At 72.4% G+C, this 44,723-nt stretch carries 41 protein-coding genes and 1 pseudogene (1 of these 42 running past the window's edge); 22 read left to right on the top strand and 20 right to left on the bottom strand.

Annotated elements, in window-relative coordinates; all coding sequences use genetic code 11:
* From AGRA3207_RS38475 to trxA, 3 genes and pseudogenes are all read right to left on the bottom strand, one after another.
* A protein-coding gene (locus tag AGRA3207_RS38475; protein ID WP_231332286.1) for a methyltransferase domain-containing protein crosses the window boundary here: on the bottom strand, nt 1–158 show its beginning. It extends 511 nt beyond the left edge of the window; only the first 158 of its 669 coding nucleotides appear in the window; it begins with the start codon at nt 156–158; the stop codon falls past the left edge of the window.
* A 42-nt stretch (nt 159–200) separates the two neighbouring features.
* A pseudogene (locus tag AGRA3207_RS40160) lies at nt 201–329 on the bottom strand (putative RNA methyltransferase); the annotation flags it as partial.
* Between the two features lie 172 nt (nt 330–501).
* Complete coding sequence (trxA, locus tag AGRA3207_RS38470) at nt 502–855, bottom strand: thioredoxin (protein ID WP_231332285.1); 354 nt, start codon at nt 853–855, stop codon at nt 502–504.
* Between the two features lie 131 nt (nt 856–986).
* On the opposite strand from trxA, the gene AGRA3207_RS38465 reads away from it, so the two are divergent.
* Both AGRA3207_RS38465 and AGRA3207_RS38460 read left to right on the top strand, forming a co-directional pair.
* Nucleotides 987–2,000: a sigma-70 family RNA polymerase sigma factor gene (locus AGRA3207_RS38465; RefSeq protein ID WP_231332284.1), complete on the top strand. Its 1,014-nt coding sequence runs from the start codon at nt 987–989 to the stop codon at nt 1,998–2,000.
* Nucleotides 2,001–2,112: 112 nt separating this feature from the next.
* On the top strand, nt 2,113–3,456 hold the full coding sequence (locus AGRA3207_RS38460) for a class II 3-deoxy-7-phosphoheptulonate synthase (RefSeq protein WP_420830930.1): 1,344 nt from the start codon (nt 2,113–2,115) through the stop codon (nt 3,454–3,456).
* Between the two features lie 130 nt (nt 3,457–3,586).
* Here the strand turns inward: AGRA3207_RS38460 and AGRA3207_RS38455 are convergent, their stop codons facing one another.
* The 3 genes from AGRA3207_RS38455 to AGRA3207_RS38445 form a co-directional block, all read right to left on the bottom strand.
* Nucleotides 3,587–3,955, bottom strand: a complete 369-nt coding sequence (locus AGRA3207_RS38455) for an ATP-binding protein (protein WP_156222913.1) — start codon at nt 3,953–3,955, stop codon at nt 3,587–3,589.
* 77 nt (nt 3,956–4,032) lie between these two features.
* Nucleotides 4,033–4,371 (bottom strand): STAS domain-containing protein, encoded by a 339-nt coding sequence (locus tag AGRA3207_RS38450; RefSeq protein WP_231332282.1) that lies wholly within the window; start codon nt 4,369–4,371, stop codon nt 4,033–4,035.
* 31 nt (nt 4,372–4,402) lie between these two features.
* Nucleotides 4,403–6,631: a SpoIIE family protein phosphatase gene (locus AGRA3207_RS38445; RefSeq protein WP_231332281.1), complete on the bottom strand. Its 2,229-nt coding sequence runs from the start codon at nt 6,629–6,631 to the stop codon at nt 4,403–4,405.
* Nucleotides 6,632–6,967: 336 nt separating this feature from the next.
* On the opposite strand from AGRA3207_RS38445, the gene AGRA3207_RS38440 reads away from it, so the two are divergent.
* The 3 genes from AGRA3207_RS38440 to AGRA3207_RS38430 all read left to right on the top strand — a co-directional run bounded on the left by AGRA3207_RS38440 (nt 6,968) and on the right by AGRA3207_RS38430 (nt 13,105).
* On the top strand, nt 6,968–11,212 hold the full coding sequence (locus tag AGRA3207_RS38440; protein WP_231332280.1) for a hybrid sensor histidine kinase/response regulator: 4,245 nt from the start codon (nt 6,968–6,970) through the stop codon (nt 11,210–11,212).
* 78 nt (nt 11,213–11,290) lie between these two features.
* Nucleotides 11,291–11,947 (top strand): response regulator, encoded by a 657-nt coding sequence (locus tag AGRA3207_RS38435; protein ID WP_231332279.1) that lies wholly within the window; start codon nt 11,291–11,293, stop codon nt 11,945–11,947.
* Between the two features lie 78 nt (nt 11,948–12,025).
* Nucleotides 12,026–13,105 carry an urease accessory protein UreH domain-containing protein gene (locus tag AGRA3207_RS38430; RefSeq protein WP_231332278.1) on the top strand — a complete coding sequence of 360 codons (1,080 nt, stop codon included), beginning with the start codon at nt 12,026–12,028 and terminating at the stop codon, nt 13,103–13,105.
* 142 nt (nt 13,106–13,247) lie between these two features.
* Here the strand turns inward: AGRA3207_RS38430 and gltX are convergent, their stop codons facing one another.
* Both gltX and AGRA3207_RS38420 read right to left on the bottom strand, forming a co-directional pair.
* Nucleotides 13,248–14,639, bottom strand: a complete 1,392-nt coding sequence (gene gltX, locus AGRA3207_RS38425; protein ID WP_273699977.1) for a glutamate--tRNA ligase — start codon at nt 14,637–14,639, stop codon at nt 13,248–13,250.
* Nucleotides 14,640–14,725: 86 nt separating this feature from the next.
* A complete protein-coding gene (locus AGRA3207_RS38420; protein WP_231332277.1) occupies nt 14,726–15,334 on the bottom strand; it encodes a TIGR03086 family metal-binding protein in 609 nt (202 codons plus the stop codon).
* Between the two features lie 73 nt (nt 15,335–15,407).
* Between AGRA3207_RS38420 and AGRA3207_RS38415 the strand changes: the two genes are divergently transcribed.
* Both AGRA3207_RS38415 and AGRA3207_RS38410 read left to right on the top strand, forming a co-directional pair.
* Complete coding sequence (locus AGRA3207_RS38415; RefSeq protein ID WP_231332276.1) at nt 15,408–16,247, top strand: helix-turn-helix domain-containing protein; 840 nt, start codon at nt 15,408–15,410, stop codon at nt 16,245–16,247.
* Nucleotides 16,244–16,891, top strand: coding sequence for an NUDIX hydrolase (locus AGRA3207_RS38410; RefSeq protein ID WP_273699976.1), 648 nt, complete (start codon nt 16,244–16,246; stop codon nt 16,889–16,891). Before AGRA3207_RS38415 ends, AGRA3207_RS38410 begins: the two co-directional genes overlap by 4 nt.
* Before the next feature lie 39 nt (nt 16,892–16,930).
* Here the strand turns inward: AGRA3207_RS38410 and AGRA3207_RS38405 are convergent, their stop codons facing one another.
* Nucleotides 16,931–17,938 carry a methyltransferase gene (locus tag AGRA3207_RS38405; RefSeq protein ID WP_231332275.1) on the bottom strand — a complete coding sequence of 336 codons (1,008 nt, stop codon included), beginning with the start codon at nt 17,936–17,938 and terminating at the stop codon, nt 16,931–16,933.
* 184 nt (nt 17,939–18,122) lie between these two features.
* On the opposite strand from AGRA3207_RS38405, the gene AGRA3207_RS38400 reads away from it, so the two are divergent.
* Nucleotides 18,123–18,758, top strand: coding sequence for an HNH endonuclease family protein (locus AGRA3207_RS38400; protein ID WP_231332274.1), 636 nt, complete (start codon nt 18,123–18,125; stop codon nt 18,756–18,758).
* A gap of 22 nt (nt 18,759–18,780) precedes the next feature.
* On the opposite strand, the gene AGRA3207_RS38395 is transcribed toward AGRA3207_RS38400, so the two are convergent.
* Nucleotides 18,781–19,281, bottom strand: coding sequence for an HAD domain-containing protein (locus tag AGRA3207_RS38395; protein WP_231332273.1), 501 nt, complete (start codon nt 19,279–19,281; stop codon nt 18,781–18,783).
* An 87-nt stretch (nt 19,282–19,368) separates the two neighbouring features.
* On the opposite strand from AGRA3207_RS38395, the gene AGRA3207_RS38390 reads away from it, so the two are divergent.
* Nucleotides 19,369–20,223, top strand: a complete 855-nt coding sequence (locus AGRA3207_RS38390; RefSeq protein WP_231332272.1) for a class II glutamine amidotransferase — start codon at nt 19,369–19,371, stop codon at nt 20,221–20,223.
* 75 nt (nt 20,224–20,298) lie between these two features.
* Nucleotides 20,299–21,111, top strand: a complete 813-nt coding sequence (locus AGRA3207_RS38385; RefSeq protein WP_231332271.1) for a PIG-L family deacetylase — start codon at nt 20,299–20,301, stop codon at nt 21,109–21,111.
* Here AGRA3207_RS38385 and AGRA3207_RS38380 read toward each other — a convergent pair.
* The 3 genes from AGRA3207_RS38380 to AGRA3207_RS38370 form a co-directional block, all read right to left on the bottom strand.
* Nucleotides 21,104–22,255: an ARPP-2 domain-containing protein gene (locus AGRA3207_RS38380; RefSeq protein ID WP_231332270.1), complete on the bottom strand. Its 1,152-nt coding sequence runs from the start codon at nt 22,253–22,255 to the stop codon at nt 21,104–21,106. The two genes, AGRA3207_RS38385 and AGRA3207_RS38380, sit on opposite strands and share 8 nt — an antisense overlap.
* A complete protein-coding gene (locus AGRA3207_RS38375) occupies nt 22,255–23,679 on the bottom strand; it encodes a hypothetical protein (RefSeq protein ID WP_231332269.1) in 1,425 nt (474 codons plus the stop codon). Before AGRA3207_RS38375 ends, AGRA3207_RS38380 begins: the two co-directional genes overlap by 1 nt.
* Nucleotides 23,680–23,847: 168 nt before the next feature.
* Nucleotides 23,848–24,210 carry a VOC family protein gene (locus AGRA3207_RS38370; protein WP_231332268.1) on the bottom strand — a complete coding sequence of 121 codons (363 nt, stop codon included), beginning with the start codon at nt 24,208–24,210 and terminating at the stop codon, nt 23,848–23,850.
* Nucleotides 24,211–24,378: 168 nt separating this feature from the next.
* On the opposite strand from AGRA3207_RS38370, the gene AGRA3207_RS38365 reads away from it, so the two are divergent.
* Nucleotides 24,379–25,443: a phosphotransferase family protein gene (locus tag AGRA3207_RS38365; protein WP_338028246.1), complete on the top strand. Its 1,065-nt coding sequence runs from the start codon at nt 24,379–24,381 to the stop codon at nt 25,441–25,443.
* A 67-nt stretch (nt 25,444–25,510) separates the two neighbouring features.
* Entirely contained in the window at nt 25,511–26,020 is a 510-nt protein-coding gene (locus tag AGRA3207_RS38360) for a GNAT family N-acetyltransferase (protein WP_231332267.1), read from the top strand.
* A gap of 166 nt (nt 26,021–26,186) precedes the next feature.
* Here the strand turns inward: AGRA3207_RS38360 and mctP are convergent, their stop codons facing one another.
* Complete coding sequence (gene mctP, locus AGRA3207_RS38355) at nt 26,187–27,821, bottom strand: monocarboxylate uptake permease MctP (RefSeq protein ID WP_231332266.1); 1,635 nt, start codon at nt 27,819–27,821, stop codon at nt 26,187–26,189.
* Entirely contained in the window at nt 27,818–28,048 is a 231-nt protein-coding gene (locus AGRA3207_RS38350) for a DUF3311 domain-containing protein (protein WP_231332265.1), read from the bottom strand. The genes mctP and AGRA3207_RS38350 overlap by 4 nt, the downstream gene beginning before the upstream one ends.
* A 170-nt stretch (nt 28,049–28,218) precedes the next feature.
* On the opposite strand from AGRA3207_RS38350, the gene AGRA3207_RS38345 reads away from it, so the two are divergent.
* From AGRA3207_RS38345 to AGRA3207_RS38330, 4 genes are all read left to right on the top strand, one after another.
* Nucleotides 28,219–29,169 carry a TIGR03621 family F420-dependent LLM class oxidoreductase gene (locus tag AGRA3207_RS38345; protein WP_231332264.1) on the top strand — a complete coding sequence of 317 codons (951 nt, stop codon included), beginning with the start codon at nt 28,219–28,221 and terminating at the stop codon, nt 29,167–29,169.
* A 315-nt stretch (nt 29,170–29,484) separates the two neighbouring features.
* Nucleotides 29,485–30,240, top strand: coding sequence for an SDR family NAD(P)-dependent oxidoreductase (locus AGRA3207_RS38340; RefSeq protein ID WP_231332263.1), 756 nt, complete (start codon nt 29,485–29,487; stop codon nt 30,238–30,240).
* 19 nt (nt 30,241–30,259) lie between these two features.
* On the top strand, nt 30,260–31,903 hold the full coding sequence (locus AGRA3207_RS38335; RefSeq protein WP_231332262.1) for a thiamine pyrophosphate-binding protein: 1,644 nt from the start codon (nt 30,260–30,262) through the stop codon (nt 31,901–31,903).
* 62 nt (nt 31,904–31,965) lie between these two features.
* Nucleotides 31,966–32,763, top strand: coding sequence for an IclR family transcriptional regulator (locus AGRA3207_RS38330; RefSeq protein WP_231332261.1), 798 nt, complete (start codon nt 31,966–31,968; stop codon nt 32,761–32,763).
* A 191-nt stretch (nt 32,764–32,954) separates the two neighbouring features.
* On the opposite strand, the gene AGRA3207_RS38325 is transcribed toward AGRA3207_RS38330, so the two are convergent.
* Entirely contained in the window at nt 32,955–33,584 is a 630-nt protein-coding gene (locus AGRA3207_RS38325) for an RlpA-like double-psi beta-barrel domain-containing protein (protein ID WP_231332260.1), read from the bottom strand.
* 549 nt (nt 33,585–34,133) lie between these two features.
* On the opposite strand from AGRA3207_RS38325, the gene AGRA3207_RS38320 reads away from it, so the two are divergent.
* On the top strand, nt 34,134–35,162 hold the full coding sequence (locus tag AGRA3207_RS38320) for a permease (RefSeq protein WP_420830847.1): 1,029 nt from the start codon (nt 34,134–34,136) through the stop codon (nt 35,160–35,162).
* The gene (locus AGRA3207_RS38315; protein ID WP_231332258.1) at nt 35,159–35,911 is read left to right on the top strand and encodes a TIGR03943 family putative permease subunit; all 753 of its coding nucleotides are present in this window, start codon (nt 35,159–35,161) and stop codon (nt 35,909–35,911) included. The genes AGRA3207_RS38320 and AGRA3207_RS38315 overlap by 4 nt, the downstream gene beginning before the upstream one ends.
* A gap of 16 nt (nt 35,912–35,927) precedes the next feature.
* Here the strand turns inward: AGRA3207_RS38315 and AGRA3207_RS38310 are convergent, their stop codons facing one another.
* Together AGRA3207_RS38310 and AGRA3207_RS38305 are read right to left on the bottom strand one after the other, a co-directional pair.
* Nucleotides 35,928–36,410, bottom strand: coding sequence for a hypothetical protein (locus tag AGRA3207_RS38310; RefSeq protein ID WP_231332257.1), 483 nt, complete (start codon nt 36,408–36,410; stop codon nt 35,928–35,930).
* A gap of 135 nt (nt 36,411–36,545) precedes the next feature.
* Nucleotides 36,546–37,310: a siderophore-interacting protein gene (locus AGRA3207_RS38305; RefSeq protein ID WP_231332256.1), complete on the bottom strand. Its 765-nt coding sequence runs from the start codon at nt 37,308–37,310 to the stop codon at nt 36,546–36,548.
* A gap of 228 nt (nt 37,311–37,538) precedes the next feature.
* On the opposite strand from AGRA3207_RS38305, the gene AGRA3207_RS38300 reads away from it, so the two are divergent.
* The 3 genes from AGRA3207_RS38300 to AGRA3207_RS38290 all read left to right on the top strand — a co-directional run bounded on the left by AGRA3207_RS38300 (nt 37,539) and on the right by AGRA3207_RS38290 (nt 40,802).
* On the top strand, nt 37,539–38,636 hold the full coding sequence (locus AGRA3207_RS38300) for a winged helix DNA-binding domain-containing protein (protein WP_231332255.1): 1,098 nt from the start codon (nt 37,539–37,541) through the stop codon (nt 38,634–38,636).
* Nucleotides 38,637–38,930: 294 nt separating this feature from the next.
* The gene (locus tag AGRA3207_RS38295) at nt 38,931–39,203 is read left to right on the top strand and encodes a hypothetical protein (RefSeq protein ID WP_231332254.1); all 273 of its coding nucleotides are present in this window, start codon (nt 38,931–38,933) and stop codon (nt 39,201–39,203) included.
* Nucleotides 39,204–39,488: 285 nt separating this feature from the next.
* The gene (locus AGRA3207_RS38290; protein ID WP_231332253.1) at nt 39,489–40,802 is read left to right on the top strand and encodes a DUF2786 domain-containing protein; all 1,314 of its coding nucleotides are present in this window, start codon (nt 39,489–39,491) and stop codon (nt 40,800–40,802) included.
* 72 nt (nt 40,803–40,874) lie between these two features.
* Here the strand turns inward: AGRA3207_RS38290 and AGRA3207_RS38285 are convergent, their stop codons facing one another.
* Both AGRA3207_RS38285 and aac(6') read right to left on the bottom strand, forming a co-directional pair.
* Complete coding sequence (locus AGRA3207_RS38285) at nt 40,875–41,087, bottom strand: helix-turn-helix domain-containing protein (RefSeq protein ID WP_067469735.1); 213 nt, start codon at nt 41,085–41,087, stop codon at nt 40,875–40,877.
* Nucleotides 41,088–41,332: 245 nt separating this feature from the next.
* Nucleotides 41,333–41,809: an aminoglycoside 6'-N-acetyltransferase gene (gene aac(6'), locus AGRA3207_RS38280; protein WP_231332252.1), complete on the bottom strand. Its 477-nt coding sequence runs from the start codon at nt 41,807–41,809 to the stop codon at nt 41,333–41,335.
* A 533-nt stretch (nt 41,810–42,342) separates the two neighbouring features.
* Between aac(6') and AGRA3207_RS38275 the strand changes: the two genes are divergently transcribed.
* Complete coding sequence (locus tag AGRA3207_RS38275) at nt 42,343–43,296, top strand: hypothetical protein (RefSeq protein WP_231332251.1); 954 nt, start codon at nt 42,343–42,345, stop codon at nt 43,294–43,296.
* Nucleotides 43,297–44,723: the final 1,427 nt, after the last annotated feature.

Raw genomic sequence — 44,723 nt, 5'->3', positions numbered from 1 at the left:
GACGTGTCCAGCACACGGCTCAGGTAGTGCCCGGTACCGGCACCGGCGTCCAGGACGAGGGACGTGCCGTCCAAGGTGCGGGCGACGTCCTTCGCGAGACGTTCTGCGGGGGCGCTGAAGTGGCCGGCGCTGAGGAACTCGTCGCGCGCGCGGACCATCTCCGGTGTGTCGGCTGTTCCCGGGCGGGCATTGCCCGGCAGGAGGTTCGCATACCCTTGCCGCGCGATGTCGAAGGTGTGCCCTGCCGGACAGAGAAGTCCGCGGTCCGCCATTGCAAGGTCCGCTCCGCACACGGGGCACACCAGGTATTCGACGACATCGGCGAGCATCCGTCCATCATCGTGCATCCGCCCCGCGGTGCGGGCGCCGTGGGCCGCATCTTTGCCATCGTGCCGCTCGGGAGTCGGGTGGGCGTCCCATGCCCGCAACCCACTACACCGAGCGATCGGGCGTCTACGAAGCGGATCGCAAGGCCCCCGCGTCGGCCGGAACCGGCCAGGGTCAGGACTCCGCGCGACGGCGGACGTCCTCCATGTCGAGTGCGCGGACCTGCTCGATCACGTTCTCCAGCACCGGCTCGGGGAGGGCGCCGGGCTCGGCGAAGACGATGACGCCGTCACGGATGGCCATGAGCGTCGGGATCGACCGGATCCCGAACCGCTCCGACAGCGCGGGCTCGGCCTCGGTGTCCACCTTGCCGAAGACGATGTCCTCGTGCTTGCCCGCCGACTTCTCGAAGACGGGCGCGAAGCGCTTGCAGGGTCCGCACCAGTCCGCCCAGAAGTCGACCAGCACGATCCCGTCGCCCTGCGCCACCTCATCGAAGTTCTGTGCGGTGAGTGTGACGGTCGCCATGTCGGTTTCTCCTCTGTCGGGGTATCAGGACGGTAGAGCGGCTAACAGCCTCGCAGTATTCCCCACCCGGGAATCACAGAGCGGTAATTAGCGTTGTCCCTCTAGGGAGATCGCACCGGAGAAGGGTCAGGATGGCTGCAACCCGTACCAAGGGCGACAGGGTCGACGTCCCCGACAAGGATCTTGTCGGAGCGTACCTCGACCGGATCGGCCGTACCCCCCTGCTCGACGCGCAGGAGGAGGTCGATCTGGCCAAGGCGATCGAAGGGGGCCTGTACGCCGAGCAGCTGCTCGACGAGGGGACCGTGCCCGAGGGCGCGTCCCGCGAGGAGCTGGAGGCGCTGACCGCGGCGGGGCTGCGTGCCAAGCAGCGCTTCGTCGAGGCCAACCTGCGCCTCGTGGTCTCGATCGCCCGCAAGTACCCGACCGACTCGTTGCCCCTCATCGACCTCATTCAGGAGGGGAACCTGGGGCTGATGCGCGCGGTGGAGAAGTTCGACTACCGCCGCGGCTTCAAGTTCTCCACATACGCGACATGGTGGATCAGGCAGGCGATCGGCCGCGGGCTGAGCCACACGGCCCGCACGATCCGGCTGCCCGTCCACGTCGAGGAGGAGCTGTCCCGGCTGCGCCGCGCCGAGCGGCAGCTCAGCCGCGACCTGGGCCGTGAGCCGACCCGCGAGGAGCTGGCGGGTTCGCTGGGCGCCGAGGCCGAGCATGTGGACGAGCTCCTGCGCTGGCGCCGCGACCCGGCGAGCCTGGACGCGACCGTCGACGACGCCGGCGAGACGCCGATGGGCGACCTGCTGGAGGATCCCGACGCCGTCACGCCCGAGGCGGAGATCCTCGCGCTGGACGACATCGAGGGCCTCGGGCGCCTGCTGGAGCGGCTGCCGGAGCGCGAGTCGGCGATCCTGCGCGCCCGTTTCGGGATGGACAGCGGGCAGCCGCTGTCGTACGCGCAGATCGGCGCACGGTACGGCCTGAGCCACAACCGCGTCCGGCAGATCACCGACCGTTCGCTGCGGCGGCTCCGGCAGCTGGCGACCGAGACGGACCTGACCGGCCGCCGGGCCCTCACGGGCGCGCCGCCGGCGGCCGGGGACGGGCCCGTCCGGGCCGGTGCCGGGAGCCGGGCGGCCTGACGCACACACGCGGTACTCCCATACCGGGCGGTCCGATACGGGCCGCCCGGTCACGTCGCAAGGACCGGCGGGTGCCAGGGCCCGCGCGGTGCCATAGCCTCTTCGGGTGAGTATTTCCAGCGTCTCCGGGGACCTCGACGCCTGGCGCGGCCTCCCCGCACTCCAGCAGCCCGAGTGGGACGACCCGGACGAGGTCCGGGTAGTCGCCGCAGAACTGGCCAAGCAGCCCCCGCTCGTCTTCGCCGGCGAGTGCGACCAGCTCAAGGCCCAGCTCGCGGACGTCGCGCGCGGCGAGGCGTTCGTGTTGCAGGGCGGCGACTGCGCCGAGACGTTCGAGGGCTCGAACGCCGACGCGGTGAAGAACAAGCTCAAGACCCTGCTCCAGATGGCGGTCGTGCTCACCTACGCGGCCAGCGTGCCGGTGGTGAAGATCGGCCGGATGGCCGGGCAGTTCGCCAAGCCGCGGTCCAAGCCCGTCGAGGTGCGGGGCGGCGTGGAACTGCCCGCCTACCGGGGCGACGCGGTGAACGGCCTCGATTTCGACGCCTCCTCCCGGCGCAACGATCCTCACAGGCTGCTGAAGGCCTACCACTGCTCGGCGGTGACGCTGAACCTCTGCCGGGCCTTCACCAAGGGCGGCTACGCCGACCTGCGGCAGGTGCACGCCTGGAACCAGGATTTCGTGGCGCAGAGCCCCGCGGGCCGCCGTTACGAGCAGGTCGCCGGTGAGATCGACCGGGCGTTGACGTTCATGAAGGCGTGCGGGGTGAACCCCGAGGAGTTCCACGGCGTGGAGTTCTACTCCAGCCACGAGGCGCTGCTGCTGGACTACGAGCGGGCTCTGACCCGCATCGACCACCTCAGCGGGCTTCCGTACGACGTGTCGGCGCATTTCCTGTGGATCGGTGAGCGCACCCGGCAGCTCGACGGGGCCCACGTGGAGTTCCTGCGGCACATCCGCAACCCGATCGGGGTGAAGCTGGGGCCGGGGACCTCCGCCGACGACGCGCTGGCGTTGATCGACAGGCTCAACCCGGAGGGCGAGCCGGGGCGGCTGACCTTCATCACCCGGATGGGCGCGGGCAAGGTGCGGGACGTGCTGCCCTCGCTGGTCGAGAAGGTGCACCGCAGCGGCGCGCCCGTGGCGTGGATCTGCGACCCGATGCACGGCAACACCTTCGAGGCGCCGAGCGGGCACAAGACGCGGCGGCTGGACGACGTCCTGGACGAGCTGGCCGGGTTCTTCGAGGTCCACCGGGCCCTCGGCACGCATCCGGGCGGCATCCACATCGAGTTCACCGGCGACGACGTCACCGAGTGCGTGGGCGGCGGGCACGGCCTGGTCGAGGACGATCTCCATCAGCGTTACGAGACGGCCTGCGACCCCCGGCTCAACCGCGGCCAGTCCCTGGACCTGGCGTTCATGGTGGCGGAGCTGTACCGCAAGGCTTCCTGACCCACGGCACCGGATCCCTGCTGATCCGGCCTGGGACGGGTGTCCGCGACGAGGAACGCCGTGGCCCCGCACACCGTCCGGTGTGCGGGGCCACGTCGTTGACGGCCCTGTGCCTCCACGGGCGTCGTCGTCAGATGTTGACCTCGGCCCAGACGACCTTGCCGCCGGTCACCGGGTCGGCGCCCCAGGAGGTCGCGAAGCGGTCGACGATGAACAGGCCGCGGTGCGACTCGTCCAGGGGGCCGGGGACGGTCAGCCGGGGCAGCTGCGCGGCGCGGTCGCGGACCTCGACGCGGACCCGGCCGGTGCCGCGCAGCAGGCGCAGCTCCAGCGCCGTGCCCGCGTGCCGGACGGCGTTGGCGACCAGCTCGGCCACGATCGCGGTGACGAGCTCCTCGCGTTCCATCAGGGCCCAGGTGCGCATGGTGCGCGCGGCGAGGCGGCGGGCGTACTCGACCGCCTCCGTCTGGGGTGCCGCGCGCAGGGTGGTCTCGGTCATCGGGTCGGTCACTCCGCCCGCTCGCCGTTCTTCATCATGTCCACCCCAATCCGGGCGTCCTGTCGGCGTCCATCGGCTCACCGCCCATCCGCGGGGGCCTCCTCCGCGGCGCCTCCGATGAGGAAACGATCGAGTCCGGTGGTCCGCAGGACGTTCTCGACCCGGCCGTAGGCGCCGGTGACGGTGAGCGTGGCGTTCTGCGCCCGCGCGTGCTTGTAGGCGCGGACGAGGACGTTCAGACCCGAGGAGTCACAGAAGTCGACCGCCGTGAGGTCGACGACGACCTCACGTTCCCCGGCGTCGACGAGTTCGGTCAACCGGGACCTCAGCTCGTCGGAGGAATGCAGGTCGATGGAGCCGCGCGCGGCGATCGTCGCGCGGCCGTCCTGTCGTGTCGTGTGCAAGGCAAGCCCCACGCCACCCCACCTTACCGATTGTTGGTCTCCATCATGACGCCCGCAGAACGATGAGGGCAACGTCGTCGTTCGAGGGTTCCGGGCCGAAGTCGCGCACCGCTCGCTGGATACGGGCGGCCACCGCCCCCGCGCTCAGGCCCGTGCAGCCGGCCAGAAGGCGTTCCAGGCCGTGGCCGTCGCCGAGCAGCCGGGCGCCGGAGCGCCGCTCGGTGACCCCGTCGGTCACGCAGAGCAGCACCTCCCCGCGCCTCAGCTCGACGGTGTCGGTGTGGAAGTCCACACCATCGAACACCCCGAGCAGCGGCTGCGGCGAGGCCACCTCGCGGACGCCGCCGTCGGGGTCGAGCACGAGCGGGGGCGGGTGCCCCGCGCTCGTCAGCCTGATGGTCACGCCGTCGCGCCGGCGGCGGGGTTCGATCTCGCCGTGGAGCAGGGTCAGCAGCCGTCCCCGCTCGCCCTCGCCGAGGATCAGCCGGTTGAGGCGGGTGAGGACGGCGGGCACCGACATGTCCTCGGCGGCCAGGATGCGCAGGGCGTGCCGGGCGAGGCCGGTGACGGCCGCGGCCTCGGGGCCGGTGCCGCACACGTCGCCGATCGCGAAGCGCCACCGGGCGGAGGCCGCGGGACCGCCCTGCCGCGGGCCGCTCTCGAAGACGTCGTAGAAGTCGCCGCCGACCTCGCTCCCCTCCCCCGCGGGCTCGTACACCACCGCGACCTCCAGGCCGGGGATCTCGGGGATGCCGGGCGGCAGGAGGCTGCGCTGCAGGGCGCTGCTCATGGCGGTCTGGGCGGAGAACAGGCGCGCGTTGTCGACGGCGAGCGCCGCGCGGCGGCCGAGCTCCTCGGCGAGCTCGATCGCGCTGCGGGGGAAGCGGTCGCCGGACGGGCGGCCGATGACGATCGTGCCGATGCGGCGGCCGCGGGCGACCAGCGGGAACGCGTAGACCTGGTCGGCGGCGGTGTCCCCGGCGGCGGCGCGCACGTCGTCGGGGGCGGTGGCGAGGCCGTTCCAGGGGGCGGAGACGTCCGTGGGCGGCGCGGCCCCGGCGTGGTCGAGGAGGTCGCGGAGGCCGTCGGCCCGCGTCTCGTCGGCGTGCCACACGTACGCCAGCTTGGCGGGCTCGGTGTCCACGGCGGTGTAGACCGCGCACCAGGTCGCCAGGCGGGGGACGACGAGCTGGGCGACCAGCGCCATCGTCCGCTCCTGGTCGAGGGTGCCGGCGAGCAGGTCGCTGGCCTCGGCGACGAAGCTGAGCCAGCCGCGCCAGGACCGTTCCAGCTCACCCACCCTGGCCTTCTCCAGGGAGAGCGACATCTCGTCGGCGAGCCGCCCGAGGCGGGCGCCGTCGGCCTCCTCGAACCGGCCGGAGACCGAGGAGACGGCCACCAGCAGGCCGGTGAGGCGGCCCTGGGACTCCAGCGGCGCGGCGGCCAGGGACCGGGCGCGCAGGGCGGCGGCGGCCGGATCGGAGGCGTCGGCCGCGACCCAGGGGGATCCGGCGCGGGCGTCCGGGCCGAGTGCCGGGACCGACAGCTCGCCGAGCGGCATCTCGGCGGCGGTCCCGGCGGAGGGGCCCATGATGAGGCGCCCGTCGCGTTCGGTGAGCAGGATGGCGGCGCCATCGGCGCCGAGGACCTCGCGGACGGTGGCGACGCCGTCCTCCATGGCCTCGACGGCGGCGGGGGAACGCAGCAGCCGGTCGCCGGCGGCGGGCACGTCGCCGACGCCTTCGCCCAGGCGTCCCTCGTGGCCCTCGCCGGGCCCGGCGGCCAGGCCGCCGCTCTCCCGGGGGTTCTCGGCGGACGAGGCCGGCGCGCCGTCGCCGCCGGATGCCCGCGCGCCCTCACCCGCGGCGGAACGGGGCGGGGCCGAGCCGTTGGCCGCGCCCGGCCGCGGAAGCGTGAACCAGACGCCCTTGGTGCGGCGGTCGTAGGACACGCCCCAGGACGAGGCGAGACGCGCGATCGACGGGAGGCCGCGCCCGCTGGAGGCGGTGACGCCCGGCATCTCGATGCCCCGCGTGGGGTGCCGGTCGCGGACCTCGACCTTGATCTCGCCGTCCTCCAGGCGGCAGGTCACCTCGAAGGACGTGCCGGCGTAGGCGATGGCGTTGGTCGCGAGCTCGCTGGTGGCCAGCACCGCGTCGTCCGCGGCCTCCTCCATGCCCCAGTCGGCGAGCACCTTCCGGACGAACCGGCGCGCGTCCGCCACCGCCGCGGCGGCGGACGGGAAGGTGGCCGACGCCGTCTGCCGATCCAAAGTCGTCCCTCGTTCGAAGCATCCCTGTGTGAGCCTGGCCATCGTGACAGACTGGTCCACCGCCCGGCCAGGAGAGCCGTGATCCGGGCCGCGCCACGCGCTGTGACCTCGGCGAAGCGCTCTCGCCCACAACACGACAGACCGTAACACGAAGACTACAAGCACGAACCACTGGGCGTTGCCGTGCCTTTACCCGGCCACACGCGGAACGGGCTCCACGCTGCACGGGGACGTAGAGTACAGATGCGGCCCGTCAAGGCCCAGAGGTGGAGTCCCCGAGCAAGGAGTCCGTGCTATCCGGGTACCCGACGATCGCGGGCCAGGAGGATGAAGAGCATGCCGCGTACCGCGTCCCGTGCCCGCCCCGGCGGGTCTCGTGACACCACGCCGCGTTACAGCGACGCCGACCTTGAACCGCTGATCAGGGCGCTCGCCGCCGTGCGGGACGGGAAGGCCGGGCAGGACCTGGACGTGCCGGGCGAGGGCGCCGTGGCCGAGGCCGCGGAGATCGTCGAGGAGATCCGGCGGAACGGCCACGACCTGACCTCGGGGCTGAGCCGCATCCGGCGCGAGATCGGCCGCGAGGGCCAGCTGCAGGGCCGGCTGGCGACGGGCACGCTGAAGGGCTCGTGGGCGCGGGCCGTCGAGGACACCAACGCGATCATCGGCAAGCTGACCGACCTGGCCACGGGGATGCACCAGGTGGTGGAGGCCGTGGCCAAGGGTGACCTGAGCCAGCGGGTCGAGCTGCGGGTCCGCGGCAGGCCGATGCGCGGGGAGCTGCTGCGCATGGCCCGGTCGGTGAACGGGATGGTCGAGCTGCTCGACCAGTTCACGTGGGAGGTCACCCAGTTCGCCCGGGAGGTCGGCACCGAGGGACGGCTCGGCGGGCAGGCGCCGTCGCGCGGGATGACGGGCCGCTGGCGGGACGTGACGGCGTCGGTGAACGTGATGGCGAACCGGCTGACCGCCCAGGTCCGCGACATCGCGGAGGTCACCACGGCGGTGGCGAAGGGCGACCTGACCCGCAAGGTCACGGTGGAGGCGACCGGTGAGCTGCAGGAACTGAAGCTCACCGTGAACACGATGGTCGACCAGCTGTCGGCGTTCGCCGACGAGGTCACCCGCGTCGCCCGCGAGGTCGGCACCGAGGGGCAGCTCGGCGGGCAGGCCAACGTGCGGGGCGTCAGCGGCGTCTGGAAGAACCTCACCGACAACGTCAACGCGATGGCGAACAACCTGACCTACCAGGTCCGCAACATCGCGCAGGTCACCACGGCGGTCGCCGAGGGCGACCTGGGCAAGAAGATCACGGTGGACGCGCAGGGCGAGATCCTGCAGCTGAAGCTGACCGTGAACCAGATGGTCGACACGCTCTCCGCCTTCGCGGACGAGGTCACCCGCGTCGCGCGCGAGGTGGGGACGGAGGGGCGCCTCGGCGGGCAGGCCCACGTCCCCGGGGTGAGCGGCGTGTGGCGGGACCTGACCAACAACGTCAACGGCATGGCGTCCAACCTGACCTACCAGGTCCGCAACATCGCGCAGGTCACCACGGCGGTGGCCGACGGCGACCTGGGCAAGAAGATCACGGTGGACGCGCAGGGCGAGATCCTGGAGCTCAAGGACACCGTGAACGCGATGGTGGACACGCTGTCGTCGTTCGCGTCGGAGGTCACCCGCGTGGCCCGCGAGGTCGGCACCGAGGGGCGGCTCGGCGGGCAGGCCCGGATGCCGCGGGTGAGCGGGGTCTGGAAGGACCTCACCGACAACGTCAACTCGATGGCGAACAACCTGACGATGCAGGTCCGCGGGATCGCGACCGTCACGACGGCGGTGGCGCAGGGCGATCTCACCCGCAAGATCGAGGTCGACGCGCAGGGCGAGATCCTCCAGCTCAAGGACACCCTCAACACGATGGTGGACACGCTGTCGGCGTTCGCGGACGAGGTCAGCCGCGTCGCCCGGGAGGTCGGCACCGAGGGGCGCCTCGGCGGGCAGGCGATCGTCCCCGGCGCGGGCGGCATGTGGAAGGACCTGACCGACAACGTCAACGGCATGGCGTCCAACCTGACCTACCAGGTCCGCAACATCGCGCAGGTCGCGACGGCGGTCGCGCACGGCGACCTGACCCGCCGCATCGACGTGGACGCGCAGGGCGAGATCCTGGAGCTGAAGACCACGCTGAACACGATGGTGGACACCCTGTCGTCGTTCGCGTCCGAGGTCACCCGCGTGGCCCGCGAGGTCGGCAGCGAGGGGCGGCTCGGCGGGCAGGCCGAGGTCGAGGGCGTGTCGGGCACCTGGAAGCGGCTGACCGAGAGCGTCAACGAGCTGGCCGGGAACCTGACCACCCAGGTCCGCGCGATCGGCGAGGTGGCCAGCGCGGTCGCCACCGGCGACCTGACCCGGACGATCACGGTGGAGGCGCGCGGCGAGGTCGCGGAGCTGTCCGACAACGTCAACCTGATGGTCACGACGCTGCGTGAGACGACCCGCGCCAACGAGGAGCAGGACTGGCTCAAGACGAACCTGGCGCGGATCGGTGGGCTGATGCAGGGCCACCGGGACCTGCTCCAGGTCGCCGAGCTGATCATGCGGGAGCTGACGCCGTCCGCGAGCGCCCAGTACGGCGCGTTCTACCTCGCCGAGAACAGCGGCGAGGAGACCGAGCTGGTGCTGATCGCCGGGTACGGGACGCGGCGGAGCCGGTCGGGCGCCGTCCGGTTCGCGCTGGGCGAGGGCCTGGTCGGGCAGGCGGCGCAGGAGCGCCGGACGCTGCTGATCGGCGACGCCCCCGCCGACTACGTCAAGATCGGCTCCGGGCTGGGCGAGGCGTCGCCGGTCAACATCATCGTGCTGCCGATCGTGTTCGAGGACACGGTGCTCGGCGCGATCGAGCTGGCCTCGTTCGGCCGGTTCACCGACGTCCACCTGGCGTTCTTCAGCCAGCTGATCGAGACGATCGGGGTCACGCTGAACGCGATCAGCGCCAACACCCGCACCGAGGCGCTGCTCGGGGAGTCCCAGCGGCTCGCCCAGGAGCTGCAGGAGCGCTCGGACGAGCTGCAGCGCCAGCAGGGCGAGCTGCGGCACTCCAACACCGAGCTGGAGGAGAAGGCGGCGCTGCTGGCCCAGCAGAACCGCGCGATCGAGATCCAGAACTTCCAGATCGAGCAGGCCAGGAGGACGCTGGAGGAGCGCGCCGAGCAGCTGGCGATCTCCTCGCGGTACAAGTCGGAGTTCCTGGCGAACATGTCGCACGAGCTGCGCACGCCGCTGAACAGCCTGCTCGTCCTCGCCAAGCTGCTGTCGGAGAACCCCGGCGGGAACCTCACCGACAAGCAGGTGGAGTTCGCCCAGACGATCCACGACTCCGGCACCGACCTGCTGGAGCTGATCAACGACATCCTGGACCTGGCGAAGGTCGAGGCGGGGAAGATGGAGGTGCACCCGCAGCGGCTGTCGGTGTCGGCGCTCGTCGACTACGTGGAGGCGACGTTCCGGCCCCTGTCGGTGGACAAGGGCCTGCAGTTCGACGTGGAGGTCGCCCCGGACGTCCCGCCGACGCTGCACACCGACGAGCAGCGGCTGCAACAGGTGCTGCGGAACCTGCTGTCCAACGCGGTGAAGTTCACCGCCGAGGGCGAGGTGCGGCTGCTGGCCGAGCGGGCCGGGGACATCGACTTCACGCTGCCCGCGCTGTGGAACACCCCCGACGTGATCGCCTTCCGGGTGATCGACACCGGGATCGGCGTCAGCGCCGATAAGCTCCAGGAGATCTTCGAGCCGTTCCAGCAGGGCGACGGGACCACCAGCCGCCGCTACGGCGGCACCGGCCTCGGCCTGTCGATCAGCCGCAACATCGCGCGGCTGCTGGGCGGGGAGATCCACGCCGAGAGCGAGCCGGGCCGCGGGAGCGTGTTCACGCTGTACCTGCCGGCCCACTACAGCGAGCCGGACGAGCGGCGCCGCTCGTCGCTGCCGGACGAGGCGGGCGCCGCGTCCGGCACGGGCCCGGCTCTCGTCGCGGGCGCCGGGCCGGTGCGCGGGAACCGGACCGCCCGCGCCGCCGTCACGGGCCACGAGAACGGGCTGGCGGCGGAGCAGCAGCCGCCCGGCGACCGGCCCGGCGAGACCGAGCCCGCGCTGAACGGCCTGCTGGACGGGCCGCCCGCCGACTTCCTGGACACGGTCCTGTCGGGCCGCAAGGTGCTGATCGTCGACGACGACGTCCGCAACGTGTTCGCGCTGACCAGCGTCCTGGAGGGCTACGGGATGGAGGTGCTGTACGCCGAGGACGGGCAGGCCGGGATCGAGGTGCTGCACCGCAACCCCGACGTCGCGATCGTCCTGATGGACGTGATGATGCCGGGCCTGGACGGCTACGCCACCACGGCGGCGATCCGGGAGATGCCGCAGTTCGCCGAGCTGCCCATCATCGTGATCACCGCGAAGGTCATGAAGGGCGACCGCGAGAAGAGCCTGGACTCCGGCGCGTCGGATTACGTCCCCAAGCCCGTGGACGTCGACCATCTCCTCGACGTCATGCGGAACTGGCTCCAGCCTTCCATCGTCCGCTGAGGCCGTCCGCAGTAGGGTCGCCATGGGCGCTCATCTGCCCGAACGGTGGTGCCGGACCGGAACGGAGAGAGACGACGCGTGGACGACAAGGCGAAGATCCTCCTCGTGGACGACCGCGAGGAGAACCTCATCGCGCTGGAGGCCATCCTCAGCTCCCTCGATCAGGATCTCGTCCGTGCGCGGTCGGGTGAGGAGGCGCTCAAGGCGCTGCTCACCGACGAGTACGCCGTGATCCTGCTGGACGTCGTCATGCCGGGTATGGACGGGTTCGAGACGGCCCGTGACATCAAGCGCCGCAAGAAGACCCGCGACCTTCCGATCATCTTCCTGACCGCCGTGAACAGCGACCCCGACTACGCGTTCCGCGGGTACGCCGCTGGGGCCGTCGACTTCATCTCCAAGCCGTTCGACCCGTGGGTGCTGCGCGCGAAGGTGTCGGTGTTCGTGGAGCTGCACAACAAGAACAAGCAGCTCCGCGACCAGACGACGCTGCTGCGCGAGCAGGCCGCGCTTCTGCGGGAGCAGGCGGCGCTGCTGCATTCGCGTCCCCCGGGCGAGCCCGGGCCCGGTGGCGTCGGGGGGCAGGCCGTGGAGCGCCTGAGGGCCGTGGAGAAGCAGGTGGAGATCGTCGGCAAGCACGTGCCGCCCGCGTTGCGCGGAGAGTTCGACGAGCTGGACCGGCTCCTCGCCGAGCTCCGCGCGTGCGTGCAGGAAGGCCAGGACGGCTCTCCCTGACGGACAGCGGGGGCTGCCCGTCCGGTAACGCTTCGCGCCGGGCCGATGCGGGGAGGCTCTCGCTGCGGGGGTGCAGTCATGGACATCACCGCGCTCTTCCTCACCGGCGTCGGCACGGGGTTCCTCGCGGGGGGCACGACCTGCGCCGCCGTCCAGCTGGGCCTGCTGACGGGCGCGGTGACCGGCGGGCGGCCCGGCGGGCGCTCCGACCTCCGCCCGGTCGCGACGTTCCTCGGCGCCAAGCTGATCTCCCACGCGGCGCTGGGGGCCGTGCTCGGCCTGGCGGGCGGGGCCGTCCAGCCCGGCCCGCAGGTGCGCGGCGCCCTGCTGGCCGTGGCCTCCCTGACCCTCGCGCTGTTCGCGCTCGACCTCCTGAACTTCCGCCCGGCGAAACGTCTCCTCCGGCGCGGCCGCGAGGAGGGCCCCGCCGCCTGCCACGCGCCCCCCGCGCTCGCCGGCGAACCCGCGGCCGGGCCCTCCGGGCAGGGGCCCGCAGACCTCACCGGCACCGCGGACCGCGACGGGCGCGATGCCTCCAAGAGCCGGAGGCGGGCCGTGGTGCTGGGAGCCGCCACGGTCCTGGTCCCCTGCGGGCTGACGCTGTCGGCGGAGCTGCTGGCGGTGACGTCGCGGTCGGCCGCCGGCGGCGCCGTGGTCATGGGCGCGTTCGTGCTGGGGACCGCGCCGCTCTTCGGGGTGGTCGGCGTGACGGTCGGCCGGACGCTCGCGGCGCTGAGGGGGCGGGTCACCGTCCTGCTGGCGGCCGGGCTGCTCGTGGCCTCCGGGTGGACGCTGCTGTCGGGGCTGCGGCTGGGCGGGTGGCTGCCCGCCGGGGGCGGCGGCACGGCCGCGGCCGCCGAGTCGGCGCGGTTCGTCCACACGGACGCGTCCGGCACCCAGGTCGTGACGATCTGGGCGCTCGACCAGGGATACCGCCCGGCGCTGGTCACGGCGCGGGCCGGGGTGCCCACGGTGCTCGTCCTGAAGACGCGGGGAACGCGGGGGCACACGCGGGCCTTCACCCTCCCCGCGCGCGGCAAGGACGTGATCTTACCCGTGGACGGCGACACGAGGATCGACCTCGGCGTCCCGCATGCGGGCCGCATGCGCTTCGTCTGCGCGTCCGGCCACTACCCGGGAGCGATCACGTTCCGTTGAGGCGGACGCCGAAGCACCCGAAGGCCGATCGGGCCCGCGCGACGACCTGACCCGTCACACGAGCGGGCTGATCGCCAAGCGATGACGCACTCGCCCGAGCGCAGGGGCGGGCCGCCACGCGGGTCCCTCGGGCCGGGATCGGCTAGGAAAGCGCCGCCCGGGCGGCGGCGATGCGGGCGAGGGTGCGGTCCCGGCCGAGGATCTCCAGGGACTCGAACAGCGGCAGGCCGACGGTGCGGCCGGTGACGGCGACGCGGACGGGCGCCTGCGCCTTGCCGAGCTTGAGGCCGTGGGCGGTGCCGATCCGCTCCAGCCGGGTCTTGAGCTCCTCGGCGTTCCAGGGCGCGTCCCGGTAGGACTCCTCGGCCTCGGCGAGGATCTCGGCGGCGGGCCCCTTCATGGCCTTGTTCCAGGACTGCTCGTCGGACGGCGGCTCGTCCAGGAACACGAAGTCGATCATCGGGACGATCTCGGACAGGAGCGCCACCCTGGTCTGCGCCAGCGGCGCCAGCCCGGCGAACACGGCCACGTCGACGTCGAAGGGGGCCTGCTGGAGGAACGGCAGGCACTCGGCGGCGAACTTCTCGGCGGGGAGGGCGCGGATGTACTCGCCGTTGATCGCGCGGAGCTTCTTGACGTCGAAGAAGGCGGGCGAGGTGTTGACGTCCTCGATGCGGAACTCGTCGACGACGACGTCCCAGGGGACGATCTCACGGTCGCCGGCGGGCGCCCACCCGAGGAGCATGAGGTAGTTGCGCATGGCCTCGGCGAGGTAGCCCTCGGCGCGGTAGTCCTCAAGGGCGACCTTGTCGCGCCGCTTGGACAGCTTCTGCCGCTTCTCGTTGACGATGACCGGGACGTGCGCCCACACCGGCGGCTCGCCGCCGAGCGCCTCCCACAGCAGCTGCTGCTTGGGCGCGTTGGACAGGTGCTCCTCGCCGCGGACGACGTGCGTGATGCCCTGGCTCATGTCGTCGACGGCGTTGGCCAGCAGGAACGTCACCGAACCGTCCGCGCGGGCGATGACGAAGTCCTCCAGGACGGCGTTCTCGAAGACGGGCTTGCCGCGCAGCAGGTCCACGACGGTGGTCTGGCCCTCGTCGGGCGTGCGGAACCGGAGGGCGCGCCCGGGGCCGGAGCCGAGGCCGCGGTCGCGGCAGAACCCGTCGTACCCCTTGTGCTGGTCGCCGGTCCGGGCGATGACGGCCTCGCGGCCGCAGTCGCAGTAGTAGGCGCGGCCCTGGTCCTTCAGCGACCGGGCGGCGGCGGCGTGCCGGTCGGCGTTGGCGGACTGGAAGTAGGGGCCCTCGTACTGCTCGCCGTCCATGCCGAGCCAGGCCAGGGCGCGGATGATGCCCTCGGTCCACTCGGGGCTGTTGCGGGAGGCGTCGGTGTCCTCGATCCGCAGCACGAGCGTGCCGCCCGACTGCGCGGCCATCACCCAGTTGAACAGCGCCGAGCGGGCGCCGCCGACATGGAACATGCCGGTCGGTGACGGGGCGAAACGGACGCGGATCGAAGAGGTCGAAGACATGCCCTCCAGGGTAGAGCGCCCCGGCCCCGGCTCGCGCCCCCGTAACGGCGCGTCGCCGTGGCGGCGGCGCGGCGCCGCGCGGGGGTCTAGGGCGCCCAGTGGGGGTCGCGGCCGGACAGCCCGAGGACGCGGTCCAGGAGCGGCGCGTCCTCGGGGACGGGCACCTCGGGCCCGAACGCGCCGTACTCGCGGCTGACCTCCGCGGTGGGGACGATCTGCTCCCAGGCGGCCTGGACGACCTGCGGCGGGAAGGCGGGGTCGCGCCCGGTGGCGACGGCGAGGTCCCAGCCGTGGACGACGCATTCGCCGAACACGATCCCGGCGATGAACTCGGCGGGCATGCCCTCCTTGTTGCCGGTGAGGCTTGTGGCGCCCTCCCAGGCCGACGGGTCCGCCCAGGCCAGGGCGGTGTCGCGGGCCTGCTCGGCGAACCGGTCGGCCCAGTGCGGCTCGGCGGTGAAGTCGTGGTCCTCGCCGGGCCCGGTCGTGGGCAGCTTGCGGGCGGCCGTCCCTCCGCGGGCGTTCCAGAGGATCAGGTGGTTGACGACGTCGCGCACGTCCCAGCCGGGGCACGGGGTCGGATCGTCCAGCCGCGCCTCCGGGATCCCCTGGACGATCCGCGCCGCGGCCTCCGCGGCGGGGAGCATCTGGCTCCGGATGTCCATCACCTGCACCTCGCTCATTCGTTCGATCATGCTGGTCACGCTAGGAGGGACGGCGCCGCGCGGTCTTGAACAAACGCGACATTTCCCCCGTTAGCCTGGGGTGATGGGCCGATCCCTACCCGCGGGGACGCGGGGAATCCTGCGCGCCCGGACGGGCTTGGAACGTTTCCGGGTCGAGCGCACGGCGCCGCCGCCGGAGCTCGTCCCGTTCATCGAGTTCTTCTGGGTGCTCCGCTGGGACCTGCGCGGCCGTCCTCCGCACCGGCAGCAGGTGCTCACCCGTCCCTGCGTCCACATGACGTTCACGAGCTACCTGACCGGGGGGACGGCGCGGGCCCGGGTCGCGGGCGTGGTGCGCGACGAGTTCGTCGAGGAGATCGCGGACGAGGGCCGGGTGGTCGGCGCGGGGTTCCGTCCCGGCGGGTTCCGGCCGTTCCTGGGCGCGCCGGTGTCGCGGATCACCGGCAGGTTCCCCGGCCTGGAGGAGGTCTTCGGCCAGGCGGGCGGCGCGCTCGCCGGGAGGATGGCCGCGGCCTCCCATCCCGCCGGGGAACTGGAGCTGCTGGAAGGGTTCCTCACCGGGCAGGGCCACGGGCCGGACCCCTCCGCCGCGCTGGCCGCGGAGGTCGTCGAGCGGATCGCGGCGTCACCGGGGCTGATCGGGGTCGCCGGGCTGGCCGCGGACACGGGCATGTCGGCGCGCAGCCTCCAGCGGCTGTTCCACGAGTACGTGGGCATCGGCCCCAAGTGGGTGATCCGGCGGTACCGGCTGCTGGAGGCCGCCGAGCGGGCCGCCTCGGGGACGGGCGTCGACTGGTCCGCTCTGGCGGCCGAGCTGGGCTACGCCGACCAGGCCCACCTCACCCGCGATTTCCGCGCGGCGGTCGGCACGTCGCCGGCGCGGTACGCGCGCGAGGCCGGTCCTGGCAGTATCGACGCATGACGGACCTTCTGGACGGCACCGGTCCCCTCGACAGCCTGGCGGCGTTCCGCGACGCCGCCGCCGGAAGGCTCGCCCTGTTCGAGCACATGACGGTGCCGGACGCGCCCGGTCTGCGCCGGGCCGGGGTCGTCCTGTGCGCGGTCGAGCACGCCGGCGTCCCCTCGGTGATCCTCATCCGGCGCGCCTACCAGGGGCGGAACGCCGGGCAGTGGGGCCTGCCCGGCGGGCGCCTGGAGGCGGGCGAGACGCCGGAGGCCGCGGCGCTGCGGGAGCTGCGGGAGGAGATCGGGCTGGCCGCCGGACCCGCCGACGTCCTCGGCAGGCTCGACGACTTCCCCGCCACCTCCGGGTTCGTGATCACGCCGATCGTGGTCGCGCTGGAGCATCCCGGGGTGCCGCTCCCGAGCCCGGACGAGGTCCACTCCGTCCACCATGTGAGCCTGCGGACGCTGGCCGACGACGACACGCCGCGGTGGGTGCCGCAGGCCGCCGGCAGGAGCCTCCTCCAGATGCGCCTCGGGCCGGGCTGGTCGGTGCACGCCCCCACCGGCGCGATGCTGTGGCAGTTCCGCGAGGTGGTGCTCCTCGGGCGGCCCGACGCCCGGGTCGCCGACTTCGTCCAGCCGGACTGGACGCGCCAGTAGCGCAACGCTGGAACGTGCCCGCCGGCGCCCGGCCGGGGCCTAGTCCGCCGGCCTCGCCTCGATGACGTGGTAGTCCGAGGGCGGCACGGGGCCGGTGTCCGCGACCACCGTGAGCCCGGCCACGGCGAGCAGGTCGCGGTACTCCTCCGCGGTCCGCTCGCGGCCTCCCGTCGCGACGAGCATGTTGAGGTCGTTCATGACGGTGCCCATGGTCCCGGGCTCCACCATCTCCGGGACGACCTGCTCCAGGAGGAGCACCCGCGCGTCCGGGCGCATGCCCTGGCGGACGGTCCGCAGGATCGCGGCGGCCTTCTCGTCGTCCCAGTCGTGGATCACGCTCTTGAGGATGTAGGCGTCGGCCCCCTCCGGCACGGCCTCGAAGAAGTCCCCCTCGACGACCTCGCAGCGATCGGCGACGCCGGACAGCGTCCCGGCGGCGGCCTTGAGCCCCGCGGGAAGGTCGTAGAGGATCCCGCGCAGCTCCGGGTCGGTCTCCAGGATCGCCGCGAGGAGCGTGCCGTCGCCGCCGCCGAGGTCGGCGACCGTCCCGTAGCGGGAGAAGTCGTGCGCCTTGATCAGGCCGGGCGCGACGGTGCGGGTGTGCTCGGCCATCGCCTTGTTGAACGTGGCCGACAGCTCCGTGTCGGCGGCGAAGGACTCGAACGGCGTCTTCCCGGTCACCCGGAGCCAGGCGTACTCGCCGGTCCGCAGCGTCTCGGCCATGTCGCCCCACGTCCGCCACACGTCCGGTCCGCAGAACAGCATGACCAGCGAGCGGATCGAGTCGGGCGCGTCCGAGCGCAGGCGTGATCCCTCCCCGGTCAGCGCGAACAGGTCCTGCTCCCGCTGCTCCACCGCCCCCAGGCAGGTGAGCGCCCGCAGCAGGCGGTGGAGGGACGGCGCGTGCGCGCCGGTCTCCTTCGCCAGCTCCGCGCTCGACAGCGGCCCGCCCGCCAGGGCGTCGGCGAGCCCCAGCTCGGCGGCCACATGGACGATCTGCGCCTGCATGTACCCGAAGGCCGCGTCCATCAGCGGTGATCTCGACATCGTCGGCTCCCTTCCCTCGCTGGCGACGCTAGGCGGCCGGTGCCCCGGGGTCTTGGACGAATGTCACCTGCCCCGGGGAATGTCGTGACTCAAATGTGATCATCGCTAACCAAATAGACATTTCCGGTTTATCCAACTAATCGAGACTGGCGGCGGTTCGTTCCCCCAGCGAAAAGGAGATCCCGTGAAACGCACGGGGATCGTCGTCACCGCCTTCACCGCCACCGCCACCGCGGCCGCCGTCACCGCCCTGCTCGGCCCGGCCGCCGCCGCCCCGCCGCCGCCTCCCGGCGCGAGCGAGGCCGCCCAGCACCTCGCCGCGCTGACGGTCGCGGCCGAAGGCCCCTCCACCGGCTACAGCCGCGACAAGTTCCCGCACTGGATCACGCAGTCCGGCGCGTGCAACACCCGCGAGGTCGTCCTGAAGCGGGACGGCACCGACGTGCAGACGGACTCGGCGTGCGCCGCCGTGTCCGGGACGTGGCGCAGCCCCTACGACGGCGCCACCTGGACGCAGGCGTCCGACATCGACATCGACCACATGGTGCCGCTCGCCGAGGCGTGGCGCTCGGGCGCCGCGTCCTGGACGACCGCGCGCCGCCAGGCGTTCGCCAACGACCTGGGCAGCTCGCAGCTGTGGGCCGTCACTGACAACGTCAACCAGGCCAAGGGCGACAAGGACCCGGCCGAGTGGACGCCGCCGCTGTCGTCGTTCCGCTGCATGTACGCCCGGTCCTGGATCGATGTGAAGTACCGGTACGCCCTGACGGTCGACCAGGCGGAGAAGACCGCGCTGACCGGGCTGCTCGGCTCCTGCTGACGCCGGGCCCGGCGCGTGGCGGTCAGCGGGCGAGCGCGTTCAGCCAGCCCGCCGCGAGTTCGAGGTGCCGGCCGGTCAGGCCGGTCAGCGGGTCGACCGCCACCAGCAGGTGGTCGGCGACGTCGGGCTCCCGGGCGATGCACTCGGTGGCGTCCGGCTCGTCCTCGAACCACACGAACGGGCGGCCCTCCGCCCAGGCCGCCACGTGCCGGGCCTTCCAGGAGCCGAGCGTGCGCCCCTCCCCCACACCGGGGAAGCGCGGGATCGGCACGTATGGCAGGTCCGGAAGGCCGATCCGGGGACCGATCCACTCGTTGGCGTTGTGGCACCAGTAGCTCGCCCACGCCAGTTCCGCGCCGGTGGACTCGGCCAGTTCCAGCAGCGAGGGCCCGTGCCCGGGGTCGAGCCACAGCCTGAACGTGATGCCGTTCGGCGAACAGCGGTGCCGGCGATACCCGCGGTGGGGCCTCTCGAAGGGATTGAGAACCCCGTCCACGTCGAGCAGAACCAGCGGCGACCCCATAACCGGACCGTACGGCATCGGCGGCCCGCCGTGGAAGACCGGGACGGATCAAGGGGTGACCGGGTCCCGGGAGGGCATCGTGCAGGTATGTGCCGACTCTTCGGGATGACCACCGGCGGCCCCCGCGTCCGCGCCACGTTCTGGCTGCTGGACGCACCGGACAGCCTCCGCGACCAGAGCCGCCGGATGCCCGACGGGACGGGCCTCGGCTGGTTCTCGCTGGGCGAGGAGCCCGTCCGCGACCGGGCCCCCATCGCCGCGTTCCGGGACACCGACTTCGGCGCCGAGGCCAGGCACGTCCTCTCGCACACGTTCGTCTCCCATGTCCGGTACGCCTCGACGGGGGCGCCCGACGTCCACAACTCCCATCCGTTCGTCATGGACGACCGGCTGTTCGCCCACAACGGCGTGGTCCGGGGCCTGGACACGCTCGGCTCGTGGCTCACCGACGTGGACCGCGCGCCCGTCCGGGGGCAGACCGACTCCGAGCTCGTCTGCGCCTACGTCACCGCGGAGGCCCGCAGGCGGGGCGACACCACGGAGGGGCTGGTCGCGGCCGTCCGGCGCATCGCCGCCGAGCTGCCGCTGTTCGCCCTCAACCTCGTGCTGGCCGAGTCGAGGAGGCTCTGGGCACTGCGCTATCCCGCGACGCACGAGCTCTGGGTGCTCACGCCCCGGCTGCCCGGGCCGGACGCGGACCGGCATCTGACCGCCGGGCATGAGCCCGGCCGGGTGAAGGTGCGGGGGCACCGGGAGGCGACGCCCGCCTGCGTGGTGGCCAGCGAGCGCATGGACGACGATCCCGGGTGGCGGCTCCTCGACCCGGGCGAGCTGCTCGTCGTGGACGGGCTGGCCGTGGAGTCCAGGTTCCCCTTCGACGAGCCGGCGCATCCGCTCACCCCGGCGGAGCTGTCGGCGGCCGAGTCCTCCTCGCAGACCTGACCGGCTCCCCGGCCGCCCCGTCCGCGAGCACGTAAAGTGGACGGCTGGACGAGCGCCCCGAGGAGTCCCGGAGCAATGGAGCACGAACTCACGCTGATGGCGGTCCACGCCCACCCCGACGACGAGGTGCTCGGGACGGGCGGGCTGCTCGCGCGCTGCGCCGCCGAGGGCATCCGCACCGTCCTGGTGACCTGCACCAACGGCGAGCAGGGCGACGACTCGGGCGGCCTGAAGCCCGGCGATCCCGGCCACGACGCGGCCGCGGTGGCGCGGCGGCGCATCGCCGAGCTGCGCGAGTCGGCCGCCCACCTCGGTATCGACGAGGTCGAGCTGCTGGGCTACCCGGACTCCGGGATGGCCGGCTGGTCCGCGAACGAGGCGCCCGGGGCGTTCGCGAACGTCCCGCAGGAGGAGTCCGCGGGCCGGCTCGCCACGCTGATGGAGCGGTACCGGCCGCAGGTCGTCGTCACCTACGACGAGAACGGCGGCTACGGGCATCCCGACCACATCCAGGCCCACCGCATCGCCGTGTCCGCCGCCGAGGGCACCGGCATCCCCGACAAGCTGTATTACACGGCGATCCCGCGCTCGGGCATCAAGCAGATGACCGAGTACGTCGCGGAGGCCGGCCTTGAAATCGACTTCGACCCGCCCGACGACTTCGGCACCCCCGACGAGCTGATCACCAGCGTCGTGGACGTGTCCGCGCACGTCGGCGCCAAGCTGAAGGCCCTGCAGGCGCACGCGAGCCAGGGCGAGAACATCTTCCTGCTGCGGCTCCCGGAGGAGGTCCAGTTCATGGCCTTCTCCAGCGAGTCGTTCGTCCGGCGGTGGACCCGCGTCGAGGCGCCCGCCCGTGAGGACGACCTGTTCGCCGGTCTCAGGTGACGCCCTCGCGCCGGGCCTGCGCCCGGTAGTGGTCCAGGACGTCCTGGCGCAGCAGGTGGCCGAACCCGGAGCGTTCGAGCCGCAGCGCCAGGGCGGCCTCGCCGACGCCCAGGGACGCGGCCGTGTCCGCGAGCCGCCAGCCGTGCCGGGCGAGCTGCTTGAGCAGGTGGCCGCGCCGGACCTGGCCGTCGGAGAGCCGGAACGTCTTCATGTAGGCGAGCCGGCCCTCCTCGTCGACGATGGCCTCGCCGATGTGGTTCTCCCGGCGCAGCCCGAACGACGGCATGAAGCGCGCCAGCTCGAAGCCGTTCAGGAACTGCACGACCTGGCGGGACCCGTCGGGGTCGCGCAGCCCCCCGGCCATGGTCCCGTCGTGGAAGTCGGCCCACGCGTCCCGTGCCCGCGCGGCGGCGGCGCGCAGGTCGGCGAGCGAGCGGATCCCCCCGCCGTCGATGCCCGCCGACAGGTCGCCCGCGGGCGCCCCCAGAAGCCCGTACATGTAGATCAGCTCGCCGAAGAGGTCTTCGACCAGTGTCGGGTGCAGCGCCCGGTAGTCGTCCTGGTGCGGGGTCACGAACGCGCCGGCCAGGGCGTCGGCCACGTAGACCAGCACTCCGCACTGCCCGGGATGGATCTCGAAGATCCGCAGCGCGTCCTCCAGGCCGCGCACCTCCGAGCCGAGGTAGGTTTCCTCGCAGCGCGGCGACAGGCCCCGCGCGACCGCCCGCCGCGACCATTCCTCCCAGACGATCTCCGGGCCGCCGAAGTGCAGCGCGAGGTAACCCTCGACCGCCAGGTGCAGCGGCAGGAAGCGGAGCCGGTCCTTGCCCGCCTTGCGCGCCATGCGCCGGGTGGTGCGGACGGGCATACGCGGCGGCGCGGGCCGGGTGTCCCTCTCCAGCAGCCGGGTCCCGTACGAGGCCGCCGGGAGCCGGTCGTCCTCGCTCCACGTGGCGACGAAGGCGTGCGGGACGTAGGCGGTGTAGACGGTTCCGTCGCCGACCTCGACCACGGAGACCGGCTGCTCGTAGACCCTGCGGTGCAGGCGCAGGTGCGGGACGGGCTCCTCGCGCAGCAGCGGGACGAGCCGGATCGCGTTCCACACCTGCGCGGGCCCTGTCGTCAGCCCGTCCGGGCGGAACATCACGCGGTCACCTCCAGGAAGCGGGCCGTCTGGGCGTCCAGATGCGCCCGCAGCGCGTCCAGGCCCAGCCGCCCTTCGGCGAACCGGGCCAGCTCGACCAGGGTGGCGAGGTCCTCCGCGTCGCGGATCCCGGCGGCCGGCACCGACGGGGCCAGCCGCCGCACGTCGAAGTCGTCGGCGTCGTACACCGGGTTGAGGTGGGCGATCATGACCCGGCGGGCGGGGTCGAGCCGCGTCCGCCAGATCCGCAGGACGTCGGCGGCGAGGCCCGGCGGGGCGTTGTCCCAGCCGTCGGAGATGATGATCAGGCGCTCCGGCGCGGTGCCGAGCGCGTCCAGGATCCGCTCGCCGAGCGGCGTCGGCCCGTACGGGTACAGCAGCAGCTCATCGGCCCGGCCGGACGTCCACAGCGGCGTGTACTCCGCGGCGAGGCTCTCCAGCAGAAAGGACGCGGCCAGCGCCACCGCGAGGGGACGGCGTCGCTTCTGCCCCGAGCCGGTGGCGGAGTAGCTGTCGTCCAGGACGGCGGTGACCCTCCCCCACGATCCGGCGGCCGCCCCCGCGGCCCGGCCCGCGGCGGTGCGCAGCGCGGCGGTCAGCTCGGCGCGGCGCGCGGCCCGGTCGTCCAGCGGCAGGGAGAGCACGTACGAGGCCAGCCGCGTCAGGGGCATGGCGCCCAGATCCGCCGCGACGGCGTCCACCCCGGCCTTCCGGGCGCCCTCCTGGTGGCGGAGGCGCTCCAGACGCGTCATCTGCGGCTCGATGCGCTCCAGGAAGACCTCGCGGGGTATCTCGTGCTTGGCCGCGAAGCCCTCCGCGACCGTGAACGGCAGCCCGTAGAGGGCGGCCTGCTCGTAGTGCGCACGCCGCCACCGCTCGAAGATCGGCGTCCGGAACGACCTCACGCCGTGCGGCGCGAACAGGAACGGGCCCAGCTCCCCGTCCAGCGGCAGGTGCGCGTGCCGCACCGCCGACTTGACGGCGCCGCGGTACTTGACCGCGTCGAACGCCGGGTCGCGGCGCCCGGCCAGCCAGTCGCGGACGATCGCGCGGGTGCGCCGGTTGTTGACGCCGAGCCGGCGCAGCTCGCGGAACACCCGGTACACGCGGTGCTGTGGCAGCAGTTCCAGCCGCCGCGCGATCAGCCGTCCCTCATGCCGCCGGCGCTCCACACCGACGTCGCCCGCGTGCGCCAGCAGGTTCAGCACGATGAGGGCGGCGTTGTGGTCGTTGATCCGCAGCGCCAGCGCCGCCGCGTACAGCTCGCGGTAGTTCGCCAGCGTGTACCGGTGGAGGAAGTCGAGCGAGAGCCGCTGCCCGCCTTCTCGGTGGCGGAACTCCCGCTGCCCGGTGGAGGTGATCGCCGCGTTGACGAACATCAGCGCGTCCTCGCACGCGATCAGGTCGGCGAACGTCTCGCTCATGGCATCCCGCGGTCGGCCGGAGGGGGTCGGGGTGCCGGCCGGGGAATGGGGGCGCGAACGGCGAATCGTCGCTTGACAGGCGGGTTCCGGAAGTCGCACCGGAGTCCCGCGGCCGGCCCCGGCACCGTAACACCGGAAGAGGGCCGGCTTCCCCTCGATATCCGCGGTTCAGGGGCGGTAGGTCCCGAAGTACCACTCGTTGCCGTCCTGGTCGCGGGCGGCGTAGTCGCGGGAGCCGTAGTCCTGGTCGGTGAGCTCCCGGAAGATCTCGGCGCCCGCGGCCTTCGCCCGGTCGTGGTGCGCGTCGGGGTCGTCGACGGCCACGTAGACCGCCGACGTGCCGGGCTCGCCGTTGCCGAACATGAAGATCCCGGTGTCGTAGCGCATCTCGGCGTGCACGACCTTCCCGGTCTCGTCCCGGTGCGCCTCCAGCGGGGTGAAGCCGAAGGCCCTCTCCAGCCACGCCATGGACGCGGCGGGATCGGCGCAGTTGATCAGCGGGTAGAAGGTCCTGCGGATCTCACTGGTCATGTCGTCCTCCCTGGTCATCGCGGTTGACATGCCCAGGCTGCCGCCCTTCGACGCCATCGTCTTGGACGAATGGGAACCCGCCGGGCGCGGCCCGGCGCCCTTTCCTGGGTAGGTAAGGGCAGCACAGAGCGTCACTCTCCGGCGCCTCTCCAGGGAAGGGACCCGCCCGTGCAGCCTGAGCAGATCGACGCCGCGCTCGTGGACTTCGCCGTCCTGGCCGCGTGGATGGACGGGCAGGGCCTTCCCGGCGGGCCGTTCGAGGACGTCGCGCCGCTGACCGGCGGGACGCAGAACACCCTGGTCCGCTTCCGCAGGGGCGGCCGCGGGTACGTGCTCCGCCGCGGTCCGCGGCACCTGCGCGCCAGGACCAACGACGTGATGCGCCGCGAGGCCCGCGTGCTCGCGGCCCTCGGCGGCACCGACGTCCCCGCGCCGCGGCTGATCGCCGCGTGCCCGGACGAGGACGTGATGGGCGGCGCGGTCTTCTACCTGATGACGCCGGTCGACGGCTTCAACGGCTCGGTGACCCTGCCGGACCTGCACCGGGGGGACGCCTCCGTCCGGCGCGAGATGGGGCTGAACGCGGCGCGCGCCCTCGCGGCGCTCGCGGCGGTGGACCACGAGGCGGCGGGCCTCGCCGGCTTCGGCAGGCCGGAGGGGTTCCTGGAGCGCCAGGTGCGCCGCTGGACGTCGGAGCTGGAGTCCTACGGCGTCCTCGACGGGTACGCGGGCCCGGAGATCCCCGGCGTGGACGAGGTGGCCGCGTGGCTGGACGCGCACCGTCCCGCGATGTGGCGGCCCGGCATCATGCACGGCGACTATCACCTGGCGAACCTGATGTACTCCTATGGCGGCCCGGAGGTCGCGGCGATCGTCGACTGGGAGATGTGCACCATCGGCGACCCGCTGCTGGACCTCGGCTGGCTGCTGGCCACCTGGCCGGACCACGGCGGTCCCGGCGCCGCCCTCGCGGGGCCCCTGGGCGCGGCCGGCGGGCTGCCCTCGCCGGACGACCTCGTCGCGGCCTACGCGGCGCGGCCGGACGCGGTCGCCGGACGCGACCTGTCGTCGGTCACCTGGTACGCGGTGCTGGCCTGCTTCAAGCTCGGCATCGTCCTGGAGGGCACCCACGCCCGGGCGTGCGCCGGGAAGGCCCCGAAGGAGACCGGCGACCTGCTGCACGGCATCACGCTCGCGCTTCTGCGCCGCGCGCGGGCGCTCATCGCCGCGTGACGGGCCTGCGTCCCGTCTCGCGGCGGGGATCGGCCTCTGCGAGGATCGATGCGCACGAGGAGGCGCGATGGAGTTCCGCAGGGGCGGCACGGAGGACGTGCCGGTGATCTTGGCGATGCTGGACGGCGCCGTGGAGTGGCTCGTGGCGAACGGGCGCGCGGGCCAGTGGGGCACCGAGCCCTGGTCCGCCGATCCGCGCCGGGTGGAGCGGATCTCCGGCATCGCCCGTTCCGACGAGATCTGGGTGGCGGAGGTGGACGGGCGGCCCGCGGGGATCATGGCCCTCTCGGCGGAGCCGCCGTCCTATGTCGCGGCGATCGACGAGCCGGAGCTGTACATCACGCTGCTGCTCACCGACCGCGCGTTCGCCGGGCACGGGGTGGGCCGCGCGCTGCTCGGCAAGGCGCGGGACGAGGCGCGCGCAAGGGGCGTCGATTTGGTCCGCGTCGACTGCTACGGCGGCGGGGACGGGCGGCTCGTCGAGTACTACCGCCGTAACGGCTTCGAGCCCGTGGCGGAGTTCACGGTCGGCGAATGGCCGGGACGGCTGCTGTCCCAGCGGGTCGGCGCGCCCTGACGTGCGGCCCGTCCCGCGCCCGGCGCCCGGGGCCTTGCGGAACCGGGCGCCGGGGCGCAGCCTTGAAGGTGACCGGTGGCACCGGGGCAGACGGTGACGCCCTTACGCCGCACGGACGGCGACCGAGCCGCTCGCCCCGGTCCACCGGTCGACGGCGTCCCGGGCCTCAGGCCGGACGGCCTGCGAGCGGGCGGCCCGGATCATCGGGGGCCGCGGGCGCGCCGTCCGCGTCCGCCGTGTAGTCGTCCTCGCTCGTCTCGTCCTCCCCGGCGTCGACGCCGGCCGCGCGCAGCGCCGCGGTGGCCGCCACGGCGACGAGCATGTTCAGCACGAACGCGGTCAGCGCGATGTAGCCGGTGTGGCCGGCGAGCGGGATGCCGGCGAGCGGCGAGCCGAAGTGCTCCTGGGTGGGCGAGGACGTGCCGTAGGCGGTGATCGTCCCGTACGCCATCCCGGCCGCCCAGCCCGCGAGCAGCCCCCAGCGGTGCAGCCACCGCGTGTACAGGCCGATGCCGATGGACGGGAAGGTCTGCACGACCCAGATCCCGCCGAGCAGCTGCAGGTTGATCGCCAGCGACTTGTCGAAGCCGAGGACGAACACCAGCGCCCCCAGCTTGACCAGCAGCGACACCAGCTGCGAGACCCGCGTCTCCTCCTCGGGGGCCGCACCGGGGCGGATGAACGCGCTGTAGACGTTGCGGGTGAACAGGTTGGAGGCGGCGATCGACATGATCGCCGCGGGCACCAGGGCGCCGACGCCGATCGCGGCGAACGCGATCCCGGCGAACCAGCTCGGGAAGAGCCGGTCGAACAGCTCGGGCACCGCGAGCTGCGGGTTGCCCGCCCGCCGCACGGCCGCTGCGGTGCCCGGATGCGCCAGCGCCATGTAGCCGAGGAGCGCGAGCAGCCCCAGCAGCAGCGAGTACGCGGGCAGCAGCGCCGCGTTCCGCCTGATCACGTCACGGCGCCCGGCGGCGAGCGCGCCGGTCACGCTGTGCGGGTAGATGAACAGCGCCAGCGACGAGCCGAGCGCCAGCGTCCCGTACGCCCAGTGCGTCATGTCGGTGGTGAACAGCGAGCCGGCGGGCCTTCCGGTCGCCGGGTTCGGCGTGGCCAGCGCCGTGCCGGCCTTGTCGAAGACGCCGTCCCACCCGCCGAGCCTCGTCGGGATGTAGACGACCGCGACGATGATCACCAGGTAGATCATCGCGTCCTTGACGAACGCGATGAGCGCGGGCGCCCGCAGCCCCGAGGTGAAGGTGTAGGCGGCCAGGAGCGCGAACGCGAGGAACAGCGGCAGGTCCTTGGCCCGGCCGGAGCCGGAGACCCCCATGACGGTGAGGACCGCCTGGATGCCGACGAGCTGCAGGGCGATGTAGGGCATCATCGCCAGGATCCCGGTGAGCGCCACGGCGAGCCCGAGGGACCTCGACCCGTAGCGCCCGCGGACGAAGTCGGCGGCGGTCACGTACCCGTGCCGGTGCGCGACCGACCACAGACGCGGTCCGATCAGGAAGACGAGGGGATAGGCGATCGCCCCGTACGGCACCGCCCAGAAGCCCATCGCGCCCCCGGCGAACACCGCGGCGGGGACGGCGATGAAGGTGTAGGCGCTGTAGAGGTCGCCGCCCAGCAGGAACCAGGTGACGAACGTGCCGAAGCCCCGTCCGCCGAGGCCCCACTCGTCCAGATGCATGATCGTCTGCCCGCGCCGCCAGCGGGCCGCCGCGAAGCCCACGACGGTCACGACGGCGAAGAAGAAGACGAAGATCGTGAGCTCGACTCCGTCGGCGTCCCTCATCGGGCGTCACCCCGCTTGCGGGTGAGCAGGTGGGCGGCGCCGACGCAGAACGCGGTCAGCACCACCCACAGCAGCTGCCACCAGTAGAAGAACGGGAAGCCCGCCAGGCGCGGGCCGTCCTTGGCGTAGCTCGGCACGGCCAGGTAGACGGCGAACGGGGCGATCAGCAGCACAGCGGCCGCGATCCTTCTCGCCGGGGACGTGCGGGCGGGGGACGATTCACTCACGTGTGACCTCCGGGGCCGGGGGAACGAACGGCCAGGGCGATGGCGCCCCCGGCAAGTCTGCGATCGCCGCCCGGCGGAGGCCAGCCCCGACGCCGTGTCACCCCGGGGTCCCCGAACGCGGTGTCGGATCCCTGCCAGCGGCCGTGCTGCCCGGGCGCCATGCTCGTCCCATGGACGAACACAGGCGGCCGTTCCGCTTCGGGGTCGTGGGCGAGTCGATCCGCTCGGCGGACGACCTGATCGCGACGGCCCGGCGCGCCGAGCGGCTCGGCTATGCCACGCTGACGCTGCGGGACCACGTCGTGGCCGAGCCCTTCGGCGACCAGCTCGCACCGCTGATCGCGCTCGCGGCCGCCGCCGGGGCGACGAGCACCCTGGGGCTGGGGACGATGGTCCTGTCCAACGACTTCCGGCACCCGGTGGTCCTCGCCAAGGAGGCCGCGACCCTCGACCACGTGTCCGGCGGACGCTTCGAGCTGGGCGTCGGCGCCGGCTGGCTGCGCGAGGAGTACAGGCGGGCCGGGATGCCGTTCGACGAGGCCGGGACGAGGGTGGGGCGGCTGGAGGAGTCCCTCCGCGTGCTGCGGGGCCTGCTGTCAGGTGAGGAGACGGCCTTCGCCGGCGAGCATTACCGCGTCGACGGGCTGACGGTGTTCCCGTGCCCCGGGCGGCGCCTCCCGATCGTGGTCGGGGCCGGGAGCAGGCGCATGCTCGGCATCGGCGGGAGGCTCGCCGACACCGTGGGCGTCCTGCCGCGCGCGCTCCCCGACGGGATGATCTCCGACGAGATCTCCGAGCGGCTGCCGGGCACCATCGCCCGCAAGGTCGGCCGGGTCCGCGAGGCTGCCGCCGGACGCGACGTCGAGCTGAGCATGCTGGTGTCCCCGGCGTTCGGCCCCGATCCCCGCGCCGCGGCGGCGCGGACGGCGGTGCTGCGGGGATGGGGCGCCTCGGCGGCGGAGCTCGTCCTGGACATGCCGTCCCAGTTCGTCGGCCCGCCCGAGCACATGGCCGAGCAGATGTCCGCGCGGCGCGAACGGTACGGCTTCAGCTACTACCTCGTCCCGGACGGGCACATGGAGCGGTTCGCCCCGGTCGTCGAGTCACTGGCGGGCCGCTGAAGGTTGCGGCGCACCCGGCGCCGTTGAGGGAGACCGCCGCCCCGCCGGGGCGGGGCGGGGCGGCGGCCGGGGTGGGCGGTCTCGCGTACGCGCGGCGTCCCGGCGAGGGCCCCGCCGGGGGCCCGGCGGTGGAGGCGGGTCCGCCGCGACGCGGAGGACGCCTCCATCCCCTTCCCCGTGGGGGCTGAGGCGTGCGGCCGGGAAACAGCCATGCGGCGAGCATGTGACCTGCGCCACGTCACCACAAGGGTCCTGTTCCGGTGAATGAAAACGGTGCCTTGTCGCTATCGCGTGCGCGGCCCCACGCTGACCTCCATGAGCGAGACGCCGTCGGGGAACGCAGATCAGAGGGTCGCCCTCGTCACCGGTGCCGCGGGAGGACTGGGGCGCGAGTTCGCGGTCGCCCTGGCCGAGCGGGGGTACCGGGTGGCGGGGCTCGACCTGGCCGACATGTCGGAGACCGCGGAGCTGATCGGCGATGGCCGGTTCCATCCGCTGCGCGCGGACGTGACGGACCCGGACGAGGTGGAGGCCGCCGTCGAGGAGGCCGCCGGCCGCTTCGGGGGCCTCCACATCGTGGTCAACAACGCCGGGATCTATCCGCCGCTCCCCTTCGAGAAGACGACGCTGGAGGACTGGCGCCGGATCATGCGGGTGAACCTGGACGGGCCGTTCCTCGTGACACGGGCCGCCCTCCCCCACATGCAGGCCGCGGGCTGGGGACGGGTGGTGAACATCGTCTCGGCGGTGGTGTTCCTCGGGCCCCCCGACCTCGTCGCCTACACCACGTCGAAGGCCGGGCTGGTCGGGTTCACCCGGGCGCTGGCCAGCGCGGTCGGCGGGGACGGGATCACCGTGAACGCGATCTCGCCGGGCCTGACCCGCACCGAGACCGCCGCGCGCACGACCGGCGCGGACGGCGGGTTCGAGCGGGTCCGCAACCTCCAGGTCGTCCCGCGCGTCGAGGAGCCCGCCGACCTCTTGTCCACGCTGCTGTACGTGTGCGACGAGGGCAGCGGATTCCTCACCGGCCAGACGATCAACGTCGACGGCGGATCAGCCAAGCACTGAAGGGCAGGAAGACGAGAACATGAGGCCGATCGAGGCGCTGCTGGAGATCATCCGGGACGAGGGCGTGACCCGGATCTTCGGCAACCCCGGCACGACCGAGCTCCCGCTGATGGACGCGCTGGTGGAGGCGCCCGACCTGGAGTACGTCCTCGGGCTCCAGGAGGGGTCCGTCGTCGCCATGGCCGACGGGTACGCACGCGCGTCACGGCGCCCGGCGTTCGTCAGCCTGCACGTGGCGGCGGGCGTCGCCAACGGGCTGATCGGGATGCTGAACGCGCTGCGTTCGCGGACCCCCCTGGTCATCGTGGCGGGCCAGCAGGACCGCCGCCACCTCATCCAGGACCCGATGCTGTCGGGCGACCTGGTGGGCCTGGCGTCGGCGGCGACCAAGCTCGCCATCGAGGTCCAGCACGCCCGCGACCTGCCGATCGTGCTGCGGCGCGCGTTCGCGCTCGCCGCGCGGCCCCCCGCGGGGCCGGTGCTGGTGTCGGTCCCGATGGACCTCCTTGAGGAGGACACGGACGTGACGGTCCCGGCGCGGTCCCCGGTGTCCGGCCCGGGCCCGGCCGCGGCCGGCGCCGCGGACGCCGCGGCGCTGCTGGCCTCCGCCGAGCGCCCCGTGGTGATCGCGGGCGACGCGGTGGGGCGGACGGGCTCCGTGCAGGCACTGGTCGCGGTGGCCGAGCGCCTCGGCGCGACCGTCTACCACCAGCCGATGAACGACGGGATCGACTTCCCCGGCGGGCACCCGCTGTACGCGGGCATGCTGCCGCCCCGCAACGCCGTGATACGCCAGACGCTGGCGGCGCACGACGTCGCCCTCATCGTCGGGTGCCACGCGTTCATGCCGCACCACTACACGCCCGGGCCGGCCGTCCCGGACGGGCTGGAGATCGTCCAGGTGGACGAGGACCCGGCGGAGATCGGCCGCAACTTCGCCGTCCGGCACGGGCTGACGGGCGACCTGGGCGGGACGCTCCGGGCCCTCGCCGACCAGCTGGACGGGCGGGTGCCGTCCGCCCGGGAGCGCGCCGAGCGGATCGGCGCGATCACGGCCAGGACCAGGGCCGAGGCGGAGTCGGCGGCCCGCGACGCCTACGGCCCGGCGCCGATGGACCCGCGAGCGGCCGCCCACGCCGTCGCCGACGGGCTCCCCGACGACGCGGTCGTCGTCGAGGAGGCGATCACGGCGGGGCTGGCGCTGCGGGCCGTCCTGCGGCAGGACCGGCCGGGCTCCTACGTGCACGCCGTCGGCGGCGGCCTCGGCTGGGGCATCGGAGCTGCGGTCGGCACCCGCCTGGGGGACCCCGGCCGCCCGGTGGTCGCGGTGCTCGGCGACGGATGCGCGATGTTCGGCCTCCAGGGCCTGTGGAGCGCGTCCCGCTACCAGGTGCCCGTCGCGTTCGTCGTCATGAACAACGGCGAGTACCGCACCCTGAAGAACACCCTCGACGAGAGCAAGGGCGCCTCGGCGGAACACGGCCGGTACGTGGGGATGGACCTCGCGCCACCCGCGCTGGACTGGCAGAGCGCCGCCCGCGTCTTCGGGATGGACGCGCTCCGGGCCGGGTCGGCGGCCGAGCTGCGGGACGCGGTGGCCTCGGTGAAGGACCTCACCGCTCCGCTGCTCATCGAGGCGCCGATCACCGGCCACGGCCGATGAGCAGGGCCGTCGCCCGATTCCCCGCACTTGCGGGCGGCCCCGATCACGGGAACCATCGGGGGATGGACACACGGTCGCCGGACGAGGAGCCGCCACGGTCGGTGCTGGCGCGCGGGCTCAGCCTCCTGGACGCCTTCGGCTCCGCCGAAACCGAGCTCAACCTCACCGAGCTGGCGGCGCGGACGGGGCTGCCCAAGCCGACCGCGCACCGGCTGCTGGGCGAGCTGGTCCGGTGGGGCGGCGTGGAGCGGACGGCGTCCGGCTACCGGCTGAGCATGCGGCTGTTCGTCCTCGGGCAGCGCGCGCCCAGGCCGCGCGGGCTCCGCGAGGCGGCCCTCCCCTACCTGGAGGACCTCTACGAGGCGACCCACGAGAACATCCACCTGGCCGTCCTGGACGGGAACGACACCCTGTTCCTGGAGAAGGTGAGCGGGCGCCGGTCCATGCCGATCGTGTCCCGCGTCGGCGGGCGCCTGCCCGCCTACTGCACCGCGACGGGGAAGCTGTTCCTCGCGCTGGGGCCGCCCCAGCGGCTGGAGCGGGTGCTGGCCGCCGGGCTCGTCCACTACACGCCGCACACGATCGTCATGCCGGGCCTGCTCCAGCGGGAGCTGGCCCGGACGGTCAGCCGCGGCTACGCCGTCAACCGCGAGGAGTCGGAGGCCGGGGTGTCGGCCGTGGCCGCGCCCGTCCTGGACCACCGCCGCCGCGTGATCGCCGCGATCTCCATCACCGGCAACGTCTGCCGCCTTGACCTGGACCGGCTCGCCCCCGCCGTGCGGACGGCGGCGATGGGGCTGTCGCGGGAGCTGGCGCGCGAACCGGCGACGGCGCCCTTTCCCTTTCTGCCGCGTCTTTGAGCGCCCGGGGGCCGCGGCGGGGAATCCCGGCCGTCCGAGAATGGATCATGATGTGCGGATCATGAAAGGCGATGCCCCGGCGATCTTCTGATCACCGGGGCATTCCCTTTCCCTGCGTCCGGCAGCCCTGCCGGAGTGCCCGGAGGCACGGTGGGCGACCTCACAGAATGGCCGTGAGGCGGCCCACCCGATCAGCCGAGAGGCTTCGGGGCGCCGCGCTTGCCCGCGCCGGAGCCCCACTTGAGGACCTCCCACTTGACGCCCTTGATGTGGCCCTCACCGGTGCCGGCGTTGTACTTGCTCTTGGGCTTGCCGCCGTCCAGCAGGTACCGGAAGGTGTAGGTGTCGAGGTCGAGCATGACCCCGTTGTGGGACGGGCGCCCGGGGCCGCGGTCGCCGACGAAGCCGGTGATGCTGCGGCCGTCGTAGGACACCCGGACCTTGGTGTGCAGAGGCCAGCTCGGGCTCGCGAACAGGCCCTTCTGCATCGGCTTGCCACCGGCGGGCGCGCCGGTGTCGCCGTTCACGCCGGAGCCGTCGTCCCAGAAGTAGGACGCGGTGGTCTTGCCGGAGAGGATCACCCCGGCGGCCTTCTTGGCCCGCTTGGAGTCCTTGGACGTGGACCCGGACTTGCCGGAGTCCTTCTTCTCACCCTTGTGGGAGGTCTTGTACTCCTGCGTGGCCATGGCCTGCTGGGACAGGAGCTTCTGCTCGCTGGGAGCGGAGTCGTCGCTGGCGGCCGCCACTCCCGCGACCAGCATTCCGGTCAGGGCCGCGCCGGTGACACCGGTCAGGACGACGTTGATCGCTCGCTGCTGCATGCGTTTCCTTCGTTCGGGGTACAGGGCTGCCGTTCCGCGCCGAAGGGCGTCCGCGCCGGAGCACAGGGGCATGACCGGGCAGGGGAACGGGTCCGAGACTCGGGACTCGGGAGATACCGCCGCGAAAGGGGCCCGCCGCAGGGCATGCCTGCGTGACGGCCCGCGGGCATGGCGGACCGCGCCCGGTCTCCACGGCGCACGGCCGTCATTGGGCGTGCGTGGGTGACGCGGGCTTCTGATGAAGCGGGTGAAGACGCCGACCGGGGGCTCATGGGCCCAGCACGGTTGCGGCCGCGCATGGTGCGGCCGCGATTCGGCAAGGGATCCCGCCTGGCGGGCGGGAAGCGACGGTTATGTGATTGGCCAGGTCAACGGTTCTTTGACCCTGACCTGGCGTCGACTATATACGGCATTACCGGGATTTCGCCAAACGGCCGATTTCTTTACCTTGGGAAAGGTAGATCGTTTACCGGCCATCGGCCTGGAACGCCTTTCCCGTAAGGGGATCCGGCGTTCCGGAGGGGTCAAGGGTATGGGACGATGACGCCCATGACCGAGCCCGCCGGCCTCCGGACGGCCGACGACGATCTCCTCCCGCCCTCCGACTGGGCCCGCGGGCGCGCCCCGTCCCCCGGCGCCCGGGCGGCCTGGTCCTTCGCCGCGCTGGCCGCCGCGCTCGTCCTCGGCCGCGCCTGGGCCGCGCCCCGGATCGGCGCCCGCGCCCTGGACGCCTGGACGACGGTCTTCGTGGCGATCTGCGTGCAGGCCCTGCCGTTCCTGGTCTTCGGGGTGGCGCTGTCGGCCGCGATCACCGCGTTCGTCCCGCCGTCGTTCTGGCGGCGCGCCCTGCCCGGCCGCCCGGCGGCGGCCGTCCCGGTCGCGGGCGCGCTGGGCGCCGTGCTGCCCGGCTGTGAGTGCGCCTCGGTGCCCGTCGCGGGCGGGCTGATGGCACGCGGCGTCGCCCCGGCGGCGGCCCTGACGTTCCTGCTGGCCGCCCCGGCGGTGAACCCGGTCGTCCTGGTCGCCACCGCCGTCGCCTTCCCCGGCGCCCCGGAGATGGTCGCCGGGCGGTTCACCGCGTCCCTGTTGGTGGCCGTCCTGGCGGGGTGGACGTGGGCGCTGCTCGGCAAGGGCGACTGGATCCGCGTCCCCCCGCGCCCGCACGGCGGGGAGATCGCCCGCTGGGACGCCTTCCGGCAGGCCATGCGGCACGACATCATGCACGCGGGCGGTTTCCTGGTCGTCGGCGGCCTGGCCGCCGCCACGATCGACGTGACGCTGCCCTCGGCGTGGGTGGAGGGCGTCGCCGGGGTCCCCTGGGCGTCCGTGCTGGTGCTGGCCGTCCTCGCCGTGCTGATGTCGATCTGCTCGGAGGCGGACGCGTTCGTCGCGGCCAGCCTCACCCAGTTCTCCCCCACCGCCCGGCTGGCGTTCCTCGTCGTCGGGCCCATGGTCGACCTGAAGCTGATCGCCCTGCAGACGGGCTTCTTCGGACGGCGCTTCGCGGTCCGGTTCATCCCGCTGACGTTCGTCCTCGCGGTGGGCGTCAGCACGATCGTCGGAGGGGTGCTGCTGTGACGCGGTCCGCCCAGAACCTGCTGCTCGTCCTCATCGGCGGCGCGGTGCTGTGGATCACTCTGGCCAGCGGCGAGTACGTCAACTACGTCAAGCCGGGGTTCCGCTACCTGCTGGTCCCCGCCGGAGGCGTCCTCGTCCTGCTGGGGGCCGCCGGGCTGCGCCGCGAGTGGCGCGACACGGACGGCCACCGCGACGAAGAGGACGGCCATGGGGATTCCGCCGACGCCCACGGGCACGACCATTCACGGGGACCCCGGGTCGCCTGGCTGCTGTGCCTGCCGGTCCTCGCGATCTTCGTGATCGCGCCGCCGGCCCTCGGCTCGTTCACGGCCTCCCGCGACGGCCGCCCGGCGCCTCCCCCGGCACCGCCCGCCCAGGGCTTCGGCGCCCTCCCCCGCGGTGGCGCCCCGATCCCCATGACCATGGGAGAGTTCATCGGCCGGTCCTACGAGGCCCAGACGGGGGCGCCCGCGTCCCTCGCCGGCGTGCCGGTGCGGCTCACCGGCTTCGTGACCCCGCGCAAGTCAGGCGGCTGGCAGGTGACCCGCCTGAAGATGGCCTGCTGCGCCGGGGACGCCATCCCGTTCCCCGTGATCGTCCGCGGCCTGCCGCAGCCCCCCGCCGACGCCTGGGTGCAGGTGGACGGGACATGGCGGCCACCGGCGCCGGGCACGGCCGCGACGGGCGTCCACGAGCTGCACGGCAGCGCGGTACGGCGCGTCGCCAAGCCCCGGAACCCTTACGAGTAGGGGCGTGCGAGCGCGGTCAGCGCCTCGGGTAGACCGACGGCACCAGCGGCGTCGGGCCCGTCCCGCCGAACGCCGACGCGCCCGCGGGCGGCTCGGCGAAGACCTGCGTACCGGGCGTCGGCCCGCCGTACGGCGGCTCCGCGTAGGCGGGCCCGCCGGAGGGCGGGGCCACCGCCGCGATCGGCCCCGTCGCGACCGCGGCCTGCGGCGCGGGCGGCGGCTGGGCCGCCGGCGGCGGCACGTGCGAGCCGTCGGCGCGGCGCGGTTCGGCGGCCGGGGCGGCGGCACGGTCCACACGCCGCTCGGCCAGCACGGCCATGAGCGCGCGGGCGGTGTCGGCGTCCATCCGGAGCAGGACGCTGGGCATCCCGGCCTGATCGACGAAGGGGGAGACCGAAGGTGCGGCGGCCTGCTGCGGAAGTGCGGCCCGCATCTCCTCGCGGAGATCCTGGGCCAGCCGCAGCGCCTGTCGGTCACTGTCGCGCAAGTGTGCGGTCATCGCGATCTCCGGGGAGTTCACGTGCGGGGGTCCGGGGTAATCCTGCTAGGAATGCCGTGCAGGTGCAAGAGCTGATGCACGTGCATTTTCACGGATTGCCGCCCCGGACCCCTCGCGGCGGGCCTGCGTCCCCGATCACTCCATCCCGCGCTTGCCCGGCGTCCAGAACGGCTTGACCTGCACGGATCTGCGTGGCCATCCTCGGTCCGTCACCAGATGGGCGCGGACGGCCTGCACGGTGCGTGCCTCCCCCGCCACGTAGGCGGACCCCGGCTCGGCGGGCAGTTCGAGCGCACGCACGGCCTCCACGAGCCCCTCGGACGCGGCGGCGGACGCATCGCCCCGGTGGCGCCAGGTCAACTCCCCCGCGCGCGGCAGCGGGAGCCGGTCCTCCGGCCCGGGGACCTCGATCACGCCGTGCACGGGTTCGTCCGCGTCGGCCGCCCGCAGCATGGCACCGAACGGCACCGAGGCCGTCTCCTCGCCGACGAACACGTGGTACGCGCCCTCCCTGAGGGTGAACCGGCCCTCCGGCTTGCCGAACACGACCTCGTCCCCCGCCCGGACGGTCCGGGCCCAGCGCACACCCGGCCCGTCCCCCTCGTGGTCGAGGATGCACAGCTCCATGACTCCGGCGGCTCCGTCGTAATCCCAGACCGAGTAGGTCCGCAGCGCGTGGAGGAAGGCGCCGCTGACCCATGTCCGGGCGGCGGAGATGTCCTGCACATGCACGCGGACCTGCTGACCCGGCGTCCACTCCAGGCCGGGCACACCCCCGATCGTGATCCAGCGCATCCGCTCCGTCGCGGGCCGGACGTCCTCCACCCTCCCCCGCACGAACATCAGGTCGAGCAGCCGCCCCCGCACCCCGCGCTTGGGCGCGTTCCCATCAACGGTCATCATCTCTCCCTCCGAGTCACGCGATATATCGCGAAAACACGTTAGATCGCGAAGAGTTGCTTTTCCACCCCTTGACTCGCGCGTCAAGATGACCGACAGAGGGCGCCCGTGAGCGCATGAGACCGGGGCCGCCGTCGCCGGATCGGATGCCTCTGATGGCGGCATGGGTAGGGTCGTCCCCTGCGGCTCCACCCCGGTGATGTCCGGGCCTGCGAGAAAGTGATCACAATGGCGGACACCCTCAGCGTCCGGGCTCTGAACCGAGCCACGCTGGCACGACAGCTCCTGCTCTCCCGGGAGCCCGTTCCGATCACCGACGCGGTGGCGCGCCTATGCGGCATGCAGGCGCAGGAGCCGAAGCCGCCCTTCCTTGGTCTCTGGACGCGGGTGGCCGGCTTCCAGGTGTCCGACCTGCACTCCGCAGTACATGACCGTTCACTCGTCCGCGCGACGATGATGCGCGCCACGCTGCACCTGGTGACGGCCGACGACTACACCGCGTTCCGCACGGCGATGCAGCCGACCTTGGACGGTGCGATGCGCGTCCTGGGAGACCGTGCCAAGGGACTCGACCTGAGCCGTGTCGTCCCGGCGGCCAGGGCGCTTCTAGAGGACGGTCCCCGCACCTTCAACGCTGTGCGGGCGCTACTGCAAGAGGAGTTCCCCGACGTCAACGACCGCGCGCTGGGCTACGCCGTCCGTATGTGCCTGCCGCTGGTCATGGTCCCCACGGAGGACAGGTGGGCCTTTCCGCGCACGTCGGAGTTCACCCTGGCCGATACATGGCTGGGTACGTCGCCCGCATCCGTCCCAGCGACCGACGAGCTGATGCTCCGCTACCTGGCGGCATACGGTCCCGCCTCGGTGGCGGACGCGCAGACCTGGTCCGGACTACCGGCGCTCAGCGAAGTCTTCGAGCGGCTGCGGCCGGCCCTGCGCGTTTTCGCGGACGACAAGGGCCGGGAACTGTTCGACCTCCCCGACGCGCCGCGGCCGGATGAGGACGTTCCCGCGCCCGCGCGCTTCCTGCCCGAGTTCGACGGCCTGGTCCTCGCCCACGCGGACCGCAGGCGGATCATCGCCGACCGGGACCGGCCGTCCCTGACGACAAAGAACCTGCGCGTCCGGGCCGTGTTCCTTTGGGACGGCTTCGCCCGCGGCATCTGGGAGCAGGACTACAAGCGGAAGGTGGCCACGCTCACCCTCCGCCCCTTCGAACCCCTCCCGCCGACCGCCGTCAAGGCTCTCACCGCCGAAGGCGAGGCGCTGGCCCGCTTCACCGAACCCGGCGCCAAGGAAACCGTGGTGGCCGTCACCGACGTATGACCTGAGTGTGAGAATCCCGAGGCCGGTAGGCACCGGCTCCCGCGTTCTACTGGAACAAGATTCGGTTTCAAGTATCGATCCTGGCCAGACGGCCCGCGATCTGGGAAGGTGTCCGTGTCCGCCACCGGTGAGATGACTCTACGGACGTACATAACTTCGAATAGTGATGAATCCGATATCTGTGCTGATTGAAAGATCCATCAAATCGGCGCAAGCTGTCCCCGACGTTGGGAATGCCCCGCCCGTTCCTTCCGCCCGTCCCTTCCGACCGACCTACCGCCGACAGGACTGACGATGTTCGAGATCTGGGAGACGAGTGAGCCGGCGCGGCTCATCAGCGACGCGGGCAGCCTCAAGGTCGCGCTGGAGAAGGTCGACACCATGTGCCGCCTCCGCCACGACCAGGCCGTCGCCCACGTCGGCGACGCGGCAGAGGGCTATCACTTCGAGATCCGGGACCACGACGGCAAGGCCCTGGCCCGGCTCAGCTACGTCCCGGACACGACCCGCGCCTACCAGAGCGTGGTGGTCGAGGAGATGCGGGAGGACCCGCACGCCTCAAGCTAGAACGGGCCGGGAGCCCCCCGTGCCCGGAAGCCCCGGCCGCTTGGCCGGGGTTTCTCCATCCCGCCATGGCCACCCCTCCCTGTCTCAACAGACAGATAGTGCACACCTCCAGGCACGCACTAAGGCGGGCAAATGCCTGTGAAAACAGCAGATCCCCCCACAGTCGGGCAGGTGCACGCCGGGTGAATCCACGGCGCCGGTGACCGTCCGCCCCCGGGAGCGGACCGGTGCGTGGCAGGATCGTCCTGGCCAGGTGACGGAGTCAGGGGACGACGGGAGTGGCGCGTGCGGAAGGCGTGGTGGCGGCCACGGTCCGGTGAGGCGGCGGATCCCGCGTCCGCCGTGCCCTCCTTCGCGGAGGAGGCCGGGGAGCTGGCGGCCGAGGCGGTGCGAGCGCTCTCGCGGAACGATGAGACCGCGTTCCGCCACTGCGTGGCCGTCCTGGCGGGGCGGCCGGACGCGCCGGGCTGGACGCGCGCCGCCGACCGGTGCCTCGCCGCGCGGCTGCGCCGGTCCGTCACCACGGCGTGGGAACGCGGCTGGCAGCCCGCCGACGTCGTCCGGTTCGCCGGGCGCCGCCGCACGGCCAGGCACGGGCGCCTCGCCACCGACGCCATCGCCGCCGAGATGCGCGCCTACGCCGCCACCACGGTGGACGACCAGTGGCGCGAGCAGCTCGCCGTCCTCGGCGCCGGCATCTGGTGGGGGCACGACGACGATCACCCGGACGCGTGGTGCGCGCGCGAGGGCGTCGAACGCCCCGCCCTCGTCGCCTGCAGCGTCGAACTCGTCCATCTGCTGGAGGGCCTGCCACGCCTGGCGAGGATCGGCCCGCCGCCCGGTACGCCCTGCACGGAGGCTCCCTCGCACAGCCGGGCCCGCGAGGTGGATCAGCGAATGCTGGCCAAGGTCCGGGCCCTCCTGGCCAAGGCGGAGTCGACCGAGTTCCCAGAGGAGGCGGAGGCGCTGAGCGCGCGCGCTCAGGAGCTCATAGCGCGGCACAGTATCGACCACGCCTTGCTGGCCGCGGAGACCGGTGACCTGGATGGCCCCGCCGGGCGGCGTGTCGCGGTGGACAATCCGTACGACGCGCCCAAGGCCGTCCTCCTGACCGTCGTGGCGGACGCCAACAGATGCCGTGCTGTGTGGCACAGGGAGCTGGGGTTCTCGACCGTGCTGGGGTTTCCCGCCGATCTCGCAGCGGTGGAGATGCTCTTCACCTCACTGCTGGTGCAGGCGACCGCGGCGATGGTGCACGCGGGACCCAAACGGGACGCGGCCGGACGGTCCCGGACCCGTTCCTTCCGCCACGCCTTCCTCAACGCCTACGCGGCCCGGATCGGGGAGCGGCTGCGGGATGCGGCCGAAGAGGCGACGAACCAGGCGACCGCGGGCGCGGGCGGGAAGGATCTGCTTCCCGTGCTGGCCGCGCGCGACCAGGCCGTCGAACTGGCCGTCGGCAAGATGTTTCCCAACCTGGCCAAGAGCCGGGCGGGTTCGGTCTCCAACTACGAGGGCTGGGTGGCGGGACGCGCAGCCGCCGACCTCGCCAGCCTGAACGGACGCTCCGAGGTCACCGGAGCCTTCCGCCGCTCGTAGGGCACGGGGTCCCCCCGGGGGGCGAGGGGGACGTCCGAACATGTGCTTGTCTATCTTTCTCTCGGGGAGCGGTCAGTCCTTCTTGCGGCGGGTGTTGCCACCCCGCCCGCGCAGCGGGACGCCCGCTTCCTTCAGGACGTTGTAGATGAATCCGTACGAGCGGCCCGTCTCGGCGGCCAGATCGCGGATGCTCTCGCCGGCCGCGTACCGCGGAGCGAGCTCCGCGGCGAGCCGAGTACGTTCGGCACCGGTGACACGCGTGCCCCTCGACAGCGTTCGGGTCACGGAGGACCTCCCTTTTCGAGCTGGGCGGCGGGACCGTCCCCGCAGCTCACAGCTGTATTGATCTACCCAACGTACACATTCCCCCCGATTCCGCAGTCGATGCCGCGCGAATCCCCGCGAATTCGGCCGAAGCTGGTCTTTTCCATGGTCAACGGCGTGTCGGACCTGGACAGAGATCCCGTGACGCCACGGGCCATGTGGGCACGAGTTCACAAGCAACCCGCCCCGGCCCGGGTCCCCCAGAATCAGCCGATCAGCTCCCGCGCAAGAAGATCCATGAGCAGCCCGTCCCGCCACCGGCCCGAGATCGGGTCGCGCTCGTACTCGCGCATCGTCCCGACGGGCTTGAACCCCACCTTGCGGTAGCACTTGATCGCCACGGTGTTGACGACCGCCGGATCGATGGTGATCCGGTGGTGCCCCCGCTCCCGGATCAACCACCGGGCCAGCGTCCGGACCGCGTCCGTCCCGACCCCACGCCCCTGATGACGGGCACCGATGAAGATGTCGATGCTCGCGTACCGGTAGTCCTCGTCCAGTTCCTCGTCGTACCGGATGGCGCCTATGACCCCGCCTTCCATGACGATCGCGAGCATCCCGTCGAACCCTTCAGGCGGCGCCCACCACGCCGCGACCTCCGGTTCCCGGACGATCCCGTGCAGGACGGCGGCGTCCTCCTCGTCCACCGGGCGCAGCACAACCAAGTCGCCTTTGATCTCCATGGCTCTCAGTCTGGCCACTCCCCCATCCACCCTGTCCACACGTTTACGGCCGCACCGCACACCCCCGGTTGCCCCGACCACACGAACAAAGGGCGGAGCCATGCCTTACGAGGAATCAAAGGTCCAAGACCTAGAACTGAGCCAGAAACAACCACCAGGCCCAAAACTCCCGCGACCCGCCACACCAACCAGAAGCGAGAGAGCCCGACACCAAGTCGATCGCAACCCGATCCCCAGGCAGACAGTCCCGCACGAGGCACCAGAAAACCGTTCGCCGAAGCCCCCATCGGCCAGCGACCAACACCGCACAAGCTCCCGCCAACCTTCGACGGTCGCCGACATCGCCACAAACCCGCTTCGCACCCAAGCGCACAGCCGCACTGCGGCCAAGCTCCTCCGGTCACAACCGGGCCAGAGCCAGCAACTTCTCTGAGCAGTCCGGACGGAGTTATCCCCAGAATGACGTTCTACCTTCTCTCTCCCTGACGAGGACACATGCTGATAGTCACACTCCGTCACAGAAGGGCCACCTGATGACCGTCACCTTTCCGGTCCCCTCGACCACCACATCCCGGTTCGCCGTGGCCGCCGATCACATCCCGCACGACCTGGCGGAGTTCGTACGCAGCCTTCCCGGCGCCTACGGCCCCCACATCGCGGGACGGCTCGGCACGCCCCAACTCCACCTCCGCCGTGAGGATCTCGCGGACCTCCGCTGGGACCCCGCGCAGATCAAGGCCGTCCATCCCGAGCAGCGGCCAACCGAACGGGCCTTCTCCTTCGCAACGGGATTCGCCATCGTCACCTCCACGGCACCGGTCACCGACCAGCCACGCGCCGCCCAAGTCGCCCGCGCCGCCGCGCACGCCCTCGCCACCGCGACGAGGGGCATCGCCGCCGACCTGGTCACCGGCCAGATCCTGCAGCCCATCGCCGAGCGAACGACCTTCGTGCTCGCCGACGGCTGGCTCGGCGACATCCTCCCGCCCTACCGCGCCAACGGCCGCTGCACAGCCGCCGAACCCGACCGGGACCCCGAGGGCGTCAACGGCTGCTCTTGCGTCCGCCTGCGCACCTCCGGCCTTCGCCGGTTCGGCCTGCCCGAGCTCCAGATCACCGATGTCGCCTGCCCCCACGACCTCGCAGCCCTCAACGTCCTACGCACCACCGCACGCCATCTCCTCAGCGACCACTGGTCCTGGCTGGCCACCGGCCCCGCCTCACGGACTCGCACAATCAGCGCCAACCGCCACCTCACCGAAACCGACTTCAGCGAGTTCTGGGGTTCCACCCGCCGCGAGCACCTGCAACCCTCCGCCCCTTTCGAAGCGCTTCTGACCCCCGTCACTCCACGCCTGCTGTCCGTCAGCCCGCCCCGCAGCTTCGCCGGCACCGTCAACGACTGGTTGTGGGGCGACACACTCCCCCCGGGCATCCGCGACGTCCTGAGTTCCCCCGCCGACACTCCCCTCCCCAAGGCTGCCTAGGCTGCGTCTCAAGATCCCGGCCAACTTCGCTCGCCTGGCGGCTCGCCGCGTGACCAAACCTGGGTGAACGCGGCATCGCTCCGCGATCTGCCCGCTTCCGCCCGCCTCCACCTTCGCGGCACCGGACAGGTCACGCGTTCGACAAGTCACTCGTTCGACAAGTCACGCGTTCGACAAGTCACACGTTCGACAAGTCACACGTTCGACAAGTCACACGTTCGGCAAGTCACACGGTCGGCAAGTCACACGGTCGGCAAGTCACAGGGTCGCGCGCGTGGCCGAGGCTACTTCGAGACAGCCGATAGCCGTGTCCAGCATGGCCCTCGAACTCCCGCCCCATGCCTCGCCCGACTACATCCCGGACAAGAACCACGCGCCTTCTCAGCGCCCCTCGCCGCTACCAGCCCCAGGACGGACGTCTGCCACGATCATGCCCCACACCTCCTTGGCGGCCCGCACCTGCTGAGGCGACCATCAGGGACAACAGGGCTTCGGAATCGCACACTAGAGACAACCAGGCGACATCTCTCCTCCGCAACGATGCGATCATCGACCTCGCTGCCACACAGGTGCACGGCGGCTCGCCTCGCTGTCGCACAGGTGCACGGTGGCTCGCCTGCCGACGACTCAGGGCGCCGCCGAACCACCTCACTTACTCCGTAGAGACGGGCACGGAGATCCAACACCTCTGACTAGGGGATGTCAGCAGGTCACCCCGGAGGCACCGCTCGTTCTGCGGCACCTCGCGGCAGGGACACGCAGCGCTGATCCGTGTGCACGATCACCACCGCCGCGCCCAGCGAACCTGCGTATCGATCAGGGTCCGCGCCCCGAAGCCATCGCCCCGCCCGACGGTGAAACCAACCCCTCGTACACTGCGCCGACCTGAACCCGACGTGTACAAGTGCATACCGCCGACGCGGGCCGCCCGGCGTCCAACCAGGGACGCGCGGCGGTCGCCGGGGCCGGACCCAGATCTACTGTCACCAATGTTCAACGCTGCGTAGCCAAAGTGACTACGATCGGCATTCTGACGGTGACCAACGCGATCCCCGGGGCGAAGATGAACCGTTTCCTGGCAGATCCCAGGCTCACGAGCATGATCGGCGATCTTCTTCGCTGCACGTGCGGAGCCCTGGGGTGTACGGCGATGGCCGGCGCCATCTCCCTCGGCGCCGCCACGTCGGCGGGCGCGTCCTCGCTGGCCGAGCCGGAGCCACGGCGGTCCATGCCCATGATCTGCCGTCATCCGGCAGGCATTAGCGATTGGTACACCGCACGTATGTGCAGGGAGTCGTGGCTGACAATGTACGGGCGGCCCGGCAAGCGATTCCACGGCCACGGCCACGGTCACCGCCATCGACCAGGATCACCCTGGCGGGTTGATCGACCGGACAGGAAACGAGCACCGAAGCCAGACGATCACA

It is taken from the genome of Actinomadura graeca, from assembly GCF_019175365.1.
Classification (GTDB): Bacteria; Actinomycetota; Actinomycetes; order Streptosporangiales; family Streptosporangiaceae; genus Spirillospora; species Spirillospora graeca.
This window is presented reverse-complemented; position numbering and strand designations above follow the sequence as displayed.

Excerpts from the sequence above, each read along its gene's own strand:
- AGRA3207_RS38335 (WP_231332262.1), top strand. The coding sequence starts at position 30,260 with ATGAGGCCGATCGAGGCGCTGCTGGAGATCATCCGGGACGAGGGCGTG.
- AGRA3207_RS38395 (WP_231332273.1), bottom strand. The coding sequence starts at position 19,281 with ATGGGGTCGCCGCTGGTTCTGCTCGACGTGGACGGGGTTCTCAATCCC.
- AGRA3207_RS38295 (WP_231332254.1), top strand. The coding sequence starts at position 38,931 with ATGTTCGAGATCTGGGAGACGAGTGAGCCGGCGCGGCTCATCAGCGAC.
- AGRA3207_RS38420 (WP_231332277.1), bottom strand. The coding sequence starts at position 15,334 with ATGATCGAACGAATGAGCGAGGTGCAGGTGATGGACATCCGGAGCCAG.
- AGRA3207_RS38345 (WP_231332264.1), top strand. The coding sequence starts at position 28,219 with ATGGACGAACACAGGCGGCCGTTCCGCTTCGGGGTCGTGGGCGAGTCG.
- AGRA3207_RS38300 (WP_231332255.1), top strand. The coding sequence starts at position 37,539 with ATGGCGGACACCCTCAGCGTCCGGGCTCTGAACCGAGCCACGCTGGCA.
- AGRA3207_RS38310 (WP_231332257.1), bottom strand. The coding sequence starts at position 36,410 with ATGACCGCACACTTGCGCGACAGTGACCGACAGGCGCTGCGGCTGGCC.
- AGRA3207_RS38330 (WP_231332261.1), top strand. The coding sequence starts at position 31,966 with ATGGACACACGGTCGCCGGACGAGGAGCCGCCACGGTCGGTGCTGGCG.
- AGRA3207_RS38275 (WP_231332251.1), top strand. The coding sequence starts at position 42,343 with ATGACCGTCACCTTTCCGGTCCCCTCGACCACCACATCCCGGTTCGCC.
- AGRA3207_RS38390 (WP_231332272.1), top strand. The coding sequence starts at position 19,369 with ATGTGCCGACTCTTCGGGATGACCACCGGCGGCCCCCGCGTCCGCGCC.
- AGRA3207_RS38405 (WP_231332275.1), bottom strand. The coding sequence starts at position 17,938 with ATGTCGAGATCACCGCTGATGGACGCGGCCTTCGGGTACATGCAGGCG.
- AGRA3207_RS38410 (WP_273699976.1), top strand. The coding sequence starts at position 16,244 with ATGACGGACCTTCTGGACGGCACCGGTCCCCTCGACAGCCTGGCGGCG.
- AGRA3207_RS38430 (WP_231332278.1), top strand. The coding sequence starts at position 12,026 with ATGGACATCACCGCGCTCTTCCTCACCGGCGTCGGCACGGGGTTCCTC.
- gltX (WP_273699977.1), bottom strand. The coding sequence starts at position 14,639 with ATGTCTTCGACCTCTTCGATCCGCGTCCGTTTCGCCCCGTCACCGACC.
- AGRA3207_RS38340 (WP_231332263.1), top strand. The coding sequence starts at position 29,485 with ATGAGCGAGACGCCGTCGGGGAACGCAGATCAGAGGGTCGCCCTCGTC.
- trxA (WP_231332285.1), bottom strand. The coding sequence starts at position 855 with ATGGCGACCGTCACACTCACCGCACAGAACTTCGATGAGGTGGCGCAG.
- AGRA3207_RS38320 (WP_420830847.1), top strand. The coding sequence starts at position 34,134 with ATGACCGAGCCCGCCGGCCTCCGGACGGCCGACGACGATCTCCTCCCG.
- AGRA3207_RS38385 (WP_231332271.1), top strand. The coding sequence starts at position 20,299 with ATGGAGCACGAACTCACGCTGATGGCGGTCCACGCCCACCCCGACGAC.
- mctP (WP_231332266.1), bottom strand. The coding sequence starts at position 27,821 with ATGAGGGACGCCGACGGAGTCGAGCTCACGATCTTCGTCTTCTTCTTC.
- AGRA3207_RS38325 (WP_231332260.1), bottom strand. The coding sequence starts at position 33,584 with ATGCAGCAGCGAGCGATCAACGTCGTCCTGACCGGTGTCACCGGCGCG.
- AGRA3207_RS38305 (WP_231332256.1), bottom strand. The coding sequence starts at position 37,310 with ATGACCGTTGATGGGAACGCGCCCAAGCGCGGGGTGCGGGGGCGGCTG.
- AGRA3207_RS38375 (WP_231332269.1), bottom strand. The coding sequence starts at position 23,679 with ATGAGCGAGACGTTCGCCGACCTGATCGCGTGCGAGGACGCGCTGATG.
- AGRA3207_RS38440 (WP_231332280.1), top strand. The coding sequence starts at position 6,968 with ATGCCGCGTACCGCGTCCCGTGCCCGCCCCGGCGGGTCTCGTGACACC.
- AGRA3207_RS38380 (WP_231332270.1), bottom strand. The coding sequence starts at position 22,255 with ATGTTCCGCCCGGACGGGCTGACGACAGGGCCCGCGCAGGTGTGGAAC.
- AGRA3207_RS38465 (WP_231332284.1), top strand. The coding sequence starts at position 987 with ATGGCTGCAACCCGTACCAAGGGCGACAGGGTCGACGTCCCCGACAAG.
- AGRA3207_RS38455 (WP_156222913.1), bottom strand. The coding sequence starts at position 3,955 with ATGACCGAGACCACCCTGCGCGCGGCACCCCAGACGGAGGCGGTCGAG.
- AGRA3207_RS38360 (WP_231332267.1), top strand. The coding sequence starts at position 25,511 with ATGGAGTTCCGCAGGGGCGGCACGGAGGACGTGCCGGTGATCTTGGCG.
- AGRA3207_RS38370 (WP_231332268.1), bottom strand. The coding sequence starts at position 24,210 with ATGACCAGTGAGATCCGCAGGACCTTCTACCCGCTGATCAACTGCGCC.
- AGRA3207_RS38415 (WP_231332276.1), top strand. The coding sequence starts at position 15,408 with ATGGGCCGATCCCTACCCGCGGGGACGCGGGGAATCCTGCGCGCCCGG.